48 protein-coding genes (1 of these 48 only partly in view) are annotated in these 57,671 nt (G+C 58.7%); 24 read left to right on the top strand and 24 right to left on the bottom strand.

Going from position 1 to position 57,671, the window contains the following annotated elements:
- The first annotated feature begins 213 nt into the window (after window positions 1–213).
- The 5 genes from IPM39_01505 to IPM39_01525 all read left to right on the top strand — a co-directional run bounded on the left by IPM39_01505 (window position 214) and on the right by IPM39_01525 (window position 8,871).
- On the top strand, window positions 214–3,387 hold the full coding sequence (locus tag IPM39_01505; protein ID MBK8984751.1) for an O-antigen ligase family protein: 3,174 nt from the start codon (window positions 214–216) through the stop codon (window positions 3,385–3,387).
- Window positions 3,374–4,048 (top strand): hypothetical protein, encoded by a 675-nt coding sequence (locus IPM39_01510; GenBank protein ID MBK8984752.1) that lies wholly within the window; start codon window positions 3,374–3,376, stop codon window positions 4,046–4,048. The genes IPM39_01505 and IPM39_01510 overlap by 14 nt, the downstream gene beginning before the upstream one ends.
- 10 nt (window positions 4,049–4,058) lie before the next feature.
- Window positions 4,059–6,851, top strand: a complete 2,793-nt coding sequence (polA, locus tag IPM39_01515) for a DNA polymerase I (GenBank protein ID MBK8984753.1) — start codon at window positions 4,059–4,061, stop codon at window positions 6,849–6,851.
- A gap of 99 nt (window positions 6,852–6,950) precedes the next feature.
- Window positions 6,951–7,754, top strand: coding sequence for a GNAT family N-acetyltransferase (locus tag IPM39_01520; protein MBK8984754.1), 804 nt, complete (start codon window positions 6,951–6,953; stop codon window positions 7,752–7,754).
- Window positions 7,755–8,220: 466 nt separating this feature from the next.
- Window positions 8,221–8,871, top strand: coding sequence for a lysophospholipid acyltransferase family protein (locus tag IPM39_01525; protein ID MBK8984755.1), 651 nt, complete (start codon window positions 8,221–8,223; stop codon window positions 8,869–8,871).
- Between the two features lie 9 nt (window positions 8,872–8,880).
- Here IPM39_01525 and purB read toward each other — a convergent pair whose 3' ends face one another.
- The 8 genes from purB to IPM39_01565 form a co-directional block, all read right to left on the bottom strand.
- On the bottom strand, window positions 8,881–10,308 hold the full coding sequence (gene purB, locus IPM39_01530; GenBank protein ID MBK8984756.1) for an adenylosuccinate lyase: 1,428 nt from the start codon (window positions 10,306–10,308) through the stop codon (window positions 8,881–8,883).
- A complete protein-coding gene (locus tag IPM39_01535) occupies window positions 10,305–10,493 on the bottom strand; it encodes a hypothetical protein (GenBank protein MBK8984757.1) in 189 nt (62 codons plus the stop codon). The genes purB and IPM39_01535 overlap by 4 nt, the downstream gene beginning before the upstream one ends.
- Before the next feature lie 175 nt (window positions 10,494–10,668).
- Complete coding sequence (gene guaB, locus IPM39_01540) at window positions 10,669–12,150, bottom strand: IMP dehydrogenase (protein MBK8984758.1); 1,482 nt, start codon at window positions 12,148–12,150, stop codon at window positions 10,669–10,671.
- Between the two features lie 74 nt (window positions 12,151–12,224).
- Window positions 12,225–13,112, bottom strand: a complete 888-nt coding sequence (gene lgt, locus IPM39_01545; protein ID MBK8984759.1) for a prolipoprotein diacylglyceryl transferase — start codon at window positions 13,110–13,112, stop codon at window positions 12,225–12,227.
- 20 nt (window positions 13,113–13,132) lie between these two features.
- The gene (locus tag IPM39_01550; protein ID MBK8984760.1) at window positions 13,133–14,707 is read right to left on the bottom strand and encodes a sulfatase; all 1,575 of its coding nucleotides are present in this window, start codon (window positions 14,705–14,707) and stop codon (window positions 13,133–13,135) included.
- A gap of 192 nt (window positions 14,708–14,899) precedes the next feature.
- Window positions 14,900–15,595 carry a response regulator transcription factor gene (locus IPM39_01555; GenBank protein MBK8984761.1) on the bottom strand — a complete coding sequence of 232 codons (696 nt, stop codon included), beginning with the start codon at window positions 15,593–15,595 and terminating at the stop codon, window positions 14,900–14,902.
- Window positions 15,596–15,598: 3 nt separating this feature from the next.
- Window positions 15,599–18,181: a hypothetical protein gene (locus tag IPM39_01560; GenBank protein MBK8984762.1), complete on the bottom strand. Its 2,583-nt coding sequence runs from the start codon at window positions 18,179–18,181 to the stop codon at window positions 15,599–15,601.
- A gap of 56 nt (window positions 18,182–18,237) precedes the next feature.
- Complete coding sequence (locus IPM39_01565; protein ID MBK8984763.1) at window positions 18,238–19,113, bottom strand: S49 family peptidase; 876 nt, start codon at window positions 19,111–19,113, stop codon at window positions 18,238–18,240.
- A 429-nt stretch (window positions 19,114–19,542) separates the two neighbouring features.
- Here IPM39_01565 and recF point away from each other — a divergent pair, with 429 nt between their 5' ends.
- Together recF and IPM39_01575 are read left to right on the top strand one after the other, a co-directional pair.
- On the top strand, window positions 19,543–20,766 hold the full coding sequence (gene recF / locus IPM39_01570) for a DNA replication/repair protein RecF (protein ID MBK8984764.1): 1,224 nt from the start codon (window positions 19,543–19,545) through the stop codon (window positions 20,764–20,766).
- 52 nt (window positions 20,767–20,818) lie between these two features.
- Entirely contained in the window at window positions 20,819–22,795 is a 1,977-nt protein-coding gene (locus IPM39_01575; GenBank protein ID MBK8984765.1) for a response regulator, read from the top strand.
- Between the two features lie 56 nt (window positions 22,796–22,851).
- On the opposite strand, the gene rsmG is transcribed toward IPM39_01575, so the two are convergent.
- Window positions 22,852–23,589 carry a 16S rRNA (guanine(527)-N(7))-methyltransferase RsmG gene (gene rsmG / locus IPM39_01580; protein ID MBK8984766.1) on the bottom strand — a complete coding sequence of 246 codons (738 nt, stop codon included), beginning with the start codon at window positions 23,587–23,589 and terminating at the stop codon, window positions 22,852–22,854.
- Window positions 23,586–25,421: a hypothetical protein gene (locus IPM39_01585; GenBank protein MBK8984767.1), complete on the bottom strand. Its 1,836-nt coding sequence runs from the start codon at window positions 25,419–25,421 to the stop codon at window positions 23,586–23,588. The genes rsmG and IPM39_01585 overlap by 4 nt, the downstream gene beginning before the upstream one ends.
- Window positions 25,422–25,582: 161 nt before the next feature.
- On the opposite strand from IPM39_01585, the gene IPM39_01590 reads away from it, so the two are divergent.
- Window positions 25,583–26,815, top strand: a complete 1,233-nt coding sequence (locus IPM39_01590; GenBank protein MBK8984768.1) for a response regulator — start codon at window positions 25,583–25,585, stop codon at window positions 26,813–26,815.
- Window positions 26,816–27,265: 450 nt separating this feature from the next.
- On the opposite strand, the gene IPM39_01595 is transcribed toward IPM39_01590, so the two are convergent.
- On the bottom strand, window positions 27,266–28,525 hold the full coding sequence (locus tag IPM39_01595; protein ID MBK8984769.1) for a hypothetical protein: 1,260 nt from the start codon (window positions 28,523–28,525) through the stop codon (window positions 27,266–27,268).
- 88 nt (window positions 28,526–28,613) lie between these two features.
- The gene (lexA, locus tag IPM39_01600; GenBank protein MBK8984770.1) at window positions 28,614–29,315 is read right to left on the bottom strand and encodes a transcriptional repressor LexA; all 702 of its coding nucleotides are present in this window, start codon (window positions 29,313–29,315) and stop codon (window positions 28,614–28,616) included.
- Between the two features lie 165 nt (window positions 29,316–29,480).
- Between lexA and ggt the strand changes: the two genes are divergently transcribed.
- Complete coding sequence (ggt, locus tag IPM39_01605; protein ID MBK8984771.1) at window positions 29,481–31,088, top strand: gamma-glutamyltransferase; 1,608 nt, start codon at window positions 29,481–29,483, stop codon at window positions 31,086–31,088.
- Between the two features lie 140 nt (window positions 31,089–31,228).
- Window positions 31,229–31,888: a sulfite oxidase-like oxidoreductase gene (locus tag IPM39_01610; protein ID MBK8984772.1), complete on the top strand. Its 660-nt coding sequence runs from the start codon at window positions 31,229–31,231 to the stop codon at window positions 31,886–31,888.
- A gap of 78 nt (window positions 31,889–31,966) precedes the next feature.
- On the opposite strand, the gene IPM39_01615 is transcribed toward IPM39_01610, so the two are convergent.
- The 3 genes from IPM39_01615 to IPM39_01625 form a co-directional block, all read right to left on the bottom strand.
- The gene (locus IPM39_01615) at window positions 31,967–32,863 is read right to left on the bottom strand and encodes a trypsin-like peptidase domain-containing protein (GenBank protein ID MBK8984773.1); all 897 of its coding nucleotides are present in this window, start codon (window positions 32,861–32,863) and stop codon (window positions 31,967–31,969) included.
- Between the two features lie 227 nt (window positions 32,864–33,090).
- Window positions 33,091–33,708 carry a response regulator transcription factor gene (locus IPM39_01620; GenBank protein MBK8984774.1) on the bottom strand — a complete coding sequence of 206 codons (618 nt, stop codon included), beginning with the start codon at window positions 33,706–33,708 and terminating at the stop codon, window positions 33,091–33,093.
- Window positions 33,709–33,755: 47 nt separating this feature from the next.
- Window positions 33,756–35,225: a hypothetical protein gene (locus IPM39_01625; protein ID MBK8984775.1), complete on the bottom strand. Its 1,470-nt coding sequence runs from the start codon at window positions 35,223–35,225 to the stop codon at window positions 33,756–33,758.
- 104 nt (window positions 35,226–35,329) lie between these two features.
- Between IPM39_01625 and IPM39_01630 the strand changes: the two genes are divergently transcribed.
- The 8 genes from IPM39_01630 to IPM39_01665 all read left to right on the top strand — a co-directional run bounded on the left by IPM39_01630 (window position 35,330) and on the right by IPM39_01665 (window position 42,590).
- Window positions 35,330–36,319, top strand: coding sequence for an HD domain-containing protein (locus IPM39_01630; protein MBK8984776.1), 990 nt, complete (start codon window positions 35,330–35,332; stop codon window positions 36,317–36,319).
- A 108-nt stretch (window positions 36,320–36,427) separates the two neighbouring features.
- On the top strand, window positions 36,428–36,904 hold the full coding sequence (locus IPM39_01635) for an Lrp/AsnC family transcriptional regulator (protein MBK8984777.1): 477 nt from the start codon (window positions 36,428–36,430) through the stop codon (window positions 36,902–36,904).
- Between the two features lie 57 nt (window positions 36,905–36,961).
- Window positions 36,962–38,164: a PLP-dependent aminotransferase family protein gene (locus tag IPM39_01640; GenBank protein MBK8984778.1), complete on the top strand. Its 1,203-nt coding sequence runs from the start codon at window positions 36,962–36,964 to the stop codon at window positions 38,162–38,164.
- 132 nt (window positions 38,165–38,296) lie between these two features.
- The gene (gene hppD / locus IPM39_01645) at window positions 38,297–39,418 is read left to right on the top strand and encodes a 4-hydroxyphenylpyruvate dioxygenase (GenBank protein MBK8984779.1); all 1,122 of its coding nucleotides are present in this window, start codon (window positions 38,297–38,299) and stop codon (window positions 39,416–39,418) included.
- A gap of 145 nt (window positions 39,419–39,563) precedes the next feature.
- Window positions 39,564–39,752: a hypothetical protein gene (locus tag IPM39_01650; protein ID MBK8984780.1), complete on the top strand. Its 189-nt coding sequence runs from the start codon at window positions 39,564–39,566 to the stop codon at window positions 39,750–39,752.
- Window positions 39,753–39,800: 48 nt separating this feature from the next.
- Window positions 39,801–40,970 (top strand): homogentisate 1,2-dioxygenase, encoded by a 1,170-nt coding sequence (locus tag IPM39_01655; GenBank protein MBK8984781.1) that lies wholly within the window; start codon window positions 39,801–39,803, stop codon window positions 40,968–40,970.
- Between the two features lie 344 nt (window positions 40,971–41,314).
- Window positions 41,315–41,962: a hypothetical protein gene (locus IPM39_01660; GenBank protein ID MBK8984782.1), complete on the top strand. Its 648-nt coding sequence runs from the start codon at window positions 41,315–41,317 to the stop codon at window positions 41,960–41,962.
- Between the two features lie 4 nt (window positions 41,963–41,966).
- Window positions 41,967–42,590, top strand: coding sequence for a flavin reductase family protein (locus IPM39_01665; protein ID MBK8984783.1), 624 nt, complete (start codon window positions 41,967–41,969; stop codon window positions 42,588–42,590).
- A gap of 87 nt (window positions 42,591–42,677) precedes the next feature.
- Here IPM39_01665 and hslO read toward each other — a convergent pair whose 3' ends face one another.
- The 5 genes from hslO to IPM39_01690 form a co-directional block, all read right to left on the bottom strand.
- On the bottom strand, window positions 42,678–43,595 hold the full coding sequence (hslO, locus tag IPM39_01670; protein ID MBK8984784.1) for an Hsp33 family molecular chaperone HslO: 918 nt from the start codon (window positions 43,593–43,595) through the stop codon (window positions 42,678–42,680).
- A gap of 486 nt (window positions 43,596–44,081) precedes the next feature.
- Window positions 44,082–44,720, bottom strand: coding sequence for a metallophosphoesterase (locus IPM39_01675; protein MBK8984785.1), 639 nt, complete (start codon window positions 44,718–44,720; stop codon window positions 44,082–44,084).
- A complete protein-coding gene (locus tag IPM39_01680; protein MBK8984786.1) occupies window positions 44,717–45,022 on the bottom strand; it encodes a nucleotide pyrophosphohydrolase in 306 nt (101 codons plus the stop codon). Before IPM39_01680 ends, IPM39_01675 begins: the two co-directional genes overlap by 4 nt.
- A 153-nt stretch (window positions 45,023–45,175) precedes the next feature.
- The gene (gene gap, locus IPM39_01685; GenBank protein MBK8984787.1) at window positions 45,176–46,174 is read right to left on the bottom strand and encodes a type I glyceraldehyde-3-phosphate dehydrogenase; all 999 of its coding nucleotides are present in this window, start codon (window positions 46,172–46,174) and stop codon (window positions 45,176–45,178) included.
- A 108-nt stretch (window positions 46,175–46,282) separates the two neighbouring features.
- Complete coding sequence (locus IPM39_01690) at window positions 46,283–47,608, bottom strand: YvcK family protein (GenBank protein ID MBK8984788.1); 1,326 nt, start codon at window positions 47,606–47,608, stop codon at window positions 46,283–46,285.
- A gap of 471 nt (window positions 47,609–48,079) precedes the next feature.
- On the opposite strand from IPM39_01690, the gene mtnA reads away from it, so the two are divergent.
- The 4 genes from mtnA (at window position 48,080) to IPM39_01710 (ending at window position 52,084) form a co-directional block, all read left to right on the top strand.
- A complete protein-coding gene (gene mtnA / locus IPM39_01695) occupies window positions 48,080–49,138 on the top strand; it encodes an S-methyl-5-thioribose-1-phosphate isomerase (protein ID MBK8984789.1) in 1,059 nt (352 codons plus the stop codon).
- A gap of 19 nt (window positions 49,139–49,157) precedes the next feature.
- Entirely contained in the window at window positions 49,158–49,982 is an 825-nt protein-coding gene (locus IPM39_01700) for an NTP transferase domain-containing protein (protein ID MBK8984790.1), read from the top strand.
- A gap of 90 nt (window positions 49,983–50,072) precedes the next feature.
- Complete coding sequence (locus IPM39_01705) at window positions 50,073–51,044, top strand: GDP-mannose 4,6-dehydratase (protein MBK8984791.1); 972 nt, start codon at window positions 50,073–50,075, stop codon at window positions 51,042–51,044.
- A 134-nt stretch (window positions 51,045–51,178) separates the two neighbouring features.
- Window positions 51,179–52,084 carry an NAD(P)-dependent oxidoreductase gene (locus IPM39_01710; GenBank protein ID MBK8984792.1) on the top strand — a complete coding sequence of 302 codons (906 nt, stop codon included), beginning with the start codon at window positions 51,179–51,181 and terminating at the stop codon, window positions 52,082–52,084.
- A 183-nt stretch (window positions 52,085–52,267) separates the two neighbouring features.
- Here the strand turns inward: IPM39_01710 and IPM39_01715 are convergent, their stop codons facing one another.
- Together IPM39_01715 and IPM39_01720 are read right to left on the bottom strand one after the other, a co-directional pair.
- The gene (locus IPM39_01715) at window positions 52,268–52,678 is read right to left on the bottom strand and encodes an Hsp20/alpha crystallin family protein (protein MBK8984793.1); all 411 of its coding nucleotides are present in this window, start codon (window positions 52,676–52,678) and stop codon (window positions 52,268–52,270) included.
- A gap of 51 nt (window positions 52,679–52,729) precedes the next feature.
- Complete coding sequence (locus IPM39_01720; protein MBK8984794.1) at window positions 52,730–53,161, bottom strand: Hsp20/alpha crystallin family protein; 432 nt, start codon at window positions 53,159–53,161, stop codon at window positions 52,730–52,732.
- A gap of 260 nt (window positions 53,162–53,421) precedes the next feature.
- Between IPM39_01720 and IPM39_01725 the strand changes: the two genes are divergently transcribed.
- Complete coding sequence (locus tag IPM39_01725; protein ID MBK8984795.1) at window positions 53,422–54,915, top strand: PD40 domain-containing protein; 1,494 nt, start codon at window positions 53,422–53,424, stop codon at window positions 54,913–54,915.
- Window positions 54,916–54,957: 42 nt separating this feature from the next.
- On the top strand, window positions 54,958–56,121 hold the full coding sequence (locus tag IPM39_01730) for an alpha/beta fold hydrolase (GenBank protein ID MBK8984796.1): 1,164 nt from the start codon (window positions 54,958–54,960) through the stop codon (window positions 56,119–56,121).
- A 90-nt stretch (window positions 56,122–56,211) separates the two neighbouring features.
- On the opposite strand, the gene IPM39_01735 is transcribed toward IPM39_01730, so the two are convergent.
- Window positions 56,212–56,937 carry a hypothetical protein gene (locus IPM39_01735; GenBank protein ID MBK8984797.1) on the bottom strand — a complete coding sequence of 242 codons (726 nt, stop codon included), beginning with the start codon at window positions 56,935–56,937 and terminating at the stop codon, window positions 56,212–56,214.
- On the bottom strand, window positions 56,930–57,671 hold the 3' portion of the coding sequence (locus IPM39_01740) for a universal stress protein (protein ID MBK8984798.1). 158 nt of this gene lie beyond the right edge of the window; only the last 742 of its 900 coding nucleotides appear in the window; the start codon falls outside the window, past its right edge; it ends in the stop codon at window positions 56,930–56,932. The genes IPM39_01735 and IPM39_01740 overlap by 8 nt, the downstream gene beginning before the upstream one ends.

Below are 57,671 nucleotides of genomic sequence, written 5' to 3' on the forward strand. Positions count from 1 at the left end.
GGGTGTTCACGCCCTGGGAGGGCACACAAAGGCAGCCGCCCCGCCGGGGCATGAATGCCCCGGCAAAAAGCAACGCCCCGTGAACGGGGCTAACAGAACAAAAAGCCGGGTTTACCCGGCGTCGTTTTTCTGCCGGGGTGTTCACGCCCCGGCAGCTCGCCGTAGCCCAATCATAGTTTCCCATTTCCCCCAATTCCCCTAGAATACCAGCCTATGATCACGACCACACGCGCCCACTGGCTCTCCCTCGGCCTGTTCACCCTCGCCGCCCTGGCCCTGCTCGGCCTGGGCGGGCTGCGCGCCCGGCAGACCTATCTGCTGCGCGGCATCCCCGCCGGGCTGCCCGGCCCCATCGCCCATGGCGGCCCGCGCCAGGGCCTCAACGTCGCCCTGGAGCAATACGACGACGCAGCCCTGGCCGCCAACCTGGAGCAGATCGCCGCCCTGGGCGTTAGCGACGTGAAGCAATCCTTTTACTTTACTGAAGATTTTGATTGGGACGCGGCGGATCGGGTGGTAACGGCCGTCTCCACCCACCATCTCACCCTCACCCCCCTGCTCGATGGCGACCCGGCCAACAACTTCGCCCCGCCCGCCGACCCCGCCGCCTACGCGCAGTGGGCGGGTGAATTCGCCGCCCGCTACGGCAACCAGATTCAGCACTACATCATCTGGGACGAACCCAACCTCACCAGCCATTGGGGCCATCAGCCCGTCAACGCCGCCGAATACGCCGCCCTGTTGACGGCCGCGTCCGCCGCCATCCGCGCCGCCGACGGAACGGCCGTCATCGTCGCCGCGCCCCTGGCCCCCACCGTGGAAACCGGCCCGCAAAACCTGGCCGACCACCTCTACCTGCAACAACTCTACGAAGAAGGCGCGGCCAACGCTTTCGATATCGCCGCCGGTAAACCCTACGGCTTCAATTCCCCGCCCGACGACCGGCGCGTAGACAACGCCATCCTCAACTTCAGCCGCTTCATCCTGCTGCGCGAGGTAATGGAACGCAACAACGACGGCGGTAAGGCGCTCTGGGCGGGTAACTGGGGCTGGAACAGCCTGCCCGCCGGTTGGACTGGCGCGCCCTCCGTCTGGGGCCAGACCACCGCCCAACAGCAGGCCGATTGGACCAACGCCGCCCTGCAACGCGCCCAAACCGAATGGCCCTGGGCGGGCGTCCTCTTCCTGGAGAATTGGGAACCCGCCGCCCCGGCGGACGATGCGCGGTGGGGGTTTAGCGTGAAAGGGAGGGGGATAATTGACAATTGTCAATTGACAATTGTCAATTGTCAATTGGGGGTCGCCCTGCCCGGCTTCCACTTCGCCACGCCCGATGATCTGGCGCAGGTGTATGAAGGGGGGTGGCGGTTTTCGCCGGAGTTTGGCGCGGATATTAGCGAGACGGCCGTTGGCGAACCACCGGATCGCGTCACCTTTACCTTTTGGGGCACGGAGGCCGGGCTGCGGGTGCGCCGCGCCAACTTCCGCGCCCGGCTGTATGTGACGATAGACGGCCGTCCCGCCAACGCCCTGCCCCACGACGAAAACGGCGCCGCCCTCGTCCTCACCGCCGCCGACCCGGCCGAGGACTACATCACCATCGCGCCGGTGGCGACAGGGCTGGAGCCGGGCGTCCACGTCATGGAGGTTATCACCTCGCGTGGCTGGGACCAATGGGCGCTGAATGGCTTCAGCGTGGGCTACCGCCCGCCAGAGGCAGATTTTTCGGTGGGGTATTGGCTGTTGGGGGCAACGGCCGTTCTCACTCTCATCGCCGCCATCACCTTCACCCGCCGCGCCCACTGGGGCGACTGGCTGCGCGAAAGGTCGGCCGGGTATGCCCGGTTGAGCAGCGGCGTACAGGTCGGGCTGGCCGTCGCCCTCACCGCCCTTGTCACCCTGACGGGCTGGCTGACGTGGGGACAAGACGCGGCCAGCCTCTACCGGCGGTTGGGCGATGGGCCGCAGTTGGGGTTAACGGCCGTGGTCGCCGCCCTGTTTTACGTGGCCCCCAGCTTCTACGTCTACATCATCGCCCTGGCCGCCCTGTTTGTGCTGATCGCCCTACGCCCCGCCTGGGGCGTGGTCCTCATCGCCTTCACCATCCCCTTCTACGTCCCCCCCTGGCCCAAGCCCATGTTCCAATTCCTCTTCTCGCCGGTGGAGATTTTAACGGCCGTTACCTTCGCCGCCTTCCTCCTCCACAAAATTTCGGATTTCAGATCGCGGCTTGCGGCTTCTCCCCCTCTCCCTCTCCCCCTCTCCTTGTCTCCCCGTCTCCTTGTCTCCCCCGCCCGCCCCACCGCCGACTACGCTGTCCTGGCCTTCGCCCTCGTCGCCACCGCCTCCCTGCTCTTCACCGAGCGGCTGGACGTGGCGACCAACGAGTGGCGCATGGTCATCATTCAGCCGATGCTGTTTTATGTGCTGCTGCGCGGCGTGAAGTTGAGCCAGCGGGAGATGTGGGCGGTGCTGGATGCCTTTGTGCTGAGCGGCACGGCAGTGGCCCTGTTTGGCCTGTGGCAGTTCGGCTTCGACCGCGACAGCCTGATTACGGCCGAAGGCGGCCTGCTGCGCATCCGCTCGATTTACGGCTCGCCCAACAATCTGGCGCTTTATCTGGGGCGCATTTTGCCGCTGGCGCTGGCGATGCTGCTGCTGGGTCGGGACAACGGGCCGCGCCGCTGGCTTTATGGCGCTTTGTTCGTGCCGATGGGGCTGGCGGCGCTGTTGAGTTTTAGCAAGGGGGCGCTGTTGTTGGGCTTACCGGCGGCCTTTTTGTATGTCTTCTGGCGCTGGCAGCAGGCGAACGGCCGTCGCACCTGGCCCTGGCTGCTCGTTTTTGGCGTGGCGGGCACGGCCGTTTTCCTGGCCGCGCTGCAAATCCCCCAGCTTGCCGGACGGCTGGATTTGAACAGTCAGACCGGCTTCTTCCGCCTGAACTTGTGGCGCGCCAGCCTGAACATGATCGCCGACCACCCCTGGTTGGGCGTGGGGCTGGACAATTTTCTCTACGCCCATCGCGGCCGTTACATTTTGGATGCGGCCTGGCAGGAGCCAAACCTCAACCACCCGCACAACATCGCTCTTGACTTTGCCACGCGGTTAGGGCTGTTGGGCTTGCTCACCGGGGCGTGGCTGATTGGTGAAGCGGGCTGGCGGTTGTGGAAACTGCCGGGAATGGTAACGGCCGTTTGGCGGCCGGTGGCCGTGGGCCTGGGCGGCGGGCTGATCAGCATGGTCATGCACGGCATCGTAGACCACAGCTTCTTCCTGACGGATTTGGCCTATGCGTTTTATTTGCTGTTGGGAACGGCCGTATGGCTGGCGCAGCACGGCTCCCCAGCCACCGACCTATCCCAGGCAGGTGACGATGACCAGACATAAAGACCGCGAATTCGGCCAGGATTTGTATGCGCGGGTGGAGCGGATAACGGCCGTAACCGCCGACCGTCTGCCCGATTTCAGCTACCAACGCCAGCTAGAAGCCCAACGCGCCAAAGAGCTGCGCAAGATGAAGAAGTTCCGCTTCCAACTGCTGCACCGCTGGCTAACCGAACATTTCCCCCCCTGCCGCGTCGCCGACATTGCCGGCGGCAAAGGGCTGCTGGCCCACCTGCTGCAGCAAAGCGGCTGGCCCGCCACCGTCATAGACCCCACCTACCAACCCCTGCCCGACAAATACAAAGACATCGCCACCGGCCAGCGCGTGCGGCTGGATGGTTCCGAGCAGGTGCGCCACATTGCCCAACCCTTCACCCGCGACATGGGGCAGCAGTTCGATCTGTTGGTGGGGATGCACGCCCACGGCTGCAACATCGCCATCATCGAGGCGGCGGCCAGCTATGGCTGCGGCTTCGTCCTCTTCCCCTGCTGCATCATAGACGAGCCGCTCATCCCACCCCCCGGCGTCCATTGGCTGGAAAGCCTGGCCGACTACGCCGTACAAAAAGGGGTGGCGGTCGCCCCGTTTCGGCTGAACTTCAAGGGGCAAAATATCGGGCTGTATGGCGTAGAAAGCAATACACGAACAAATGTTTTATGGTAAAATATCCGGCATGTCTACCAAAAAACTTGTTCTTATAGACGGCCACGCGCTGGCCTATCGCATGTTCTACGCCCTACCTCTCGAAGCCTTCACCACCAAAGCGGGCGAACCGACCAACGCCACCTACGGCTTCACCCGCACCCTGCTCGACCTCCTCCTGGCCGACAACCCACCCGAATACCTGGCTGTCAGCTTCGACGTGGGCAAAACCTTCCGCGACGACATCTTCAGCGACTACAAAGGGACCCGCGAGAAGATGCCCGACGAACTGGCGCTGCAAATCGAGCGCATCCGCGACGTGGTGCGGGCGCTGAACATCCCGGTGCTGGAATTGGAAGGCTACGAAGCCGACGACGTGTTGGGCACGGTGGCCCGGCAGGCCAAACCGCTCGGCGTGCCGGTCCATATCATCACCGGCGACCGCGATCTGCTGCAACTGGTGGACGACAATACCCGCGTGGAGCTGCCCGCCCGCAGCGGCCAACCACCAGAAATTTATGATGAAACGGCCGTCAGCCGCAAATTCGGCGTCCGGCCCGACCAGTTCGTAGACTACAAAGCCCTGGTCGGCGACACCAGCGACAACATCCCCGGCGTCAAAGGCATTGGCGAGAAAACGGCCGTCAAACTGCTCACCGAATACCACACCCTGGACGACCTCTACGCCCACCTGGAGGCCATCAAAGGGGCCATGGGCCAAAAGCTGGCCGATGGCAGAGAGAGCGCCTACCTCAGCCAGACATTGGCCCGCATCGTCACCGACGCGCCGATCCAGCTAAATATAGAAGCCTGCCGCGCCCACGATTTCCAGGCCGCGCCCGTGCTAGAAATCTTCCGCGACCTGGAGTTTCGTTCCCTCGCCAACATGCTTGTCACCTTCTTAGGCGACGAAACCGACGTGACGCTAGAAACCACCTCCGAACCGGCCACCGAAACCGTCATTGTGCGTACCCCACAGCAGTTGGCCGATCTGGTCGCGCACCTGAACCAGGCCAGCATGATCAGCTTCGATTTAGAGACCACCAGCCTGGACGAAATGCAGGCCAAAATTGTTGGCGTTTGCCTGGCGGTGCAGCCGCCGGTGAGTTATTACATCCCGGTCGGCCACCTGGCGGCCGCCGCCCAAACCACCAGCGGCCAGATGGCCCTCTTCGCCACCGCGCCGCGCCTGGCCGACGACCAACTGCCGCTGCCAACCGTGCTGGACGCCATCCGGCCGGCCCTGACCAACCCGGCCATCGCCAAAGTGGCCCACAACGCCAAATACGACGCCATTATTTATGAACGGCACGGCCTGGTAGTCTCGCCCATCACTTTCGACACGATGATCGCCGAATGGTTGACCGACCCGGCCACCAAACACAAGGGCCTCAAAGATTTAGCCCGCCACCGCCTGGGCATCGAGATGACAGAAATCGACCACCTCATCGGCCGGGGCAAAAATCAGATCAGCTTCGCCGAAGTGCCCATCGAACTAGCCGCGCCCTATGGCGCCGCCGACGCCGATGTGACCCTGCGCCTGGTGGAACCATTGCGCGCCGAAATCAAAGAGAAAGGGCTGGAAAAAATCTTGGACCTGGAGATGCCGCTCATCGAAGTGCTGTCGGATATGGAGCAGCAGGGCATTGGCGTGGACGTGCCGTTTTTCCGCCAGATGTCGCAAGAGTTGGCGGCGCGTCTCGACGCTCTGGAGAAAGAAATCCACGAGATTGCCGCCGAGCCGTTTAACATCAATTCCACGCAGCAGCTCAGCGACATCCTCTTTAAAAAGCTGGGCCTGCCCATTGAGGGGCTGAAGAAGACCAGCAGCGGCTATTATTCCACCGCCGCCGACGTGCTGGAAGCATTGGCTCCGGCGGACCAGTGGGGCATTGTGAAGGTGCTGTTGGAGTACCGCGAACTGGGCAAGCTGAAAAGCACCTACGTGGATGCCCTGCCGGAGATGGTGAACCCGGATGACGGCCGTATCCACACCAGCTTCAACCAGACCGGGGCCATCACTGGCCGGCTGGCCAGCAGCAACCCCAACCTGCAAAACATCCCCATCCGCAGCGATGTAGGGCAGCAAATCCGGCGCGGTTTTGTCGCCCGCCCCGGCTGGCAGTTCCTGGCCTGCGATTACTCCCAGGTGGAACTGCGCATCCTGGCCCATGTCTGCCAGGATGAAGCGCTGCTGGCCGCCTTCCGCGCCGACCAGGACGTTCACCGCACCACGGCCGCGGCCGTTTACAACATCCCCGTCGAACAGGTGACGTACAACCAGCGCCGCTTCGCCAAGGCTGTCAATTTTGGCCTGATTTATGGCATGGGCGCGTTCCGTCTGGCGCGCGATTCGGAACTAACACTGGCCGAGGCGGAGAACTACATCGCCGAGTATTTTGGCCGTTTCCCCGGCATCAAACAATACCTGGCGGACACCAAAGAGAGGGCGCGGCAGCAGGGTTATGTGGAGACGCTGCTGGGCCGCCGCCGTTACTTCCCGGTGTTCAAGACTCAATTGGGCGGCAGCAACCGGCAGGCGTGGCTGCGCGCCGAGCGCGAAGCCATCAACCACCCCATCCAGGGCACGGCCGCCGACATCATCAAAATCGCCATGCTGCGCCTGCACCAGGCGCTCCAAGCGGGATACCACGCGCGGATGCTGCTGCAAGTGCATGATGAACTGCTGCTGGAAGTGCCGGATGAAGAGATGACGACCGTTAAACCCCTGGTCATCGCCACCATGTCTGAAGCCTTCCAGCTAGACGTTCCCCTCAAAGTAGAAGCCAGCACCGGCCATAACTGGCTAGAACTGAAGGATTAGACTGTGGCACGTGGCACGTGGCGTTTGGTCAGAAGCCACGGCCTTTGGCCCAAGCGCCTATCGGCTAACCACCACCCATAACGGAACAGAGCTTACGGAATGCGAAACACCCCCATGATCCCAGACATCCTCAACCAACTGGAAGCCAACATCCGTACGGTAGGCCGGCAAGAACGCACCGTCATCACCCAGGCGCACTTTGAAATCTTCATCTCCCCGCGCCGGCTAGACCATCTCAGCTTTGCCATCCCGCTGCCAGAAGCCCCCCGCCAATGGGCCACGGCCGTAACCGAAATGCAGGCCACCTTCGCCCAACATCACAAGCGGGCGCGCCTGGAATACATCGCCGATCTACACCCGGACCTGGCCCCCGCCCTGGAACAGGCCGGCCTGGTCTGCGAAAGCCGCGCGCCCGTCATGGCGCTGGACATGGCAAAACTGTCGCCGCCGCCCGCGCTGCCGCCCCCGGCCACCTACCACCCCCTCTTCCCCGACGACGAAGCCCTGCTGCGAACCTATCTCCGCCATCAGAGCCTGGCCTACGGCGGAACCGGCGCAGCGGAAGCGATGGATTGGCTGCCTAATCTACAAAATGGGCTGGCCAACAGGAGCGTTCTGGGCGCTTACCTCCTCCAAGACAACGAAATGGTCTCCGGGGCAGTCATCCAAATAGGCGCAGGCATCGGCGAACTTGCCGGGGTTTGGAGCGCGTCCACGCGGCGCAAGCGCGGTCTGGCCTTTGCCTTGTGCCAACAGTTGTTAGCGGAGTATACGGCCGTTGGTTACTCCCACTGCTGGCTCTCGGCCGCCGAAGGCGCACAGCGCTTATACGAAAAACTGGGCTTTGTCACGGTAGGCGCACAGTTGAACTACGGCGCAGCCCTACCCATCCACCCGGCTTAACCAGAAAAAGAGTTCGACCATCCAACCATCCGCACTGCTACAATTCGGATTTTCCGTGCCACTTTTGGGCGCATTCCGTGTTATGACACATGGAAGAGCGACGCGCTCCCAGAGAAATGGAGATTCACATGGCCGATCACCTGTTCGAAAATTTTGGGATGACGGCCGTAAAGAAGTGCGCTTCAACAACATTTTCTGGCCCAGCGGCGACAAAGAAGCCGACATCGGCCACCTACAAAACTTATACAAAGATGTGCAGGGTAAGTTCCCCACACTCCTGGTAGACGCAAAGAACTATTGGACAATACAGCAATTTATGAAAAAATATCGGGGAGCCAATAAACACCCGGAGGGCGAGTCCGGTCATTGGCGCTAACCATACTCGACAAGGCGACAAGCTGACATCCGACAAGGTGACAAAATGTCAGATTATGGCCTTTGCGAGTATAAAATCTGAGGATATGACATGACCGTAGAAAATGATATTACTTACCTTCCACCAGCGGGCGAAACCATCGTGCCACAGTTAGGCGAACACGTCCCGCGGCGCGGCGGACCCCTTGCCCGCAGCTTTGCCCGCCTGACCATGCGCCTGTTTGGTTGGAAAATCGAAGGCACAGTGCCCAATACCGATAAAATGCTGATTATCGGCGCCCCGCACACATCCAATTGGGATTGGATTTTGGTGATGTTCACCGCTTATGCGTTGGGGGTGCGCATTTCGTGGATGGCGAAGCATACACTGTTCAAAAAACCGTTTGGCGGCATCATGCGCTGGCTCGGCGGGGTGGCGGTTGATCGGCGCGCTAAAAATGGCACGGTAGATCAGGCTATCAGCAGCTTTAAGGAAAGAGAAAAACTGGTTCTGTGCATTACGCCCGAAGGCACACGCGGCAAAGTACGTGAATGGAGACGCGGGTTTTACCACATCGCCCAGGGCGCAGATGTGCCGGTGGTGGTGGCGGCGTTTGATTACGGCCGTAAATCCGTCCGTTTTGGCCCCACCTTCAAACCCAGCGGTGATCTAGAAGCCGATTTACCTATCATCAAATCCTTTTACGATGGGGTGGTTGCCCGGCATCAGCAGCACTCTTTCACCACAAAAGCACCGGCGTAACGGCCGTTCCTAGCCCAGACCCCGCACCCCACCACCGCGCCGACCCAAAAAAATGCGCACCGTCTGGGCCAGGGCCAGCGCCCGCTCCCCAGCCGTGCCTGTATGGGCCGAGGCGTCCATCAACTCATGGACCTGCACGGCCGTTAGAAAACGGCCGATTTCCTCATCCCCGGCTAACAAACCCACCAATGGATTATCCTCACCACGCCGCAACGCCTCCCAGGCTTGCAGGCTGGCCGCCCGAATCCATTCATGCCCGGCCTGGCGGCTGGCCCCGGCGGCCACCAACGCCATCAACACCCGCTCGGTCGCCGCAAAGGGGCCATACACAGCCATGTTGCTGGCGATAGCTGCCTGGTCAATCACCATCTCGGCCACAACGCGCTCGGCGCGCAGCAGCATCTCATCGGTCGCCAAAAAGCCCTCGGCCTGGAAAATGCGTCGGTTGGCCGAATCGTCCAGGCTGCGTTCCAGGATGGCCTGGCTGGCGTTGTCCCAGGCGATGGCCGGCAGCCCGGCGACATAACGCGCCAGGGAGCAGATGTTTTCCATGTTGATGGGGTTGCGCTTAAACGGCATGGCCGACGAGCCAACCTGTTTTTGGCCGAATGGTTCGGCCCATTCGCCAAAGGGCGGCGACTGCAAAATGCGAAAATCAAGGGCAAATTTGTGCAGCGAGGCGGCCATGCCGGCCAATACTTGCTGCACGCGCAGATCTTGCTGACGAGTGTAGGTTTGGGTGGCGATGGGGAAGTAGGGCAGCCCCAGCAGCCGCATGGCCTCCGCTTCCATCGCCTGCGGCGTTGTGCCAGAGCCGGTCAGCAGATCCTGGTAAGCCGCCTGGGTTCCGACGGCGCCTTTCAGCCCCTTGCCGCGCAAATTTTGGCGCAGGTTTTGCAGTTGGATGAAATCTTCCAGCAAATCTTGGGCATAGACGGCAAAGCGATAGCCCAGGGTGGTGGGTTCGGCGGGTTGGATGTGGGTATGGGCCAGGGTGGGCAGCACGGCCGTTGCCTCAATTTTTTCCACCAGCCGCTCCAGCAGCGCCGCCAGCCGTTCCAACAGCAAGTCTGTGGCCTGGCGCAGGCGAAGCGCGTCCACGTTGTCGGTAATGTCGGCGCTGGTCGCCCCCCAGTGGATGACGCCGCCGCCCTCTGGGCACTGCTCGGCAAAGGCGCGAATTTCGGCCATCACGTCATGGCGCGTTTCTTGCTCAATTTCCAGGGCGCGGGCGATGTCTATCTGGTCAGCGTGGTTTTGTAGGTCGGCTAACTGGACGGCCGTTACCAACCCTGCCTGGTGCTGAGCCGCCGCCAACGCCACCCACACCTGCCGCATCAACCGCCGCTTGTGGGCTTCCGACCACAGCTGGCGCATGGCCGGGCTGCCATAACGCCAGGAAAATGGCGAGATATAGGTTTGATGGTCAAAGCTCATTCAGATGATTCCTCAACGGCCGTTTGTGTTTGCTTCCGGCGTTTACGACCCGGCTTGCGTTTCACCTCATCCTGCAACGCCCGTGTCTCTTCCGCCAGGCGGCTGCGTTCCTCACGCAGGCGCGACAAAATTTCGGCGTTTTTGTTCTCTTGCTCGTCGGTGAGCTTTATTTTCCCCTTCACCATGACCCAACACTCCTCACCCGATACGCAAAACAGATTTTAGTGTTCAGTAATCGGTATACAGTATACAGTATTCAGTATCCAGTATTCAGTATCCAGTAAGAAGCACCACTTAACTGAACACTGAACACTCAAAACTGAACACTCAAAACTGAACACTGAACACTGAAAACATCCCCTAACGCCTCGCCTGATAATTCGGCGCTTCTTTGGTGATTAGAATACCATGCGGATGGCTTTCCAGCAGACCGGCATTGGTGATCTGCACAAAACGGGATTTTTCCTGGAGTTCTGGCAGGTTTGCCGCCCCTACGTAACCCATCCCAGAGCGCAGACCGCCCATCATCTGGTACAGGATGTCGGCCAATTTGCCCCGATACGGTACCTGACCTTCCACCCCTTCCGGGACCAATTTATCTCGTTCGCTTTTGCTTTTTACACCGCTGGCATAGCGGTCGGCGCCGTGGCCTTGCATGGCCCCCAGGCTGCCCATACCGCGATATACCTTGTAGCGGCGGCCTTCGTACATAAACACATCGCCAGGGCTTTCCTCCAGACCGGCCAACATCGAACCGAACATCACCGCGTCGGCCCCGGCAGCCAGCGCTTTGACAATATCGCCGCTGTATTTGATGCCGCCATCGGCGATGCAGGGCACATCGTGCCGGTGGCACTCGGCGGCGCAGTCCATGAGCGCCGTTAGTTGGGGCACGCCGGCCCCGGCCACCACCCGCGTGGTGCAGATGGAGCCAGCGCCAATGCCCACCTTGACGGCGTCGGCCCCGGCGTGGACCAGGTCGCGCACGGCCGCAGCCGTGGCCACGTTGCCGCCAATCACCGGCAGGTCCGGGTAGCGGCGTTTAATCTCTTCCAGAGTCGCCAGCACCAGTGCGGTATGGGCGTGGGCGGTATCAATCAACACCACATCCACGCCAGCCTGTACCAACAGTTCCAGCCGCCCCAACCCCTTGTCGCCCACGCCAATGGCGGCGGCGGCCAGCAAACGGCCGTTGTCATCGCTGACAGCGTTCGGATAATCAATTTTCTTGAGAATATCCTTGACGGTGATGAGACCCTTCAGACGGCCGTCGCCATCCACCAGCGGCAGTTTTTCGATGCGGTGGGTGTGCAAAATCTCCCGCGCCGCCGTCAGGGTTGTGCCCACCGGGGCGGTGATCAGGTGTTCGCTGGTCATGAATTCGGCTATTTTTTGTTCGCCGGGCACCACAAAACGCACGTCGCGATTGGTGAGGATGCCCACCAGACGGCCGTCATCATCGGTGATGGGCACGCCGGAGATGCGGTAACGGCTCATCAACGTTTCGGCGTCGGCCAGGGTATCGTCGGCCTTCAGGGTGATGGGGTCCACGATCATGCCAGCTTCCGAGCGCTTCACTTTGTCTACCTCAGCGGCCTGGTCGGCCGGGGCCAGATTGCGGTGGATGACCGCCAGCCCGCCCATGCGGGCCAATCCAATGCCCATGGGCGCTTCGCTGACCGTATCCATAGCCGCCGAGAGGACAGGAATGTTCAGGTAAATGTCGCGCACCAGCCGGGTGCGCAAGCTGACATCGGCCGGCAGCACGCTGGAATAGCCTGGAACCAACAGCACGTCGTCGAACGTTAATGCCAGACCAGATATTTTTTGTTCAATTTCCATGAGTTGACCTCCCCAAGAATGGTTGCCAGAGAAAAAAGTGGGCGGTGAATGGCTCAAGTCTATTGGCCTGAGGTTTACCGCCCGGCTTCGCGCCGGGGTTTGGGCTTGTAGACGCGCGATTTCTTGCGGTCCAAAAAGGCCGGCAGTCTATCGTTGCGGGACAAAACAATCCACACGCCAACCAACGCCAGGCCCAGGGCGGCGAGCATGGAGTAAGTGATGAAGGTGCTGCCAACGGCCGTCTGGTCGGGCCGGAACAGCTCGATCCAGGCGCGGTTGCCGCCCCACCAGGCCAGGAAAAGGCCAAATAGTGTGCCGGTAGCCCAAACATCGCGGTAACGGCCGTTCAGCCACACCAACAAGCCAAAGCCAATAAATAACACAATGGACTCATACAAAAACGTCGGGTGGAACCGGGTTTCCAAAGGATAAGTCGCCAGATTGTTGTAAGGAGCGATGCGATGTGGGGTCTCAATCAAAATCCCCCAGGGTAATGTGGTGGGCGGGCCATACAACTCCTGATTGATAAAATTGCCCCAGCGCCCAATGGCCTGCGCCAGAAGCAGGGCCGGGCCGGCCACGTCGGCGTAATGCCAAAATTTCAGCCGCCGCCACTGCACGTAAACTGTGCCAACCACGGCCGCGCCAACGAAACCGCCCAGGATGTTGACGCCTCCCTGACGGATGTTGATGATGTCCATAAACGAGGTGTATTGGCCGCCATCTATCATGTCTAGCAGGACATAGGTCAGCCGGGCAAAGATGTAGCCGGAAAAAATAACCAGAATGGCGGCGTTAAGCAGATCATCCACACTCTGGCCTCGTTTTTCGATCTCGCGGCTGGCCCACCAGATACCGGCCAGTATTCCGGCCGTCACCAGGATGCCGTACCAGTAAATGGCGAAGCCATCGCCAATGGGAATGGTGAATGCTATGGGGTCAATTTGTATACCATCTAACATTGTGGGTTCCTTAATCTCATTTATTCAATATAGCCCAGAGCGCGCAATTGCTGGCGCAGTTGCTCGTCCATTTCGATTTCCGCGCCGGCGGAGAGCGTGTCGCGCTGCCGTTCCAGGTTGTTGGCTAAGCGCTCGATGGCCTGGTTCAGCACGGCCGTTTCCGCTGTCTGCGCGCTCATCACATTGTCCAATTCTAGCGGATCGGCCGCCAAATTAAAAAGCGCGTCGGGGATGGCGTCTACCTGCACCAGTTTTAAGGTGGTTTCACCGCTGGCCTGCACCACCGCCCGCCGCGGCGATAGGCAGCGAAATTGGGTCAATAACTGGGGCTGGCGGCTTTCGATGGCCTGGACAAAATTGAGCGGCGGATAAATTTCACTGTAGGCCGTACCTTGTTCGGGATCACGGCCGTCCACTGTGTTCAGCAGCGTCAGGCCATGTACCCGCACCGGGTCCAGATTGGCTTTTTCCGGCAGGCGGCCGGCGGCGTCTAAAATGGTGTGGAACACGCGCCGGGTACTCACCGGCGTCGCCAGCCGTTGGTTGGGCGACAGGCGGCGCGGCCACTGCATCATCAGCGGCACATGGACCAATTCCTGGTAGGCCACAAAGGCGTGGCCGAAGTGTTGGTGGTCGCCCAGGCCATCGCCGTGGTCGGCGACGATAATCGTGAGGGTGTCGGCGTGCTGGGAACGGCCGTTTAACACGCCCAACAACTCGCCCAGGTAATCATCCTGGTAGGCTACCTCGGCGTCGTACATGTCGTTCAGGACGCGCGATTCCAATTCGCCCAGCGGCTCGGCCAGCGGCGCGGCCCAACGGTACGCCTCGCGGTTCCAGGTGCGCATAATGTCGCGGGCTTCTTTGCTGTGGCGGAAATAGGGCAGCACGCGGTCCACCACATCGCCGGGCGGCCAGAAAGGGAGGTGGGTTTCCATGAGGTTGAGGAAGAGGAATAACGGCCGTTCCGTCTCCTGCTTCTCCCGTTCCCGCAAAAACTGGCTTACATCGCGCACTGAACGGGCATTCTGCCCCTTAAAATTCGCCAACTTAGACCACAACGGCGTTGTCCAACTATTCAGCGACAAGCGAAACGCCAGGTCCGAACGGCCAAAAAAGTTTTGCACCGGGTAGGAAATACGCCGCAAGAACTGCGTGTACCACTCGATGAGTTGGTCAACCGGCGCCGGCCAGGGTGACGCACTCTTCGGCAAACTGGGAAACGCGCCACCATAATTGTAAAACGTCTGGAAGCCCCGCTTGAAGCCGTTGTTCAGAATGCCCACCAGCGGGTTGTTGCAAAAACCTATCGTCTGGTAGCCGGCGTCGCTCAATACTTCCGCCAGGTGGGGGATGTCCGGGCTGAGCGTATGGGAGGATTGCGTTACCTGATGGGCTGTGGGATAAAGCCCGCTGAACAGCGAAGCATGGCTGGGGATGGTCCACTGAGCCGGGGAAACCGCCTGTTCAAAAACAACCCCCCGGTTGGCAAAACGATCTAGATTGGGGGTCAGGTCTGGTTTATAACCATACGCGCCGATCCTGTCGGCACGCTGTGTATCTAACACAATTAAAACGATGTCGGGTTTCTTCATAGACTGCGCTATCACTGTCGGGATGGGCTTAGATTGGACAAATCTTCTGAGATTTGTCCAATCTTCCGTATGTTAGTTAATTTTCATTCCTAACTATTTTTGCGCCACGTCAATTTCACTGGCGCGGGCGTTCTGGTTCACAACCAATGGGGGGCGATGGTTTGGCATTATTTCCACCAGACTCCGGTGATTTTACTCTGCCGCCAGACGATAACCAACCCCCCGCACGGTCTTGATCCAACGCGGAGCGGCCGGGTCCGCCTCTATTTTTTTGCGCAGGTAATGGATGTAGGGCTTCACGTTGTCAATGGCGGCCACGTCGCTCATTTGCCATGCCTGCCGCGCCAACTCCTCGGTTTTGACAACCCGCCCGGTATGTTCGGCCAGCACCACCAACAGATCAAACTCGCGGGGAGTCAGCTCAACAATCGCGCCGGCGACAAACACCTCATGGGTTGCCAGGTCCACGATCAATTCGCCATCGGCCAGTTCATAACGGCTGACGGCTCTGGCCTTGTCTTTGCCGCCAGACCGGCGCAAATGGGCCATCACCCGCGCCAATATCTCCGCCTGATCAAAGGGCTTGACAATGTAATCGTCGGCGCCCATTTCCAGGCCGCGCACCACATTGTCCACGCTGCCCAGGGCTGTTAAGAAGATGATGGGAATGTCAGTAAAGCTGCGTATCTGGCGGCACAATTCCCAGCCGCCCATGCTGGGAACCATCACGTCTAACAGGGCCAGATCAGGCGCGGCGGTACGCGCCAGGTCCAGGCCATCTTCGGCGGTGTAGGCTACCAGCGTCTTGTAGGCGCTTCTGAGAAGAATATGTTCAATGGTCTTGGCCAGCGCCGTGTCATCGTCCACGATGAGGATTGTCTGGCTCATAGGTTAATCGCCACCCAGGCCAAACCAGGCGAGGATGTTGCCTAACAGCGTCGCCTGCACGTCGGGCGGCAGGGCGACAAAGGGGAACATCACAAACACGGTTCGTTGATCAAACTCTTCATCGTACACAGCAAAACCGGCCACAGCGTCTGGTGTGTCGCTGGCGGGGCCACGCAGAAAAAAGTCGGCGGCGTCGTCGGTAAAGAGGCCGCCGAGGAGGTCGGACAGGATGGCGTCGTAAGTCTGGTCTAATGGGAAGATGTCGCCGGGGGTCAGGCCATCCAGCAAGACAGGGTCGCTGCCGCTGACCTGGACATCGGCGATGGGTGCGAGGGGCAGGCTGCTAAACAGGGAGGGAGCCGAGCCGGTGACAAAAACGGAACCGCCGGCGTCGAGATAGTCCAGGATAACGGCCGTACTCGCATCAAAAAAACCATCTTCGTTCTGGTAATCGCCGGTATCCCAAATGACCAGGGCGTAGCCATCTAGCATACCTTCTTCTAGCGGGCCATCGGCGCTGGCCGTCCAGGTGGTCACCACAAAACGAGGCAGCAGCAAATCCAGCAGGGCGTCGCCGCTGGAAACGCCGCCGTTCAGCGGGTCGCCATCGTCCTGCACAAACAAGAAAATCCCTTCGCCGGGCTGGCCGCCTTCGGCCAGTTCGCCTTCGCTTACGGCGAGGGTATAAGCGCCGCCACCTTCAAAAAAGTCGCGCACGACAATGGTATAGGTTCCGTCATCGGGGATGTCTATGCCTGACAGTTCTTCAGCCTCGCCGCTGAACGTGCCATCTTCGAGTTGCAGCAAGGTGTTATCGGGACCGTACAGTTCAATGACCAGGTCCATCTCTTCGCTGGTGGCAGCAATGTCTACGACGGCCGGGCCTTCACTGAAAAGCCAGCCATGGGCGACGGCCGGTTCCAATTCGCCTTCTACGGTTTGCCCCAGGCCAATATCGCCCTGGATTTCGGCATCAATGTCTTCAGCCGCCTGGCCGCCGCCGGAAGTTTCGCCGGGGGTCTCAGGGTCGGAACTGGCTGGCGCGCTGCTGTCGGCAGTGAGCAGTTCGGCTTCGACCGTTTCTGCGGCGACGTTGGTGGGGCAGAGGGCGATGGGGTCTTGCAGCAGACAGCCGCCCAGGGCAGCTTGCGCGTCCAACGGGATCAGGTCTAGCAGGCGGTTTAGGCTGTTTTCCAGCCCTTCGCGGCTGGCCGCCAACACAACAACGGTGCGACGGCCGTCTTCATCTTCGGCCAACACAATCAACGACGTACCGGCCATTTGCACGTTGCCCAACGCGGATTGAATCAGACGCAGCTCTGGCTCGGCGGTGGCGTCGTCTGCTGCATCGGCATCGTCTGGCTCGGCATCGGCGGCGTCATCGGCCAACTGTTTCTCCTGAGCGGCAGTGAGGATGGGCGGCTCTATGGTCAGGCTGACGCCAGCCGAGGCCAGGATGTCGGCCACGTCGTCGGCCTGGTTGTAGAGACCCAGGTACAATACGTCGTGGTTGGGCTGTGGCTCAACCGCCAGGTCCAGCGCGATGTCCGCCCGGCGGAAGGCGTCTTGCAGGGCGATGATGTTGTCGAACGCCCCTGCGCCCAGGTCTGGTTGGCCGGTGTAAACCAGGTTAACCGACGGCCCGTAGAAATAGGGGAAGTCGGTCAGAGTCACCTGCCGCGCCATTGGTTCGGTGAGGAAGTCGGCGATGTGGGCGATGAAGCGGCTGTTGTCGTAAACGGTGACATAGGGATTGTTGAGGAAATGGACATCGCCCAGAGCCAGCACACGGCCGTCGCGCCCAGATGCAGCGACCGCCAGACCACCAGGCCGGTCGGTGGCCGATGACCAGGTGTTGTTGTCGGCGATGATGAGGGGCACGGCCGTTGGCCCCACCTGTAACGATTGGGCGCTGTAGAAAGCGAGTTGGGTCACGCTGTCCAGCAGAGGGTTTTCGGAACGGCCGTCTTGCCGCAGAATGATATTACGGAAATTGCCTTCATTTTCTACGGTGTTATACAGATAATCGCCGTTAAAAATCAGGTCGAACTCATTCGCCAGACTGTTCAACGGAATGCGGTCGGTATCCAGTTGATAAGTGAACGAGAACAAGTCTGTTTCGTCGAATATAACCTCAAAGCGCGTCGGGTCGCCCACCAGCAGCAGCCGTCCACCCCGATCCACAAAGCGGGTCAGGGCTTGAATTTCGGCCAGGCTAAAAGCCTCCAGAGGGGTGATGGTGATGAAGGCGGATACCGGGCGCAGTTGGCGGGCCAGGTCGCCCCCGGTGTAGTGCAGCAGTTCAAACCCACGAGAAGATAAACGGCCGTCCAGGTGGCTAATATCATCCAATGTGAAGCTGTTGCGATGGGCTTCGTCCAATAAAATCAGGCCGCTGCCCACAACCGGCTCATCTACAAAGGCAAAAGAGGCCGGCGTGGGGACCGCCTGAATCTCAACCGCCTGAAACAGCGGCACGGCCGGCCGGTCTACCCGCGCCAGCCGGTTAAACTGCCCGTACCGCACCACCGAAGGAGCCAACAGCAGGGCAAAAAAAATGATAACGAGGAGAATCGCTTTACGCATAGTTCAACCTTATGACAAGTATCTGTCGCCAAAAACAGCCAGAAACGCTCAGCTAATTAATTGCCGGCAAAGGGTTCCACGTGGCGGTAATAGAGACCGGGGGCCAGATTGCTGGGCGCAGCCCAAAGACGGGCGACATCCAATGGTTCCACGCGCACGGCCGTTGCCAATCCGGCCACGTTAGGGAAAGCCAGCGGATACAACTCCAGCGTGTCGTAGCCACGAATACCGGCCAATTCAGCCGCGCGGCGCACCACCTCTTCGTTAGCCGCCAGACCGTCAATCATGCCAAATTCCAATGCTTGCACGCCGGTATACACTTCGGCGCGCGACAACGTCTGGCGATCAATGGTCAGGCGGTCGCCGCGCCCTGTTTCCACAGCCTGCAAAAAAGCAAATTTGGCCCGCTCAATCTGGCGAACCGCGCCATCGCGTGTGCCGCCAAAGGCTTTGAATGGGCCAGTGGTCAGCAAATCTTCTTCGATAAACACATCGCCGGGCAAGAAGGCAATCACGCCAATGCTGCCCACGCTAGAAGTGGGTTTGGCGTAGATTTCATCGGCGGCGGCGGCCATGTAGTAGGCGCCGCTGGCGGCCAGCAAATCAATGGAAGCCACGACCGGCATCTGGCGGCGCGTCTCTAATACATCCAAAAAAAGCTCTTCGCTGTAGGCGGCCGAACCGCCGGGGCTGTTAATCACCAGGACGACGGCTTTGATGGCCGGGTCTTGCCGGGCATAAGCCAACTGCTCGGTAATCTCGAAGGCGGTATCGCTGGCAATATCATAACTGAGACGAATGACGCCAATTTGGGGTTTAGGGACGATACGGGGGGCGGCCAAAATGCCCAGGCCCAACGGGAGAAGCACAACCAGAATGAGAAGCAAGATAATGGTTAACGGGGAACGATCTGATCTGTTACTTTCATCCATAGAACACCTTTGTTGTTTGGCGCAGGGCTTACGCCGGCACGTTTATTGGTCATTTGAAGACCGTATTCCCTTTGCTCGTCGCAGTGCAGGATATACGAGTACCGTAACCTGAAGTGGGTAATCCGTAGTCCGTATTCAGTAATCCGTAGTCCGACGGCGTTTGCCATAGGCAGCGCCCTTCAGAATACCGAATACGGATACTAGAAAGCAGCGCCGATCCTGCCAATTTAAGGGGTAAGGATAGCATGGAGACAGGTCCGTCGCAACACCTGTTCCCTGCCGCGCGGCGGGAATACGGCCGTTGTCAACAACTTTACCCATTCAAAGATAAACTGTTGGCTTCTATGACAGCTAGAATGGCTTATGTTAGAATGCAGATATGCCATCGTGGCTCATTCTGGCATTGTATTATCCATGCATATCACACATTTGTCTTTGACCAATTTTCGCAATTACGGCCGTCTCGAACTAGACTTGGCGGCCGGTCCTACCCTGTTGCATGGCAACAACGCCCAAGGCAAGACCAACTTACTGGAAGCCATCTACTACCTGGCGACCACTCGTTCGCCTCAAGCCGAACAGGACCAGCAGCTCATCCATTGGGAAGCCACCCATACCGAAGAACCCATTGTCGTTGGACGTATTCAAGCCCAACTGTCCACCCAAAGCGGCCCCCGGCAGGTTGAAATGCGCCTGATTCTGGAACAGAGCCAGACCGCCCAGCCGGGCAAAACCAGCTTCCGGCGTGAAGTTCTGGTAGACCGGCGTAAGGTACGGCTGATGGATCTGTTGGGCCACCTGCGCGTTGTGCTGTTTTTGCCGGAAGACATTCAGTTGATCAGCGGTTCGCCCAGCCAGCGCCGCCGCTATCTCGACATCACCTTATGCCAGGTGGACCCCGTTTACTGCCGTCATCTGGCCGATTACAACAAAATTTTAGAGCAGCGCAATGCCCTGCTGCGCCAGATTGCCGAAGGAAGCGGATCAGTAGAAGTGCTGCCCGTTTTTACCGAACGGCTGGTGAAGTTGGGCAGCCACGTTTTTGCGCGCCGCGCCGCGTTTTTGCACCAGATTTCCCGCGAGGCGCAGCGCATTCATTACGAAGAGCTAACCGATGGCGGCGAGACGATTCGCCTGCACTATTTGCCGCGACTGGAAAGCAAAGAGATGGCGCAAAATGGCTCGCTGGCGGCATTGACCCAGGCCGGCCAATGGCTGCAAGAGAAGCAGCGCAGTCTGGCAGCGGTCGAAGAGCGGTTTAGCCAGGCAGTGGACGCCGCCCGGCAGGCAGACATGGCGCGGGGCAGCACCAGTGTGGGACCCCACCGGGATGAGTGGTATTTCCAGTTGAACGGCCGTCACCTGGGCAGTTATGGCTCACGTGGGCAGCAGCGCACAGCCATCCTGGCCCTGAAAATGGCCGAAATCAACTGGATGACCCAAACAAGCGGTGATGCGCCCATCTTGCTGCTAGACGAAGTTGTGGCAGAATTAGATGAACAGCGGCGCGCGCTGTTATTGGCTTACGTACTTAGAGTGAACCAGGCTCTCCTGACCGCCACCGATCCTACCATGTTTACTCAGAGTTTTTTACGACAGGCCGCCAGCTTTACGGTGGCAAACGGCCGTGTACAACTTAATGGCAATGTATAATCAAGACTCGATAAACTTCCGAAAACCTGTCAGTTCTACAAGAGAAGTGGTTGTGAAAAGACCTGGACATCTTTACGAAGCCCAAGACACGGTACTCATTATTGACGACAGCCCGGAAAACCGGCTCCTGCTCTCTTCCCAATTGGGTATGGAAGGTTACCAGATTTTACAAGCCCAAGACGGTCACGAGGGTTTGAACATCGCTCGGGCAACCGACCCAGACATTATCCTCCTTGACGTGATGATGCCCGACATCAGTGGCTTCGACGTTTGTAAACAGCTAAAAACGGACAGCCAAACGCATCTCACACCGGTGATCATGGTTACAGCCCTGCGCGACATCAAACACCGCATCGAAGGCATTGAGGCCGGCGCCGACGAATTTTTGTCACGGCCGCACAACCGGGAAGAGCTTCTTGTCCGTGTGCGCACCCTCATCCGCCTGAAACGCGCCAGGGTTGGGTTGGAAGAAGAGCGCAACCGCTTGCAGCTTCTTTACGACATCAGTCAGGCCATCAGCGCCGAATTAGACCCGGACATCTTGATGGCGACCATCATTGACAAAACCCAAAAAGCGGTGGGAGCCACCAAGGGCAACATCATGCTGCTGAACGAAACCGGCCAGGTGGACCACAAATTCCTTGTTCGCGCCGGTTCGCCCGTAGAAATCAGTGATCGCGTTACTCAGGAAGTAATGACGCGCGGTTTGGGCGGTTGGTTGATTCGCCACAAGCGGGGTGACATTATCGAAGACATTCAACAGGACGACCGCTGGATTACCCTGCCGGACGATCCCTTAGAAGAAGGCTCGGCCATTGGAGTTCCCCTGTTAAGTCCGAAACAAGTCGTGGGTGTCATCATCTTAAACCACCCACAGACCGGCTATTTTCATAAGCAACACCTCTCCTTGCTGGAAACCATTGGCACATCGGTAGCCGCGGCGCTGGAAAATGCCAACTACTTCACGGAAATCAGCGAAGAACGGCGTAAATTGGGTGCAATCTTGACCCAATCCACCGATGCCATCTTCACGACCGACGAGCAGTGGCATATTTCGCGCATCAACCATGCCGCCGAGCGGCTCTTTGGCGTAGATGCCCAGGAAGTGACCCACAAATCCATCCGCGACGTGCCGGAGCTTCATCTGCTGCTGCCTATTTTTGAGAACGCAGCCAGCCGCGTTGCCCCCGAAGAGGTGCAGCTTAAAAACGGCAAGACGTTGTACGCCAGCATCTCGGCCATTCAAGAAGTTGGCTACGCGGCCGTCATTCAGGACGTGACTGAGTTCAAGAAGATTGAGGAGATGCGGTTGGCCGAAGAACGGCGCGAACAGCAGCTCTTAAAAGAGACGTTTTCGCGCTATATGGGGCAGCGTCTTGTGGAACATGTGATGTCTCATGAACCCGGTTTGCTGTCGCGGCGTGAGCGCCGCCGGGCGGTGGTGATGTTTGCCGATCTACGCAATTGGACCAGCGGCATGATCATGAAAATTGAGCCAAACGAGGCCATTAACCAACTGAATGAGTTTTTTACGCAGATGATGGAAATTGCCGTGAAATATGATGGCACAGTCTTCGAGCTAACGGGCGACGAAATTCTGGTAGGTTTTAACGCGCCATTCGACCAGCCAGACGCGCCGCTGCGCGCTATGCAAACGGCCGTCACCATGCAGCGCGACTTTAACGTCCTGCGCCGGGGCTGGTATGAGCAGGCCGGCACCGAGTTGGGTCTGGGCATCGGCGTGGATTTGGGCGAAGTGGTGTTGGGCAATGTGGGGGCAGAATCACGTATGAGCTACCGGATGGTGGGGGAACCGATGAACACCGCCCACCGCCTGGTAGACCTGGCCGAAGATGGACAAATCATCATCTCGCAGGTGGTTTACCAGGCGTTACAAGACATCGCGCCTCAGTTTGCACAGCAAACACCCTTCGAGCGAATTGGTCCGATTGCCTTGAAAGGGATTTCGCCGCCGCAAATTTTGTACCGCACGGCCGTTGCCCGCACACCGATCCGGGACCTGATCTGAGCAGCGCCAGGTTTTTATCCTCGCAAAGGTCATAACCTGACATCTTTGTCACCTTATCAGATGTCACCTTGTCCGCTCATTAACGGCCGTTTCCCCGGCATCCCCGGTCGGCGAGGATAAACAGCCGGCGTGGGCGCAATTTTGGGCACAACGACCAGGTAATGGGGCTTCTCCTGCCCCACAGAGGGCGCCGGCGTCAGAGCAGCTGCGCCGCCGCCCAACACGCGAATGGCCGCGGAAGCGGCAGCCGTTTCCGCGGCCGCCGCTTCCCCTTTTTGCGCCAACATGTGCCCACCTACCCGGCACAATGGCAGCAAATACTCGGCCAACACCCGCATCTCAGCCACGGCGCGGGCCACAGCCCAATCATACTGCTCCCGATGGTCGCCCATCTGTCCCAGATTCTCCGCCCGCTCCACCAACACAACCACATCATCAAAACCCAATTCTGCCGCCACCACCAGCAGAAAGTCCGTTTTTTTAGCCACGCTTTCCACCAGCGTCAATTGCAGTTCCGGGTAGAGGATTTTCAGCGGCAGCCCCGGAAAGCCAGCGCCTGTGCCTACGTCTATGAGCACACGGCCGTTCAAATCCCCGGTCACCAGAGCGCAGGTCAACGAATCGAGGAAATGGCGCTGCTGAATGGCTTCGGGTTGGCGCACGGCCGTTAGATTCAGCCGCTCATTCCATTCCAGCAGCAGCGCCAGATAACACGCAAATTGGGCCAACTGCACGGCCGTTAACGGCCGCCCCCAGGCGGCCGCTTGCGCAGCTAACAGGGCGACGGCGGTCATCGGCTGCGCTCCAGGCGCTTCAATTCTGCGTCAATGATATACGTGTCGTACTGCTCGCCGCCAAAATGGGCCGGTGTAAAGCCAATCCAATTTTGCTGCATCCGATAATCGCCGCGCACGTACAACGTCGCCAGCGGCGCTTCCCCCCCCTCGCCAAAAAAGCCATTCTCCACCTGACGATATAGAGTAATACGCTGCTCCAAATCCGTCGTTTGCGCCGCCTGCCGCAGCAGATCGTCCAGGTTGGTACACGGCCGTCCGGCTCGATTTTCGCTGTCGGAACAATGCAGCAGTTCATTCAGCCAGTTGTGTTGATCGGGATAATAAGAAGCCCAGCCCAGTTCCCACACATCCGGGCGAGCATCCCCCGCCTCGACGCGGGTATTCGCCAAGAGGGTGCCAAACTGCACCTGCTCCAGAACGATTTGCTCCTCGGTACAGTCCAGCTCCTTGATCCACATATCGCGGATTAATTCGGCCTGGCGCAGCGACAGGTCTAAGGAGCTAACGACAAAGCGGATGGGCGGCATCAGACGACAACTGCTAAACCCACTGTCGGCCAACTGCTGCCGGGCATAATCCGGGTCGTACCCGACGCCTACGCTGTCCATTGGCGGTGCGCCCACAACCCCCGGTGGCCCCAAATGGCGCATCGCCTGCGCCCGCCCAGCATACAAATCCTCGGCCAGAGCCTCGCGGTCAATGGCGGCGCTGAAAGCGCGGCGCACATTGGCATCCCGAAATACACCGCTGCTAAAGTTGAAACTGATGTAAAAAACGGTCTGGTTTGTAACCATGCGCGCGCGGGGAGCAAATTGCGCCAAAAAATCTTCGCGGCTGCTGGCCGGTAAGGGGGCAATATCTAACTGCTTGTCTTGCCACAATTCGACCATGCTATTGTCGCTGTCAAAGAAAAAAATGTTAACAACTTCCGCGTTGCCACCTCGCGGCAGCGGCCATTCGGTATTGCGCTGCAAAATGGTGCGCTTTTCCGACAAGTTGCCAGAGGTAAGCAGGTATGGGCCGCTGGTGTAGATATTTTCCGGCAGCTGCCAGTCGTCTTCAAACTCGGCGATGAGTTCGCCAGGAACCGGTCTGAGCAGCGTCAGGCTGGTAATGGTCAGGAAATAACTGGCCGGCTTGGTGAGGGTGATTTGCAAGGTATGTTCGTCTATGGCTTTGGTGCCAATGGCGTCCAGGTCACCGGGAGACACGGCCGTTAACCCATGCACTTGTTCACAGCCCACAATGAGAAACAAGATAAAGGCTTCGGGTGTTTTTGTCGCCGATTGGCAGACCCGCTGCACGGCCGTTACCACGTCGGCGGCCACCACCGGCCGGAGCACACGGGGCTGCGGCAGTTTGTCTTCCACCACCACGCCAGTCGGCGGGCGCAGCCAAAACACATCATCGCGCAGGTAAAAGGTCCAGACACGGCCGTCGCGGCTAACCTCCCACCCACTGGCCAGCTCCGGCTCTACCGTGTTGGTGTCGTGGTTAAAATTGGTCAGCCCGGCAAACAGATTTTCCACCAGGGTCAGACCATTGTCATCGGCCGTCTTTTGCGGATCAAGACCAGGATACGCCCCGCGCATACCCACGTCCAACACCACCGGCAGCCGCCGAGTAATAACCACCGGCGTCGGCGTAGCCGTCTGCCGTACCACTTTGGTGACCACTTCCTCAAACCCTTCGATGGTCACAACCTCGGTCACAACAACGTCCACAACCGGCGTGTTGTCACACGCGGCCAACCACAACGACAACCAAACGAGCATAAAGAGAGAACGGCCGTATCGCCTCCACCACTGCTTGTTAGTCAACTTTCTCATCACTGCGCCATGCTACCCCATGCCCACACCGCGGGCAACTATTTTCACCTTACGCCTACACTATCTTACCAATAGTGGGCTATGATTTGCCATGTCAACAACCGAGTAGTAAACTAGGACCAATAATCTCTTAGTGCGGCTTGGTTAAGGAAAGGCTCAGCATGTACGAACGCGTACTGGTCATTGATGACTCCGAAGAGATTCGGGAATTTTTGAGCGAATACATTCTCAAACCCAAAGGGTTTGAAGTTCTCCTGGCTTCTAACGGGTTGATGGGGCTGGAGATGGCGATTGCCAAAGAGCCGAATTTGATGATCGTGGATCAGCAAATGCCGCGTCTCACTGGGTTGGAGGTTCTGGAAAAGCTCAAAGAACGGGGGATTGAAATTCCGGCCATCCTGGCAACGGCGCATGGTTCTGAGGAAACGGCCGTTGCCGCCTTCCGCCTGGGCATCCGCGATTACGTCATCAAACCATTCGACGCTGATGAAATCAGCGAATCTGTGGACAAAGCCCTGCGTGAAAGCCGTCTGGCCCGCGAACGGGACCAACTGGTGCAGCAGTTGATGGAGAGCAATTCCCAGCTACAGCGCCGCGCCCAGGAACTGAACGTCCTATACGGCGTTGGCAAATCCGTCGCCTCGTCGCTGGATTTGGAGGAAGTGCTGCATCGCGTGGTCGAAGCGGCCGTTTACGTCGTCGGCGCCGAAGAAGGCTCGCTGATGCTGCTAGACGAAGACCAGGGCGAGTTGTACATTCGCGCCTCCAAAAACCTGGACTCCAAAGCCCAATCCATGCGCAAGCGTGTTTCCGACAGCCTGGCCGGGAAAGTGCTGCAAACAAAACGAGCCATCGCCATCGGCAATGACTCGCAGTGGAAGCGCACCCACACCGCTTTGTTGGTCAAATCGTTGATCTATGTGCCCCTAATTTTGCAAAACCGACCCATTGGCGTCCTGGGCGTTACCAACCGCCTGAAAGAGACGTCGTTCGACAGCAACGACACCCGCGCCCTCTCTGCTTTGGGTGGCTACGCCACTATCGCCATCAACAACGCCAACATCTACAGCGAAATCGAACGAGAAAAGAACACCCTCAGCGCTGTGATGGATTTGTCCGACAACCCCATTATCGTCATAGACTCCAAAAATCGCCTGCTGCTGAGCAATTCCGCCGCCCGCAAACATCTCGGGTTTGCAGCCGGCGAAAATCCCATCGGGCAAATGATTGACGATGTTGTGCAGGGGGAAATCTTAGATTTTATCCATCAGTCACAGGGAACAGGCACGACACTGGAAAAGCACCTTGTCGCCAACAGCGGGCAGCGTTTTAAAGCGGAGATAACCCTTATCGAAGGGGGCAACCGTTCCATCCTGCTGGAGCCGTTGGCTTAGGGTTCATATGTTTTTAACCTGGTGAGATTGGACCAATCTCCAAGATTGGTCCAATCTGGAAACTCCAAAGTTAATTGCAAACGAACCCTTAGGGCCTGCATAAAATCCAACTTACCGCTCAGACCTGACAGATTCTCGGAAATGTGCCAGGTCTTTTACGTAAAAGACCCCGTCGCTGCGGCAGCGACAGGGTCTTGAATGTTCGGGCAAGAATCGGCTTTCAGCCTCAAGATTTCATTCCCAGCCAAAAATGGTGCAATAAAACAGTTCGTGTTGGTTGAACCTCTATTAGCCCAACCTTTTTTTCCTCACTCAACGATTGGGCATTGACCAAACACAGGTCTGGGGAACGGCCGTACTTCTCCAAATAATACGCCGCCGCCCGACTCACTTTCTCATCAAATGACCGCTGACGGTCGTTGTCCAGCCACAGCATTCCCACATCCATGCTTAAACTTCTCCGGCGGCGCTTCCGGGCCACAAACGGCCGTCGGCGTCAAAAATCAATACATTCTGGCGGTCAATGGGCGCAGCTGCCAGCGGAATCTCATCCAAATGGGGCCGGACGACGTAAGTATGGGCCATCAGGGTGGGCGTCGGTGGCCGCCGCAGTCGGGATAGGCTCAGGTGCAAATCATAATCACCAATGCTGGCCGCCTGAAAACTAACCTGCCGGCCGCCGGTGATGGCAACAAAATCACCACGCCCAAACAAAGTCTCCGCACCGCTGTTTTCGCTGCCAGCCGCATCGCGCGCCGCCCGTTTATCCGGGACCTGCCCCACGACCCGCGCCGCCAGATTGGCCCGCAAATTGGCGTCGAACACGGCTGCCCCCGGTTCGGTCGTGCTGAGGACCAGGTGGATGCCCACTTTATCGCCGCGCTGCACCAGGTGGGTGATAGCATCCACCACCGGCGCACCACCACCGGCCATAAACGCGGCCGCTTGCTCAATGAAGACAATCAGATGGGGTACGGCCGTCTGGTTTTCCTCGCGGTAGGCCATTTCGTTAACCAGGAAGTGCAGCGTTTCGACGGCCGTATTCAGGTCATAAATCACCGAGGTGAGCATGTGGGGCAAATAGTTCAACGACTCCAACTCCGCATACGCCGGGGGTCTATCATCCATTTGCGGCGATAAGATGAGCAGTTGTACCTGTGATTGACGATTGGTCAGCGCCAGCGACACAGCCATCGCCCGAATCAACGTCGTTTTCCCTGCGCCAGCCATACCAGACAGCAGCATATGGGTCATATCCTTGGGGTCAAATTGCAGCAGCACCGGCCGGCCATCTGGCGACAACCCCAATACGGCCGTCAGCGGGGGTACATCCGGCGTTATCGCCAGCAAATCGAGCAAAGGAACAGGCGGCTCTTCCTTAAACGCCACGTCCAACTGCCAACGGCCGCCCTGCCGGCTGACCGACACGTCGGGCACGCGCAGCGCCACCTTCATTTCCCCGGTCAGGTCACGCAAACGCTCCCAGCCGGCCGCCAGGGCTGTCTGCAAATCAAAGGTAATCGCCCGCGGCGTCACCACGCCGCCAGCCAGCGCACGGCCGTTGCGCGACGCCGCATCTGGGTAGCCCATTCTGGTGGGAGCCATATCATGACGCGCCAAAACCCGCTCGATCTGCCGGGATTGAATTTCTAGCCGATGCTGCAAGCGCTGCGCCTGAAGCATTCGTCGTCGTTCTATGATTGTGGTCATCGGTACTAGAACACCAGTTCTATTCTTTAGATAAAAAAGAAGGACGGCGAGATACGGCCGTCCTTCTGTAGCAACTCCATTCAGGCCATTAAGCTGTCTGGCGCAGCACCATCATTACCTTGCCCTGCACCTGAACATCTTCTGGCTGCGCATAAATCGGCTGCATCGTCGGATTGGCGGGCTGCAAGCGGATGCGGTCGCCATCGTAATAGAAATATTTGAGGGTGGTGGTGTCCCCGGCCAGCCAGACAGCCACCATATCGCCATTCTTAGCCGTTTCTGCCTTGCGCATGATGACGATGTCGCCATCGTTGACCATCGCGTCAATCATGGATTCCCCATTAACCCGCAGGGCAAACAAATCATCCACGCGCCCTTTGAGCATGGCCGAACTGACTTCAATGGCATCTTCTTCGTCATAAACCGAAAAATCGCCGCTGCCTGTTTCAATGGGTTCGCCAGCCACAATATCGCCAACCAGCCGGATTTTGACCAGACCGGAGACGCTTTCGGCAACTTTAACGGCCGTCTCGTTGACTTTTTCGATCACCACATTGAGGAATTCGTTGGCTTTTTCGGTAAAGTTAATGCCGCGTGACACTTCAGCGTCTCGGCTCAGGTAGCCGCGCTCTTGCAAGCGGGTGAGGTTATAATTGACGACTGACGTGGAACTGATGTCCACCGCTTTACCGATTTCACGGATGGTTGGCGGACGGCCGTGTTCTTCACGATAGTCCCAAATAAACTTGAGTATGTTTTGCTGCCGCTTCGAGAGTGGCTTCTTGCTCATGGCAAATAACTCCTTGATGGACGGCCGTTTCCTATTCAAAATTAACCCAAAAGGTCGGCAGTCGCTCATTTGTTCTGTTATTATAAGCGAACAAGTGTTCGGTGTCAAGGAATTTTTACGTCAACTCTTGTGAACAGACGAACAAACAAGGACAACAAAGACGCCATGAATTTTGAAACGTATACCTTCCCCAGCCGTCGTTCCAACGTGATTGCCGCCAATGGCCTGGTGGCTACCAGCCAACCGCTGGCGGCGCAGGCCGGTCTGGATGTGCTGAAGGCGGGCGGCAATGCCCTGGATGCGGCCATTGCCACGGTGGCCACGCTGTGCGTGGTGGAACCCTGCTCCACCGGCATTGGCGGCGACGCCTTTGCCCTCATCTGGTCGGCACGAGAGCAGCGGCTGTATGGCCTTAACGCCAGCGGCCCAGCCCCACAGGCCCTAACGGCCGATTTTGTCCGCCGCCAGGGTCACGACGAGATGCCAGCGCTGGGACCGCTGCCAGTCACCGTGCCCGGAAGTTTGCGCGGCTGGCAGGCAGCCCTGGAGCGATTTGGCGCCCTGGGGCTAGACACATTGCTGCAGCGCGCCATTCAGTACGCCGAAGAGGGTTTCCCGGTGAGCCAGCGTATTGCCCGCGCCTGGGAAGCTTCGACCGAAAAAATGAGCGCCCATTCTGATTCGCGGCGTGTCTGGCTGCCAAACGGCCGTGCCCCCCGCCCTGCCGCCCGCTTCCGCAACCCTGAATTTGCCCGTACCCTGCGCACCATCGCCGAGAACGGCCCCGACGCTTTCTATTTGGGCGACATTGGCCGCCAGATTGCCCACTGCGTGCAGGTCGCCGGCGGCGTCCTGACCCAGGATGATCTGGCCGCTTACCGGCCGGAATGGGTGACGCCCATTCAAACAGGCTACGGCGCTGGCTTCACCTTCCACGAAATTCCGCCTAACGGCCAGGGTCTAACGGCGCTGCTGGCGCTGAATATCCTCAAGGGGTTTGATTTGCCCGCCCTGGGTTACGGCACGGCCGATTATTACCACGCCCTGATGGAGGCCATCAAGTTGGCGTTTGCCGACGCCCACGCCACCATTGCCGACCCACGCCAGGCGAATGTGCCGCTGGACGGACTGCTGTCTGATGGCTACGCGCAAAAACGGCGCGGGCTGATCCACATGGAGCGCGCCCAACTGCCGCTGGCCGGCAGCCCGCCGCGCCATGGCGACACCGTTTACCTGACAGTGGCCGACAACGCCGGCAACATGGTTAGCTGGATTCAAAGCCTGTACATGGGTTTTGGCAGCGGCCTGACAGCAGGTACGACTGGCGTGCAGTTGCAAAATCGTGGAGCCAATTTCAGCCTGGAACCGGGCCATCCCAACGAAGCGGCGCCGGGGAAACGGCCGTATCACACCATCATCCCCGGCTTCATTACCAAAGATGGGCAGGCATGGAGCAGTTTTGGCGTGATGGGCGGTTTTATGCAGCCGCAGGGCCATCTGCAAGTGGGTTTGAATCTGGTGGCGTTTGGCATGGACCCGCAGACAGCCCTGGATGCGCCGCGTTTTAACTGGCTGCAAGGGCTGACGTTTGGCCTGGAAACGGCCGTACCCTCCCCCATCCGCGCCGATCTGAGCCAACGCGGCCACCAGCTTCTCGCGCCGGAAACGCCGCTGCACTACGGTGGCGGGCAGGTCATCGTGCGTGACCCGGAGAGTGGAATTTTGATAGGCGGCAGCGAACCACGCAGCGACGGAACGGCCGTTGGCTGGTAGGGTAAGGCGCGTTTTGCCAGACGTGTCCGGCGCGACATACTTTTGACGCAGCGCTTATACCCTCTTAAGCCGCACGTAAGAAATCAGCGCTACACTGATTCCAACCACATAGAGAAAAATTCGTGATCCAGGAGAGCAAGATGAAAAATCCGTTTGCCCGACGTGATGCAGAAGACAGTGTGCGCGGCATGAACCGGCTGCCACCCGGCCAATCGCTCACGCAAAAATTCCCGGTCCTCCATTACGGTCCGGTTCCCAGAGCTAATCTGGCTGCCTGGACACTGCGCGCTTTTGGCCGGGTGGAGGAGGAAAAGGTGTGGACCTGGGAGGAGTTTAACCGGCTGCCGCGCACCAACGTGACGATGGATATCCACTGCGTCACTCGCTGGTCTAAATTCGACACCGCCTGGGAAGGCGTCTCGTTGAAAACGCTGTTGGACGCCGGCTTCATCAAGCTGAAGCCAGACGCCAACTACGTGGTGCAGCACTGCGAACACGGCTATACCACTAACACGCCGCTGGATTTAGTCTTGCAAGACAATTTTCTGTTGGCGACCCATTTTGATGGGCAGCCGCTGACGCCGGACCATGGGTATCCACTGCGCGGCGTGGTAGGCAGTTTTGCCGACCGCAGCGAACCAAAGACGGCTTATTTCTGGAAAGGGGGCAAGTGGCTGCGCGGGCTGGAGTTCCGGTCCACCGACCAGCCTGGCTTCTGGGAAAACGCCGGCTACCACAACGAAGCCGATCCCTGGACGGAGCAGCGGTTCAGCGGCGGCAATTGGCTGTCGGGACGGTGAAATTTCGGATTTTGGATTGCGGTTTTCGGAATTAGCGCAGCGAGCGGCGGGTAAAATTATCCCGCCACTCGCTGTTTGTTATTCTCGCTCGCCGATCGTGATTTGCATTTGCTGCACTTGCCCACCGCGCAAGATGCCCAGCGGCACGGCCGTTCCCACCCTATCGCCAGTCAACAAAGCCAACAGATCATCGTGGTCGCGCACTTTTTCGCCGTCCAGGGTCACAATCGTGTCGCCCAGGGTCAGGCCGGCGGCCGAAGCCGGGCTGTCTGGCTCGGCCGAGACGATGAGCAGGCCGCTTTTCTGGCCTAGCTGTTCGCGCAGGTCGTCCGGCAGGCGGACGCGCTGCGTGCTGACCCCCAGATAGCCGCGCTTCATACGGCCGTCGCTCACCAGCGCATCGGCCACACGAGACAATGTGGCTGTAGGGATCGCCAGGCTCACGCCGCCCATCAGTGCCGAGGTGTTCATACCGGCCAGACGGCCGTGCGCATCTACCAACGGCCCGCCAGAAAAACCAGGGTACATCACCACGTCGGTTTGCAGGTAACGGTCTACCTGGCCGCCCATGCGCGTGCGCCAACCGTCGCCCAGGGCGCTGACGATGCCCAGTGTGGCTTGCACCGTTTTGCCTGGACGACCCAACGCCAACACCAGATTGCCTACACCCAATTCTTGCTTGTTGCTTTCGGTGAAGGGGGTCAGGTCGGTCGCCTCGGCGCGGAGAACGGCCGTGTCCGTAGACGGATCGCGCCCTACCAATACAGCCGGGACGGTACGGCCGTCGGGCAGGCCAATCTGGATGTTATCGTCGCGGGAAACGACATGGTGGGCAGTGACAATCAGCCCATCGGCCGACCAGACGATGCCGGTGGCGGGAATGCGGCGACGGCCGTCTACGCGCACCACGCCAGCCCCGGCGGCAGCGACAGTGTGGGCCAGGGCATCGGATAGTTCAGTTAATACAATGGTCATGGGAATCTCCTTCATCTGTTATGCGTCAGGTGTGACGCGGGTTGGTGACGATGCGTGGATGATAACGAAGGCGATGGTTAGCGACATCGGCTGTTTGATGGGGTGGGACCTGGAAGAATGGGTAGGGAGGTGTGAAGTGTGAATTATGAATTGTGAAGTGGGAAGTGGGAATTTATACCCGCAAAGGTCGTAAGCTGACACTTCTGTCACCTGTCACCTTGGCAGGGTTAGAGGGTGATGAGACCCTGGCGGGTGGCGACGACGACAGCTTCGGTGCGGGATTGGGCGTTGAGTTTGCCCATGAGGGCATTGACGTGGAATTTGATGGTGTGTTCACTGACGCCCAGGTGTTGGGCGATGGCTTTGTTGGTCAGCCCCTGGGCCAGGCGTTGCAGCACTTCCAGTTCGCGGGGGGTCAGGTCATCATTGGGCAGGGCGAGGGGCGAGACGGCCGTTACCAATCCACCACTTACCGCCGGATCCAACACAATTAGCCCGTGTATGGCCGCCTGAACGGCCGCCCACAATTGGTCGGGGTCCGATTCCCGTCGCAGCAATACCCGCACACCGGATGACCAGAGAACGGCCGTTTGCCCTTCATCGGCCACCAACGCGACCACCGGCAGAGCCAGGTCTTCCCAAACCGGCAGCGTTTCCACCGCCGCCCACCCCACGTCCCAGACCACCACGTCCGGGCGCACATCCAATTCGGCCAAATCGCTGGCAAACTGGGCGCTGTTCAACTGCCCCATCACCACGCCATCTGGCTGCCCGCCCAACAAAAGCGCCAACCCCATCCGCGCCAGCGGATCATCGCCAACCAACAAAATTTGTAGTGGTTCCATATTGGGCAGGTTCGTATTCCGTGTTCGGCTCACGGCTCACGGCTTTACTAGCGCAAAGTCAACGTCACCTGGTAGGTATTCTGCGCCAGATTATATTCTTCCAATTGCAGCGCATACCACCCCGGTTGACTCAAAATAAAATCGTTAATGATTTCCGACTGGTAGGTTAGCAATTTATTGTCCGGGCTGATAAGCAGCAGCAGCAAATCGCTGCCGGTCAGTGAGGTGGTTTGCACGCTAACCATTTGCTCGGCGGCAGCGTTGAAGAACCAGACATGGGTCATGGCGTCATCAATTGTACCGGTCTGCGCGACTCCAGATTGTAGAATACCCATCGGCCGAAAATCGCCCGATTCGTCCCAGAGCGCCAGGTAATAGCGCCCGGCTTCGCCGCCAGCCGCATACACCTGAATCACGTACTCACCATCGGCGGTGGGATTGAGGGGCAGCGATTCTACCTGGCCGGCTGGAGCCTGATTTTGCTCTGTTACTTGCGCGCCGGTGGGCGAAAACAGCCGAAGACCAGGATTTAAATTCGGCTCGGCGATGACGCTGACGGTAATCGGCTCACCGGCTTCCAGAAAAATAGTCCAATTGTGGCTTTCGTTAGCGGCCAGGTCGTCCGTGAAGGCATCGTAATAACTGATTTCGCCACGGTCGGTGACGGTGGGGAGGGCGGGGATGGTCGCCGTGCTGCCCGGCGGCACGGCCGTTGTGCCGGGCACGGCCGTTGTGCCGGGCAAGGGCGTCAGGAGGGGGGTGGGCGTAAGCACCGCGCCCGGAGGAGGGCCGGTCTCCTGCCCATTGGTCAGGGTTGGCGTAAACGTAATGCCAACCTCTTCTTCTTTTTCCGGCATCAGCGTGGGCGTGACGTTGGGGGAAACGGCCGTTGGCACAAACACTGTCGGGAATTCCGGTACGGCCGTTGGTGGTTCTTCCACCGATTCTGGCGGTTCAAACCCATCTTCGGTGGGCGCGGCCGCCGGCGTCGCTTCGCTCTGGGGCGCATCCAACCCGGATGGCGTCAGCGTGACGCGGGCGAGTTGGCTAGGGCTGATCAGCTTTGTTACATCCAGATACCAGAACTCTTTAAGCACGGCCTGCTTGCCGCAGCCGATCGGCCCCTGCCAATGCTGCACCCTGCCCAACACTGTCATCGTCAGGCCAGGCGGAAACAATTCGTACAGTGGGCCATCAAAACCACCGGCCTGAAGCAGCGCGTCGCCATCTTGCACCGTCCAGGTCGTTGGTCCGGGATGCGGATCAGACCCACACACCAGGCGCGGCAAACGGCCAAACTGCCCCGTCACCTGCACCAACGCGCCTTCAAAAAACTCCGGGTTTTCCAGCAAGTCGGGCAAACTAATCGGAATGCCCTGCGCGCCTATCGGCACGACCGGCAGCGCGCCCAGCGCCGGCACAGTGGGAAAAGGCGTCGGGGTTGGTTTTTCGCTGCTCTGGCAGCCAACGAGCCAGACCACCAGAAGCAGCAGGAGCAGCAGCAGATGTTTTTTCATAAAGTTAAAGGTTTTGTCTGCCCGGCAAACAGGTTATGATCGCGCCGAAGCAGACCTTTTATGGCCTAATGATACCAGAAGCACGCATGAGAGAGGAATGAAACATGGATTATGACGACGAAGTTTACGGTTCCATGAGAATTGAGGAGCCAGTTCTGCTGGATTTGCTGGCTTCGGCCACGCTAACCCGGCTGAAAGGGGTACTGCAACATGGGGTTAGCGGCCTCATTGGCGTGACTAAGCCGGTGACGCGCTTCGAGCATTCGGTAGGGGCCATGCTGCTGGTGCGCCGCCTGGGGGGATCGCTGGAAGAGCAAATCGCCGCTCTGCTGCACGACGCCAGTCATACCGCCTTTAGCCATGTCATAGATTATGTCTTCGACGGCCACGACAGCCAAAGCTACCACGATGAACGGAAAGAAGAATTCCTGGCGCAAACCGACACGCCGGACATTCTGGCCTGGCATGGTTATGATTGGCGCGATTTTTTGCACGAGGAGAACTTTCCGCTGTTAGAACAGCCCTCGCCGCGGCTGTGCGCCGACCGGCTGGATTATTTTTTGCGCGATGCGCGGGGGTTAGGGCTGGCAACGGCCGTCCACATCCAAACCGCGCTCGACCACCTGGCCAGGGTAGGCGGCCGTATTGCCGCCACCAGCCTGACCGCCGCCCAATGGCTCGGCTACACCTTCATTGCCGCCGACGACGCCAGTTGGGCCAACTTCCGCGAAGTGGGGTTGTATGAGCTGACCGCCCAGGCCATTCGGCGCGGGTTGCACATCGGCGCTATCAGCGAAGCCGACATCTGGGGGACTGATGTCCCGTTTTGGGCCAAACTCCACGCCCACCCGGACGCCGGGCTGCAAGCTACGCTGCGCCTGGTTCACCCAGACACCAGCTTTGCCTGGGATGAAGCGAATCCCACCTTTTGCGTCAGCACCAAGCTGCGGGCGAGTGACCCGGATGTGTGGTTGGATAACGGCCGTCTCGTCCCCCTGTCTGTGCTGGACCCCGATTTTGCCCGCCACCGGGCGACCTATCTGCACAGCAAACAAGGCAAATGGCCGATGCGCGTTATCCCGCCGGCCACATAGGCGCCGGCCCAAACGATTGTGATTATAAACTGTTTCAGTTAGCATATTGCCTTTTCTTCGCCAATTCATTACAATAAGTTCATTATCCCAACCAGACAAGGCAAAACCATGAGCGGGACGTTGAACGGCACGTTAGACGAAATTGACCGGGCGCTGCTGACCTATTTGCAGGAAGATGCGCGTATCAGCAATGCGGAATTGGCGCGGCGCGTGGACCTTTCGCCCCCTGGCCTGCAAAAGCGCATTCGCAAATTGGAAGAAGCAGGCGTCATTGACAGGTACGTGACCCTGGTGAACCACGAAGCGGTGGGCTACGATATGATGTGCATTGTGCAGGTGACGTTGGCGCGCCACGACCCCACAGCCGTCGCTGCCTTTCGCCGCGCCATCCAGAACATGCCCGAAGTATTAGAAGGCTACCACCTCACCGGCGAATCCGATTACCTGCTCAAAGTCATTGTGCGCAACCGCAAACACCTGGAGCAGTTTATCCTGGAAACCCTGACCCCCATTCCCGGCATGGACAAAATCCACACCAGCCTCGTCCTCAGCGAGATCAAAACGACAACGGCCGTGCCCCTGTAGAAGTATGAATTGTGAATTGTGAAGTAAGCGACAATTCGCAATTGACAATTGACAATTATGATTCTTCCCGCTCCCACCCACTCCCTCGTCCTGGCCGATTGGACCCACACCATGAGCCGCTCCGTGCTGCGGCAGATGATTGCCGTCACCTCGCGGCCGGGCATTTTGTCTTTTGCCGGCGGGCTGCCCGATCCGGCGCTGTTCCCAACGGCCGATTACGCCGCGGCGCTGCAAAGCGTGTTGGCCGCCGACCCCAAGGCGCTGCAATACGGCCCACCGCTCGCCTCCCTGAAAGCCCACATCGTTGGCCTGATGGCCGAACGCGGCGTAACCTGCACACCAGAGCAGGTCTTTCTGACCACCGGCGCGCAGCAAGGGCTGGACATCCTCACCCGACTGTTTCTGAACCCTGGCGGCGAGGTGCTGCTGGAACAGATAGTCTATCCCGGCATTCAGCAGACCATCGCCCCCTACCGTCCGCACATTTTGCCCATCGCCACCAACCTGGAAACGGGCCTGGACGTGGACGCAGTGGCGGGTTATCTGGCGGAGGGCGCGCGCCCGGCCTTTTTGTATGTCATCCCCGACGCCCACAACCCTCTGGGCGTCAGCGTCAGCCCGCAAAAGCGGCAGCGGTTGGTGGAATTGGCCCGCGCCTACGGCCTGCCCATCGTTGAAGATGATCCGTATGGCTTCTTGCATTACGATGCCCACAGCGAACCGCCGCTGCGCGCTTTAGATGACGAATGGGTCTTTTACCTCGGCTCGTTTTCCAAGATTTTGGCCCCGGCCTTGCGCCTGGGTTGGATGATTGCCCCGGAAGCGTTGATAGCCAAGCTGACCGTCATCAAAGAGGCGGGCGATTTGGAATCGTCGGCGCTGACACAGCGGGCGGTGGCCGCCTATCTGGACGCCGGGCTGCTGCCGGCCCACCTGGAGATGCTGCGGGGTGAATACGGCCGTCGCCGCGACGCCATGCTGCAAGCCCTCTACCGCCATTTCCCGGCCGAAGCTCAGTGGACGGTCCCATCGGGCGGGATGTTTGTTTGGGTGGAACTGGCGGCCGGGATGGATACGACGGCGCTGCTGGAAACGGCCGTCACCCAATCGCAGGTCGCCTTCATCCCCGGCGCAGCCTTCACCATACCCGGCCACACTGCGCCCAACTGTCTGCGCCTCAACTTCTCCAACTGCACCCCAGACCTCATCGAAGAAGGCATCGCCCGCCTGGCGAACATCATTCAGCAAGCAAGCGAGTAGCGAACAGCGGGTGGTGATTTTTGCGCACTGCCCGAAATTCGCCGCCTTTATTCCCCGTTTACAAGCGATGGCGCACGTTCTAACTCTGCGTCTCTGCGCCTCTGCGTCAAATTTATTTCAGGAGAATGAGTTATGTCAGAAGATTTCATGCCGATTAAAGGAATGGACCATGTGGAGTTTTACGTGGGCAATGCCCGGCAGGCGGCGCATTTTTACCGCACCGGCTTTGGCTTTGTCCACACCGCCTACAGCGGCCTGGAAACGGGCAACCGCGAAACGGCCTCTTACGTGATGGAGCAGGGGGCCATCCGCCTGGTACTCACCGCCGCGCTGGGTCCAGACCACGCCATCGCCCGCCACGCCCATCTGCACGGCGACGGGGTGGGAATCATCGCCATGAGCGTGCCCGACGCCGCCGCCGCCTACCGCGAGACGACAAAACGGGGGGCGACGGGGGCAATCCCGCCAACGGCCGTTGAAGATGAGTTTGGCGTCTATCGCTACAGCGCCATCCGCGCCTACGGTGAGACGCTCATCAAATTTGTGGATCGCAGCGACTATCATGGCCCATTTGCACCAGGCTACGCGGCGCGCAGTGGTCTGGCCTTAGCAGAAAATGGCAAGGGCAAGTTTAGCCACAAGGGGATCGGTCTGGCGCATATTGACCACATTGTGGGCAACGTGGAATTGGGGGCAATGAACCGCTGGGTGGCCTTTTTTGCCAACACCATGGGCTTCTCGCAGCTTGTTCACTTCGATGACGCGGATATTTCCACCGAATATTCAGCGCTGATGTCTAAAGTGATGCAAGACGGCACGGGCAAAGTGAAATTTCCCATCAATGAACCGGCCGAGGGCAAGAAGAAGTCGCAGATTCAGGAGTATCTGGATTATTACTATGGGCCGGGCGTGCAGCATTTGGCGTTGTCTACCGGGGATATTCTAACGGCCGTGTCCCAACTGCGTGACAATGGCATCGAATTCCTGCGCGTGCCCGGCGTCTATTACGAAGAGCTGGAAAGCCGCGTCGGTCGCATCAACGAACCGATTGACAAACTGGCCGAATTGGGTGTATTGGTGGACCGGGATGAGGAAGGCTACCTGCTGCAAATCTTCACCAAACCGGTCGAGGACCGCCCCACCATCTTTTACGAGATCATCGAACGGCACGGCAGCCGCGGCTTCGGCAAAGGCAACTTCAAAGCCCTCTTCGAGTCCATCGAACGCGAACAAGCCCTGCGCGGCAATTTATAGAAGAATGGGACGCGGATGAACGCAGATGCAGCGGATGGGCGCGGATTTTTTAATGAAGGGAGCTGCTCGTTAACAGATCGTTGAGGAAGTAAAATTGGACGCAAATTTTCATTGATGCGCAGCGAATATTGATTTATGACAACTTATCAGCGAAAATCCACCGCATCCGCGTTTGTCTGCGCCCAATGAAAGCCACACAGGGCAACTCCTAAACTACCTCAAAGCTACACAAATTGAAGTGGGATTGTTGTTAAACTTTGGCCCAGATCCTCAGTTCAAGCGCAAAGCCTTTTCCAACGAACACAAAACCTACGTCGCAAAAAATCCGCGATAATCCGCTGTACCCGCGTTCATCCGCGTCTAATTCTGGAGGAAAACGAACATGACTTTTTATTACCGAATGGGGGAGATCCCGCATAAGCGGCATACGCAGTTTCGGCAGGCGGACGGCCGTCTATACCATGAAGAAGTGATGGGCATTCATGGTTTTGCCGGGATACAGTCTATTTTGTACCACCTGCACCCGCCAACGGCCGTAGCCCGCATCCCAGAAGCCCTTCCCGCCCACATCACCTATGAAGAGGGTGGCCCGCTGCGGCCACGCCATCTGCGCGCCGCGCCGGTGGCCGAAGGGGGGAATGCGGTAGACGGCCGTATCCCCCTGATGGGCAACAGCGACGTGGTTCTGTACGTCGGCCGACCGACCGAAGCCATGCCCTATTGGTACAAATTCGCCCATGGCGACGACGTGATTTTTGTCCACGATGGGACCGGGCTGCTGGAAAGCCAGTTCGGCGGGCTGCGCTACCGACCCGGCGATTATCTGGTCATCCCTACCGGCGTCCTGTGGCGGCTAGTTCCCGACGAAGGCGTATCTCAGCGCATGTTGTTCATCGAATCCTACGGTCATGTCACCCCGCCCAAACGTTACATCAACAACTACGGCCAATTCCTGGAAAACTCGCCCTACTGCGAGCGCGACATCCGCACACCAGAGACGCTTATCACTCACGACGAACAGGGCGAATTTGAAGTGCGCGTCAAGGCGCGGGGCAGCATCAACCGTTTCATCTACAACCACCACCCGCTGGACGTGGTGGGCTGGGACGGCCACCTGTGGCCCTTCGCCTTCAATATCGAAGATTTCGAGCCGATTACCGGCCGCGTCCACCAGCCACCGCCGGTCCACCAGACCTTCGATGGGCCGGGCTTTGTGGTTTGCTCCTTTGTGCCGCGTATGTTCGATTACCATCCGCTGGCGATTCCCGCACCCTACAACCATTCCAACGTGGATTCCGACGAGGTGTTGTATTACGTGGAAGGGGACTTTATGTCACGCAAGGGCATCGAACGCGCCTCGCTGACCATTCATCCCAACGGCATTCCGCATGGACCACACCCCGGCACGTATGAAGGCTCCATCGGCAAGGAGCGCACGGAAGAGCTGGCGGTGATGGTGGACACCTTCCGACCGCTGCGGCTGACAACGGCCGTCAGCCATATGGAAGACGAAGGCTACGCTTATAGCTGGCTGCCCGGTAAGCACGGTTAAACAGCATCAGTAAATCTCAATTTGAAATCCAGCCGTAGGGGCGGGACAACATTTTTGCCAATCACCAATGCCTGGCCTCCCGCCCGTCTCGCCTCTCTTTGGGTCCCATTGGGCGAGACGGCGCGGGAAAATGCCGTTCGCTGCGGCTGCTACCTGTCCGCGCCGTCCCGCCCCTACTAGCACACCAGGGCAAATTGAGAATTACTGAGACAGCAAGGGTGGCCGGCAGCAAGCAGCGGGTGTGGACCGGCTGCCCGCCGTTTGCCACCGGGCAAATGCCACTTTCGCATTGAAGAGCGCTCTCAGGTTTGGTATGCTTATGGTAGCTGATAAGGTGGCATCTTATGCGAAATATACTGAGTCTGATTGTAACAATCTTGCTTTTTGCCCTGGTGGGCGTGGTTATTATTGGTGTGGTGATTGCCTGGGCGTTGGGGTTGGGCTGGCTTCTCAGTCTGATTGTGCCGTTCAGTTGGTTCGAGGCGACCCTGTTGTCGTTGATTGTTTCGATTGTGGTGGGGTATATAGCCATGCGCGTTCTGCTCTCTACGCCCCCCTTCCCAACCGCCAACGACTATACGCCGTCTAGCACTTTCGTGGTAGACGAAACCATCCCCCTGGAACGCTTTGCCGAAAGCGAAGAAGGGATGAGCGACGAAGCGTGGTTCCGCTTTGAGATAGCTAACCACATTTACGAAGACCTGCTGGACATGGACCACGACCTGCCGATGGGCGCGGCGCAGCAAAAAGAGTTAGCCATCCGCCTGACCGATATTGCCGTCGCTGTTTTGAAAGGGCGTAAACCGAGTCGGCGCAATCGGCAGGTGCGCATAACGGTGGCGCAAATGCGCAAGGAATTAGAAGCAATAGGGCAGCAGCCGTATGACACAGATATCCTGGAAACGGCCGTTGCCACCGTCAATACCCGCTTATCCTACGACGAAGACATGGCCGACGTGGTGCTAAACAACACCTGGGCCTCACTGGATTAACGCGATGATTATCATTCCAACCAATCTCAACAATCAGGAGCGGTATAAACTGGTCATCGGCTCCATTGTGCCGCGCCCCATCGCCTGGGTCAGCACAATGGACGCGGCCGGTAATTTGAACCTGGCGCCGTTTAGCTATTTTACGGCCGTAGCCACCGACCCCATGACCCTGCTCTTTTGCCCCGGCTGGTCATCTGTTCGCAATAAAATGAAAGACACACTAGACAATATCCGCCAGGTACCGGAGTTTGTCATCAACATTCCCGACGAGACCACCAAAGAAGCGATGAACCTGACGGCCACCGAGTTTCCACACGGTGTTAACGAGTTTGAATGGGCCGGAGTGACGCCAACAGCCAGCCAGACCATCCGCGTGCCGCGGGTGGCCGAAGCGCCTATCGCCTTTGAATGTACATTGCAGCAAATTGTGGTGATCAAAGAAGGGCCTGGCGGCGGCGCGGCCGTTTTTGGCGAAGTACAGGCCATGTATGTGCGCGACGAGGTAATGGAAAACGGCCGTATCCTGCCCGCCAAACTCCAACCCATCGGCCGTCTGGCCGGTAACACCTACGCCCACATCAACGACCTGTTCGAGATGCGCCGCATGCCGCCACCGGCAGAGGAATGAGGAACGAGGGACGCTCCTGGTAGCCGTAAGCCGTAAGCCGTATTCCGTACTGATAACTGGTGACTGAATACTGAATACTGATTAGCGCTACTCGTTCTGCGATGGCATTCCGGCCAGAAGCATCACCAAATCGTCGGCATCGAACAGGTAACTTTCGCCGCAGAAATGGCAGTTGACTACCGCTTCCCCTTCGCTGGCTAACAGATCCTCCAACCCGGCCCGGCCCAGGTTGATGAGCGCCTGCTCCGAACGCTCCTGGCTGCAATTACACTGGTAGAGTAACGGCCGTTTCTCCAACACCTCATAGGCCATGCCCGTAAAAATCAGGGCCAGCAAATCTTCCGGCTTCTCCCCCTCGTACAGCAGCTTTTCGATAGGCGGCAGGGCGCGCACCCGATCAATCAACTGTTGGATGCTTTTTTCCTCGTAAGGCGGCAGCGCCTGAAGCAAAAAGCCAGACGACGCGATAATCTGGCCCGTCTCGTCCGTGAGCGCCCCAATTTCCACCGCCGACAACACTTGCTCCGACTGATTGAGGAAAAAGGTGAGGTCGGCGTCCACCGTGCCGGTTTGCAAAGGCACCACGCTTTCCACCGGCTCCTTCAACTTTAAGTCGCGCACCACGGTCAGGAAACCAATATCGCCCACCGCGCCGCCGACGTTGTGCTGCCCGTTGACCACCGGTAAGTTTAGCTGCGGATTGCCCACGTAGCCGCGTATACGGCCGTAAGCGTCCGACTCCACCAACAATTTTTCCAGCGGCCCGTCCCCTTCCAGCTTAATGGCAACTCGCTGCCCAATCTTGAGCAATGCGCCCATCAGCGCGCCGCCGGTCAGTCCGCGCGCCAGGGCAGCGGCGGCCGTCGGCGCTGCCTCGTGCCGCCGCGCCGCTTCATTCGCCAGATGGGTTGTCACACAGGCCAGGCCGCGCACCCCGGTTTCTCTGGCAATGACACGAATTAAGTAATCTTCCACAATGGACCTCGTTTGGTATTCGGTGTTCAGTCAGCTCGCAATTTTAACAAAGGGAAGGCACAACTCCTACATTTCTCGCTGGGCTTAGCATTTCTCAAATTAACAAGGGAGACATCATGAGTAGGCTGCACCCACCACCACGAATGAAAGCCCTGGGAGCGCAGGCGTCTCGCCTGCCTGAGCGGACGGGACGTCCGCGCTCTCATTTTCAAGGGAGACATCATGAGTGGGCTGCACCCACCACCACGAATGAAAACCCTGGGAGCACAGGCGCCTCGCCTGCCTGGGCGGACGGGACGTCCGCGCTCCCATTTTCAAGGGAGACATCATGAGTGGGCTGCACCCACCACCACGAATGAAAACCCTGGGAGCGCAGGCGTCTCGCCTGCCGGGGCGGACGGGACGTCCGCGCTCCCATTTTCAAGGGAGGTGTCATGCTGAGGTCCTCCGAAGCATCCCATTCTACTGAAAAATCCGAGGCCGTAGGATGCTTCACTTTTGTCACCTTGTCAGATGTCACCCACTCACGTCCACATCCAAAATACGGTAGGGGTACACATTCAGCACGGCCGTGTCGCCAAATTGGGTTTGGCGCGGGGTATCGGAGCGGTAGATGTGGATATGACCGTGCAGCAAATAACGGGGTTTGAACAGGCGCATCAGCGTGAGGAAAACTTTAAAGCCGGTGTGAGGCAAATCGGGGCGATCGTGGATGCCGAAAGGCGGGGAATGGGTGACGAGGATGTCCAGGTAACGGCCGTACCGACTCCGGTTCATCAGCAGACGCGGGGCCAACTGCGAAAACTGCCAGCGCATCTCCCGTTCGCTGTACATCAGCGTCGCCTGCGGCCGGTAACGCATGGAGCCTTCCAACCCGGCCAGCAGCAGCCCATCATGGCTGACAGTCTGACCGTGTATGTCCATACCGCCGGGCACATTGAAGAGAACACGGCCGTCGGCCGTATACTGCGGACCCTGGTCATGGTTGCCGCGCACATACACCAGCGGCACATCCATCGCCGAAATCAAAAAATCCAGATAGTAATATGGCAGGTCGCCGCAGCCTATCAGCAGCTCCACGTCCGGATAACACTGCCGCACCTGGCTGTGATACAGCGTTTCCAACACCCGGTCACTGACCGCCATAATTTTCATGGATCAGGCCACTCCCGGCCATGATTGATCGCCAACTTATCCAAAATCGCCTGCTCCAGATCAATGCCGGTCACACTGGCTAATTGCAGCAGGTACAGAGCCACGTCAGCCAATTCACCGGCCAATTCGGCTGGCGCTTTCACCTCTTCTTGCCACTGGAAGTGTTCCAGCACCTCCGCCGCCTCAATCGCCAGCGACGCCACCAGGTTGCGCGGCGTTTGTGGTTTTGGCGAATCAATCGCATACCACCCCTTGCCGTCCACAAAAGCGTGCATCCGTGCTTCTAACTCTTTCAGTTCCATGAAATTCCAACCAACTCGTTCTTCTCTTTCTCCAGTTCCTATTCTATGGGCAGCATTTAAAAAAGTAAAACGTAACATGCTTGCCAGCATGTTACGTTTTACCGCTTACTAACCTGTGGCGTAGGCGATTTGGGAAATCGCCCTACACGCCAATTAATGTTTCGCCATGTGCTGGATCAGGTCCAGGCATTTGCAGGAATAGCCCCATTCATTGTCGTACCAGGCCACAACCTTCACGAAGGTGGGAGTCAGGGCAATGCCGGCCCCGGCGTCGAAGATAGAGGTGCGCGGGTCGCCCAGGAAGTCGGTGGAAACAACAGCGTCTTCCGTGTAGCCCAAGATACCGGCCATTTCACCTTCAGAAGCCGCTTTCATAGCCGCTTTAATTTCATCGTAGGAGGCTGGTTTAGCTAGATTCACTGTCAGATCAACCACCGAGACGTTGGGGGTGGGGACGCGGAAGGACATGCCCGTCAGTTTGCCGTTCAGGGCAGGGATGACCTTGCCCACAGCTTTGGCCGCGCCGGTGGAGGAGGGGATGATGTTTTGCGCCGCGCCGCGCCCACCGCGCCAATCTTTGGCCGAGGGACCGTCTACCGTTTTCTGGGTGGCGGTGGTGGCGTGGACGGTAGTCATCAGGCCATCGGTGATGCCAAAATTGTCGTGCAGCACTTTGGCGATGGGAGCCAGGCAGTTGGTGGTGCAAGAAGCGTTGGACACGATAGCCTGGCCGGCGTAGGTTTCATGGTTCACACCCATCACAAACATCGGCGTCGCGTCTTTGGACGGGGCAGACATGACCACGCGCTTGGCGCCGGCTTCGATGTGGGCCAGGGTTTTTTCTTCGGTCAGGAACAGGCCGGTGGCTTCTAAGACGTATTCAGCGCCAACTTCGTCCCACTTCAAATTCTTCGGGTCTTTTTCGGCGGTGACGCGAATGGTTTTGCCATTGACAACCAGGTTGCCATCTTTCACTGCCACCGTGCCGTCGAACTGACCGTGCGTGGAATCGTATTTCAGCATGTAGGCAATGTAGTCCACGTCAATCAGGTCGTTGATACCGACAACTTCTACGCCGTCCACTTCAACGGTGCGACGGAAGAATAAACGGCCGATGCGGCCAAACCCATTAATACCAATTTTAATCGTCATAGGAGGTCTCCTTTTGGTTTAGTTGCGAGCAAAATCTCGCTAATTGTAACGCCAACACGAAGGTAACAAAACGTCATATGTCATGTGTTTAACATGACGGATCACGCATTAGCTTAACAAATTCACGACAGCGCGCGCCAATTTTTGGCTGTCGTGGCGCCACGGCCGTTTCTCATCTACCAGATCGGCCGTTATCATGCGCACGGCGGTCGGGGCTGCCGGCTCCACGTACATTGTCTGCCCACCCCCCGTTTGTGGTGGAACCGTCAGGTTATCATTTGCCAGGACAATATCCAGAAAGTTGGTGGGAAGGTGCTGTAGAATCGCTGCGACGTGATCGGCAACAGTGTAATTATCCGTCTCCCCCGGCTGAATGGCAAGGTTACAAATGTAAATCTTAGGTGCGCGGGCGTGTTGCAGGGCTGTAGCCAGATCCGGGATGAGCAAATTGGGCAAAATACTGGTGTACAGGCTGCCTGGCCCCATCACAATCAGGTCAGCCTGTAAGATGGCTTTGAGTACCGGCGGGTAAGCGTGTACCCGGTCTGGTTCCAGGCACAGGTGTTGGATGTGGCCGCCAGCCTCCGGTATAGCCGATTCGCCTACAACACGCCGCACCCGTCCATCCACCAGTACGTCGGCGACCAGGGTGATGGGTTCCAGGGTGGAGGGCAAAACGCGCCCGCGCAAACCCAGCACCCGCTCCGCGGCCAACAGCGCTTCGTCAAAGCTGCCGGTGATGCCGGTGAGGGCGGCCAGGAGCAAGTTGCCAAATGCGTGACCCTGGAGTTCGGAACGGCCGTTCCCCGCCCCATTTTCGCTCATCTGGCCTGCCACCGACCCACCGAAGCGATATTGCAGCACCTGGGTCATCAACGTCTCGTCGCGGGACAAGGCGGCGATGTTGTTGCGAAAGTCGCCTGGCGGCAGCAGGCCCAAATCGCGCCGCAGCCGGCCGCTGCTGCCGCCATCGTCGGCTACGGTGACAACGGCCGTAATGTTCCGCGTATACTCCCGCAGCCCGCGCAGCAGCGTCGGCATCCCCGTGCCGCCGCCAATCGCCACAATATGCGGCCCGCGCCCCTGCCGGCTGAAGTGGTACAAAGACTCCGCCACGCCTTCATCTGCCCGGCGAAATGGGGCGATCAGCGTGTGCCCCAGACGATACACCGCCAACAGCATGATCGCGCCGCCCACGGCAAACGGCAGCACAATACGCCAGGCAACCGGCAAAAATTGTAGGGTCAAGATGTCGTACACAATTTGCGGCAGCCAATTCAGGCGATGCAGCACCAAAATCGTATAAACCGACCCCATACCAGCAATCAAACCGCCCAGGCCCAACAGCAGCAGCCAACGCTTCACACCGATGCCCGGTATCACCCAGCGGGAATTGGGCATTCGTTTACCTAATTGAAAAAACTTCTTGCGCATCACTTTTATCCCTTGCCGCCCAAAACACCAACGTTTCGATTTTACCACATGTAGAGACGTTGCAATGCACGTCTCTACATGTCAGCAATTCTCAATTTGCCTGGGTGTGCTAGTAGGGGCGGGACGGCGCGGACGGGTAACAGCCGCAGCGGACGCCATTTTCCCGCGCCGTCTCGCCCAATGGGACCCAAAGAGGGGCGAGACAGGTGGGAGGCAAGGCATTGGTGATTGGCAAACATGTTGTCCCGCCCCTACGGCTGGATTGCAAATTGAGAATTGCTGTCTACATGTAGGCAGTCGCCGTCTGGCAACCCCTCATCGCCTGTGTTATGATTTGGCATTGGCGATTGAGTTTCCTGAAAAACACAAAGACGCGGAGGGATTCCTGCTCTGGAAACTGTGCGCCCGTGTACCTCTGCGTTACCTTTTTTCGGCAGACTCACAATTGACCATTAACAATTGGGAGCGTTTATGAGAACCGTTTTTTGGAATGACAACAACGATACCGTCAACCTGATTGACCAGCGTAAGCTGCCCTGGGAATTCGAGGTGGCCACATACGACGATTACCATGCCGTCGCCAGCGCCATCACCGAGATGGTGGTGCGCGGTGCGCCGGCCATTGGCGCCACGGCCGCCTTCGGCATGGCCCTGGCGGCGCGGCAAAGCCAGGCCACCGACCGGCTGGCTCTGCTGCGTGACCTGGAGGAAGCGGCGAAGGTGCTGAATGCGGCGCGGCCAACGGCCGTTAATCTCTCCTGGGCCGTCGCCCGCCTGCTGCGGGCCGCCAGCGAAGAACTGACCAGCGCCGACAACGTGCGCGACCACCTGCTGGCAGTCGCCCAACAAATCGCCGACGACGACGTGGCCCTGAACAAACGCATGGCCGCCTACGGCGCAGAGTTAATCAGCGATGGCGACACCATCCTCCACCACTGCAACACCGGCGCGCTGGCGGCCGTAGATTGGGGTACGGCGCTGGGCGTTATCTTCACTGCCCACGAGCAGGGCAAACAGATCCACGTCCTGGTGGACGAGACCCGCCCCCGGCTGCAAGGCGCGCGCCTGACCGCCTGGGAACTGCACCAGCGCGGCATCCCCTTCGACCTGATCGCCGACAACGCCGCCGGGCACTTCATGCGCACCGGCCAGGTGAACATTGTCCTGGTCGGCTCGGACCGCACGGCGGCCAACGGCGATGTGGCGAACAAAATCGGCACCTATAAGCTGGCAGTGGTCGCCAAAGAGAACGGCGTGCCGTTCTACCCGGTGGTCCCCACCAGCACCATTGATCTGAACCTGGCCCATGGCGATTTGATCCCGATTGAAGAGCGGGACGCGGAGGAGGTGTTGACGGTGTTCGGCCACGCCATCGCCCCGACCAATTATTCGGCGCGTAATCCCGCCTTCGACGTGACGCCCCATCGCTATGTGACCGGCATTGTCACCGAGGCGGGCATCGTCTATCCGCCGTTTGTGAAGAATTTACGGCTGGCGGTGGAACAAGAGCAAAACAAAAAAGGAGAGTAAAGTTGGCCGATTTCGCCAAATGAAATCGGCCAACTTTTTACAAAGCATGGAAGACATTCCAGTCATCATCGTCTGCGGCGGGGAGGGCACACGGATGCGCGGCTCGACCAGCCGCAAGAAGGAACTTGTGGAAGTGGGCGGACGGCCGATTTTGTGGCACGTCATGCGTATATTTTCCGCCCACAACCTGAACCGTTTTGTCCTGGCGTTGGGGCATGGGCAGGACCAGATTCGCCGCTATTTCATGGAGTACGAATCCATGACGCGAGACATGACGCTGCACCTGGGCAAACCCGACCTGAGCCACCCGGAGGTGGAGTTTTACGGCCGTCCTGCGCACCCCACCTGGGAAATCTCACTGGTAGATACCGGCCTGCGCACGGAAAAAGCCAGCCGTATTGGCGGGGTCGCCAGTTACATCCGCGCCGACCGCTTTTTTGTAGCCTACGGCGACGATGTGAGCGACGTGAACCTGACCAACCTGATCCAGTTTCACAAAACACATGGCAAGATGGCGACGATAACGGCCGTGCAAACCACCCTGCAATATGGCGTCGTCGAAGCCACCGATGAGGGTCTTGTCACCGGCTTCCGCGAACGGCCGCAGCTTCCCTACTGGATCAACGGCGGCTTCATGCTCTTCGAGCGCAAAGTGCTGGACCTCATCGGCGACGGCGACGGCGTGAACCTGGAAACGCAAATCCTGCCCCGTCTAGCCGAACAAGGCCAACTGATGATCTACCGCCACACCGGCTTCTGGCAGTCCATGAACACCATGAAAGACACCATGCTCCTGGAAGAAATCTGGCAAAAAAACCCGCCCTGGAAGGTGTGGGAAGATTGACGGAGTGTTCAGTGTTCAGTGTTCAGTATGGCACACTGGATACTGAACACTGAACACTGAACACTGACTACTGAACACGGGACTCTCAACATGAGCGACTTCTGGCAAGACAAACATGTCTTTATCACCGGCTGTTCCGGTCTGATGGGGTCCTGGCTGACGGCCGAATTAGCCGCCCAGGGGGCGCGCGTCGTTGGGCTGATTCGCAATCACACCAACGAGACGCAGCTCAACCGCAGCGGCATCATCAACCAGATTGATGTGGTGCAGGGCAACGTGTGCGATTACGAGTTGATGGAACGGACGCTGGCCGATTATGAGATAGACACAGTATTCCATCTGGCGGCGCAAACCCAGGTGGGCACAGCCAACCGCGTGCCCATGCCCACGTTCGAGACCAACATCAAAGGTACGTGGGTGATGTTGGAGGCGGCCCGGCGCAATCCCAGCATCCAACGCATTGTGGTCGCCAGCAGCGACAAGGCGTATGGAACCCATACCAGCCTGCCCTATCGCGAAGACACCCCACTACAAGGCCAACACCCCTACGACGTCTCTAAAAGCTGCGCCGACCTTATTGCCCGGACGTATGCCCACACCTACGGCCTCCCGGTAACAGTAACCCGCTGCGCCAACCTGTATGGCGGCGGTGACCTGAATTGGAACCGCATCGTGCCTGGGACCATTCGCAGTGTCTTGCGAGGGGAACAGCCCATCATCCGCTCCGACGGCACCATGCGCCGCGACTACATCTTCATCAAAGATGTGGTGAGCGGCTGCTTGCAGGTGGCTGAAGCGATGCACCGGCCAGAAGTGCAGGGGCGGGCATTTAATTTGGGTATTGACAACCCAGTTTCGGTTTTGGAGATGGTGCAGACGATTATACGGTTGGCGGGTAACACGGCCGTGCAGCCCATTATTCTGGATGAGGTGCAGCATGAGATTCAGAACCAATACCTGTGTTCGGAAAAAGCGCGGCAGGTGTTGGGTTGGCAGCCCGTCTACAGCCTGGAAACAGGCCTGACAGAGACAATAACCTGGTATCGCCAGTTTTTGCAATAAGAGGGTATGCACCACGGAGACACGGAGGGCACTGAGTTTAGACCTGTAAATATTCCGTGCTCCTTCGGTTTCACTCAGGACAAGCCTCCGTGGTGCAATTCCAGCGAGACTCTACGGTCACAAATTCTTTTGCAATGCGCGTTTTAGTCACCGGGGCGACCGGATTCATCGGCCGTTTGCTTGTGCCGCAGTTGGTGGCGCGAAAGGACACGGCCGTTACCCTACTCCTTCTGGAAAACCAAAGCGGCGCACCCCTGCCGCCGCCACTCAACCAGCTTCGCCCCCAATTTCACGTGGTCTACGCCGATTTGCGCAACTTCCAGCTCACCTTACGCGCCGTGCAAGAGGCCCAGCCCGACAACGTGATCCATCTGGCCGCCGCCGGGACGACCAACCCCTTTTTGCCGGTAGAGCAAGCCCTGCGCCACAACGTGACCGGCGCGCTGAATCTAATCCGCGCCTGTTTTGAAAAAACGGCCGTCACCCACCAACTCATCATGGCCCGCACGCCGGGCGAACGCAGCGCCATGAACACCTACGCCGCCAGCAAGGCGGCCGCCTGGCAGTTCGCCCGCATGTACGGCCGTACCCAGGGCTGGCCCATTCATGGCGGCATGGTCTTCCAGGCCTATGGCCCCGGCCAGCCGGAGCGCGCCTTCGTGCCGGCCGCCTTTCGGGCGGCGCTGGCCGGCGAGGATTTTCCGATGACGGCCGGCGCGCAGCAGCGCGATTGGATTTTTGGCGCAGACGTGGCTGCCGGGTTGACGGCGATGCTGGACGCGCCTTTAGAGCCAGGAACGACGGTAGAATTAGGCACGGGGCAGGCCACTCCGTTGGCCGACGTGGCCCAATTGATTTATGACGTGGCGGGGTGTGGGGGACGGCCGCTGCCCAACGCCTTACCTTCCCGTCCCGGTGAAGAAGCCAGCCAGATTGCCAACGCGGAGCAAACGGCCGGGCAAATCCACTGGCAGGCCGCCACCTCCTTATCTCAGGGATTGCGCGCCCTCTACAGCCAAATAAAAACCGGCGCTGGGTAAATGACCAACGCCGGTTCAATTGTCACCTTGTCATCTTGCGGCAAATCCAATTTTGGTAGGGGCGGGACGGCGCGGACAGGCGGCAGCCGAGACGTTGGCCCACCTGTCGCACCCCTACGAGCAGGTTCATCATTGGAATTGCTGGTCATCTTATCAGGTACATCTGGGCAATCTGTTGGTACTTTAAGCGACGGCCTGCACAGCAATTTTGCGCGTTTTGGGGCCGCTGGAAACGGGCATGTGCAGCTGCAAGACGCCATGTTTAATGGTCGCCGTGATGCCATTCTGGTCTACCTGGTCCGATAATTTAAAGGCGCGGCGAAAATTACCGACGCCATATTCCACGTGGGCCAGGTCATAACCAGACGGCCGTTCCCATTCCACAAACCCTTGAATCGTCAACTGGTCGTTCTCCAGCACGATGTCCAGCGAATTTTCATCCACGCCGGGCAAGTCGGCCAGGAGTTGAATGCCATCGTTACGTTCGATGATGTCAATGCGCGGCACATAGGTACGCCCAGTGCGCGTCGTCTCGACGCCGACCGGTGTTTCCATTTCTTCTTTTTCTACAGCAAATTCACGTTCATCAGACATGTATGACTCTCCTTGCTTCAACATAAGCTAAAAGACGACGCGTAACGGCCGTTATACCGCCTGAACCACAATCCGGCGCGGCTTTTCCTCTTCCGCGCGGGGCAAGGCGATGGTTAACACGCCATTCTTAAATGTCGCTTCCACCTGATCCGATTCGACGCGATACGGCAGTTCAATGGTCCGGCTAAACTGCCCACAGCCTCGTTCCCGCCGATGATAACGCGCACCGTCATCCAGCGATGCCGGTTCCCGTTTGCCGCTCAGCGTCAGGGTTTTGTTAACGATGGCAATGTCCAGGTCAGATGGCTCCACGCCGGGAATTTCGGCCGTTACCAACAGCCCATCGGCATTAGACCAGACGTTCAGCGCCGGAAAAGAGGGCACAATCCGACCGGTCAGGCCATCAGACACGCGGTCCAACTGTTGGCGCATTTTTTCCATCTCTTGCCAAATTGAATTTCTATCATGGTGTCGCAGCCACATAATCAACGACCTCCTTTTATGATTTACAGACACATTTATACTGACTTCGCCCCCGGAGGAGGCTGATAGTTTTATACTATGATTCTCACGTTAGATATGTGTTAGAGCCATGCTAAAAAAACATATAATTTTTACGGCGAAGCGACAAAGCGTGTTAGCATTAGCCGAACAAGGTATTTGCAGCAACCTGGACAGGCCAGAACCAAGAGGTTCGCCGACAAAACCGCAGAATCCGCAGTGGGAACAGGGATAACACACGCATGAATGAATCTGACATGTGGCCGTCTGAAGAATCTGAAGAAACCGCAGCGCCGGAATTATTTCTGCCGGCGCTGCCGGTTTTTGATTTCGCCGACGATGAACTGCCGGTGTATGCCGCGCCGGACATTGCCCCCGGCGCGGCTTTTGCTGACGAATCTGCGGCGAAACGGCGCAGTTGTTGGTTTGTGGGGGTAGTCGGGATCATGGTTTTGAGTTTGCTGGCTTCCAGCATTGTCAGCGCGGTTTGGCTGATTGGCGAGTGGCGCAGCAGCACGGCCGTTACCCCCACCACCAACCCCTCCCTGGCCCCCGGCCGTATCGCCTACATCAACCAAAACGGCCAGGTTGTCACCATGGACCCGGACGGCGAAAACGGCCGTCTGCTTACCAACAGCAGCAGCCGCCACCAATTCCCAGCCTGGTCGCCAGACGGCCAACACCTGGCTGTCATTGGCAGCAGTTCCATCCTCCTGTTGGCCGATGACGCGGCCACGGCGCCCATCAGCCTCTATAACAACCGGGCGCAAAACCCCTTTTACCTGTATTGGTCGCCCAACGGCCGTTTGCTCAGTTTCCTCACCAACGACCCGCAGCATGGCATTGGCCTGCGCCTGCTGCAAACCGACGAACCACAACAAGACCGCCTGCTGGCGACTGGCAGCCCCTTCTATTGGAATTGGACGGCCGACAGCAGCCAGATGCTCATCCACACCGGTTTCACCGGCGACGAAGCCCGGCTGGCCCTGCTAAATACAGACAGCTTCGACAACGCCCAAGAGATTGCCGCGCCAGGCTTTTTCCAGGCGCCAGGCATTTCGGCCAACGGCCGTTACTGGGCCTATGCCGAAGACCGGGGCGACGGCACAAGCTGGCTAGTGGTGACAGACCAACAAAGCGGCGACCGCTGGTTGGAACGGCACGCCGGCATGGTTGCCCTGGGTTGGAGTCCGGTGGGCGATAAATTGGCCTTCACCAGCAGCATCCGCGAACGCAGCGCCACCTTTTGGGGGCCACTGCGCCTCTTCGACGCCGCCAGCGGCGAGACCCGTTTGCTCAGCGCGGCGACGGTGCTGGGCTTTTTCTGGTCGCCAGACGGCCGTTACCTGGCAACCATCAGCACCGGCGGCAGCAACAACGATTTTGGGACCAACGCCGCCAACGCGGGCGACGGCCGTCGCCCCATCCTCGCCAAACCCAACCCCCAGGCCGAAGCCCATCCATTCAACCTGACGGTCATCAACGTGGAGACTGGGGAAGAAAAACAACTCCTCAACTTCACCCCTTCGGCCCTATTCATCAGCCAATTCTTGCCCTTTTTTGACCAATACGCCCTCAGCCACCGCATCTGGTCGCCCAACAGCGACGCCGTGGTATTGGCCGTGTTGGAAGAAGGACGCAGCCAGATCAAAGTGGTTCCCACTGACGGCCGTTCTATCATCACGCTGGGGCGCGGCGATATGCCGTTTTGGAGCGCCGGTCAGCCGCTGCCTTAGGCAGGACAAGGAGAAGGGGAGACAAGGAGAAGAAACCCCCAGTTGATGGCCGCGCCGCGTATCATTGCAATCCTGGGCCTGTTGGGGTTGATGGGCAGTCTGCTGGTCGGCTGCACGCCAGCAGCGCCGACCACTGCCCTGCCGACGTTAATGGCGACGGCCGTTTTCCCGACGCCGACGGCCGTTTTGCCGGTTGGCGTTTTGCCGGGCACGTACACACCCGCCCCACCGCCGACGAGCGCGCCCATCGCCACCATCTGGCCGACGACCACACCACCCCCTACAGCCAAGCCTGGCGCTTCGCCAGACGCCACGCCTGGCGCTTCGCCAGACGCCACGCCCATCGTTAATCCTTTTGCCGGACTAACCATTGACGAACTGACCGCACGGCCGTATGGCGGCAGCCCGCTGCAAATTGTCGAAAGCCTGGGCGAACTGCCCGGCTTCAACCGCAGCCTCATCAGCTATGTCAGCGATGGCCTGACCGTTTATGGCTTCATGAACACCCCGCCGGGCACAGGGCCGCTGCCGGTGGTCATTGTGCTGCACGGCTACGTAGACCCGGCCGAATACCAGGTATTGGCCTACACCACGCCCTACGCCGACGCCTTCGCCAAAGCGGGGTATCTGGTCATTCACCCCAATTATCGCAGCTACCCGCCGTCAGATTCTGGTCCCAATTTGTTTCGCGTTGGCTACGCCATAGACACACTGAACCTCATCGCCGCCATCAAGCAGCAGGCGGGGCAGCCCGGCCCTCTGGCTCGGGCAGACGCCAACGCCATCTACCTGTTTGGGCACAGCATGGGCGGGGGCATCGCTTTGCGGGTGCTAACCGTCAGCCAGGACGTGCGCGCCGCCGCCTTGTACGGCTCCATGAGCGGCGACGAGCGGCGCAACTTTGCGCGAATTTGGGAATGGTCTGGTGGGGCAGACGGCCGTATCGAACTGGACACCGCCGACGAACTGGTCTGGCAAATCTCGCCCGCCAACTACCTGGAGCGCATCCAGACGCCCATCAGCCTGCATCATGGATTGGACGATGGCGTGGTCCCGTCTATCTGGTCGGACCAGTTGTGTGAAGCGCTGCGGGCGTTGGGCAAAACGGTGGAATGCCTGCATTACCCCGGCCAACTCCATAACTTCGACAGCGCCGCCCAACAACGCCTGCTGCGCAATGTCCGCGATTTTTTTGGCAGGAATTAAGGCTAGAATGGGTCAGACCGGACAGGTTTCGGCAACGATTGGACCAATCTTGGAGATTGGTCCAATCTGGGCTATGTAATTTCTAGATGATCACCAAGCAGCCAGCCAGGCGGCGGCGGCCGTCAAAATAACAAACGTCGCGCCGCCAATGTTCCGTTGTTTGGCGAGGTAAATCAGGCGCGGTGGACCAAATAAAAGGAGAAAGAGCAGGAAGGTCAAGAGAAAGAGGCCCATCCCCCCGGACGCCTGGACCAGATTGAGGACGGCTCGGATTTGCGCCGTGAGGAAGAGCAGCATGACGTTGACGAAGAGCAAGCCAAGAAACGCCTGCCAGGGGTAACGGCCGTCACCCCAACCCACCGTCGGCGTCACCGGCAAGGCCAGAAAGACGGTGTACACCAGCGACAGGCCCAGCCAGGCGCCCGGCGCAAAAGCAAACAAAGTGGCCGATTCCCCTTCACCTAAGGCCAGGGTATCCACGACCAAAATCGAGGCGAAATAACCAAACTGGAAGGCCATCACCGTCATTGTTACCAGGCCAAACAAGATGCCCAACACCATGCGCGTGGGGCGGGCCAACAACAGGCTGTCGGCCGGCCAGGCGCCAGCGTCTGGGGCCGGTTCCAGTTTGCGCAGCAAAAACACACCGGCGCACATTAGAATGTAGGCGGCCAATAGATACAGCACGTTGAGGCCAGAAGTGGTTTGTAAGCGGGTAACGGCCGTGCCCAGCACCCCCACCAGGGCCAAGACACTCAGCCCATCCACTGCCAAAGGTACCACGTCTAGCCAACGATTCTTCATTTGTTCAATCATCAGTGAAAACTTCGTCTCGTTTCAAATTGGGGTTAGGCTGGCGAATGATCATGGTCGTGCAATGTGCGCCCTTCATCACCCGCTCGGCGACACTGCCAAACATCCACATCTGCAAGCCAGAAGACCCGAGGTTTGATAACACAATCAGATCGATCTGGTTGGCGTCGGCAAAATCTACGATCTTATCAGCTACCGGCCCTACCAGAACTTCTGCCTGGGCCTGGATGCCCCTGGCCTGCAAACGCTGCCGGATTGATTCCAGGTAAGCATACATTGAGGCCAACTTTTCAGCCTCGGGCGCGCGGCCTTCCGGCTGCAAGGGGCCAGCCTCCATCACCTGGAGCAAAATGACTTCGGCTTTTAGCCCAGAAGCTATGTAAAAAGTCGGGGCCAACACCTGCTCGGCCAGGGCGGAACCATCCAGGGGGACCAAAATGCGTTTGATTTGATCGGGAATGATCTGTTGTTGGCTGCGCATGATGACGGTGGGACAGGGAGCGCGCCGCACTACTTTTTCGGCGGTTCGGCCAAACGACCAGCGGGTCAGCCCGGAACGGCCGTGCGTCGTCATGATAATCAGGTCCACGCCATTTTCTTGAACATAGCGAATGATTTCCTGGGCGGGTAGGCCGGAGCGCACGGCCGTTTCCACCTGAAGCGTCAACGGCAAAATCCGGCTGCGCATAGATTTTAAATACAGCCCGGCTTCATAAGGTTCTGTCTGCACCGCCCGC

The organism is Candidatus Leptovillus gracilis (assembly GCA_016716065.1).
Lineage (GTDB): Bacteria > Chloroflexota > Anaerolineae > Promineifilales > Promineifilaceae > Leptovillus > Leptovillus gracilis.

Bases quoted from the DNA above. Each gene is read 5' to 3' on its own strand.
- IPM39_01535 (MBK8984757.1), bottom strand. From the start codon at position 10,493: ATGGTGAAGGGGAAAATAAAGCTCACCGACGAGCAAGAGAACAAAAAC.
- IPM39_01690 (MBK8984788.1), bottom strand. From the start codon at position 47,608: ATGCGCAAGAAGTTTTTTCAATTAGGTAAACGAATGCCCAATTCCCGC.
- gap (MBK8984787.1), bottom strand. From the start codon at position 46,174: ATGACGATTAAAATTGGTATTAATGGGTTTGGCCGCATCGGCCGTTTA.
- IPM39_01625 (MBK8984775.1), bottom strand. From the start codon at position 35,225: ATGAAAAAACATCTGCTGCTGCTCCTGCTGCTTCTGGTGGTCTGGCTC.
- IPM39_01505 (MBK8984751.1), top strand. From the start codon at position 214: ATGATCACGACCACACGCGCCCACTGGCTCTCCCTCGGCCTGTTCACC.
- polA (MBK8984753.1), top strand. From the start codon at position 4,059: ATGTCTACCAAAAAACTTGTTCTTATAGACGGCCACGCGCTGGCCTAT.
- mtnA (MBK8984789.1), top strand. From the start codon at position 48,080: ATGAGAACCGTTTTTTGGAATGACAACAACGATACCGTCAACCTGATT.
- IPM39_01665 (MBK8984783.1), top strand. From the start codon at position 41,967: ATGATTATCATTCCAACCAATCTCAACAATCAGGAGCGGTATAAACTG.
- IPM39_01630 (MBK8984776.1), top strand. From the start codon at position 35,330: ATGGATTATGACGACGAAGTTTACGGTTCCATGAGAATTGAGGAGCCA.
- IPM39_01520 (MBK8984754.1), top strand. From the start codon at position 6,951: ATGCGAAACACCCCCATGATCCCAGACATCCTCAACCAACTGGAAGCC.
- IPM39_01620 (MBK8984774.1), bottom strand. From the start codon at position 33,708: ATGGAACCACTACAAATTTTGTTGGTTGGCGATGATCCGCTGGCGCGG.
- IPM39_01675 (MBK8984785.1), bottom strand. From the start codon at position 44,720: ATGAAAATTATGGCGGTCAGTGACCGGGTGTTGGAAACGCTGTATCAC.
- lexA (MBK8984770.1), bottom strand. From the start codon at position 29,315: ATGAGCAAGAAGCCACTCTCGAAGCGGCAGCAAAACATACTCAAGTTT.
- purB (MBK8984756.1), bottom strand. From the start codon at position 10,308: ATGAGCTTTGACCATCAAACCTATATCTCGCCATTTTCCTGGCGTTAT.
- IPM39_01655 (MBK8984781.1), top strand. From the start codon at position 39,801: ATGACTTTTTATTACCGAATGGGGGAGATCCCGCATAAGCGGCATACG.
- IPM39_01560 (MBK8984762.1), bottom strand. From the start codon at position 18,181: ATGCGTAAAGCGATTCTCCTCGTTATCATTTTTTTTGCCCTGCTGTTG.
- IPM39_01725 (MBK8984795.1), top strand. From the start codon at position 53,422: ATGAATGAATCTGACATGTGGCCGTCTGAAGAATCTGAAGAAACCGCA.
- IPM39_01735 (MBK8984797.1), bottom strand. From the start codon at position 56,937: ATGATTGAACAAATGAAGAATCGTTGGCTAGACGTGGTACCTTTGGCA.
- IPM39_01555 (MBK8984761.1), bottom strand. From the start codon at position 15,595: ATGAGCCAGACAATCCTCATCGTGGACGATGACACGGCGCTGGCCAAG.
- IPM39_01610 (MBK8984772.1), top strand. From the start codon at position 31,229: ATGAAAAATCCGTTTGCCCGACGTGATGCAGAAGACAGTGTGCGCGGC.
- IPM39_01590 (MBK8984768.1), top strand. From the start codon at position 25,583: ATGTACGAACGCGTACTGGTCATTGATGACTCCGAAGAGATTCGGGAA.
- IPM39_01615 (MBK8984773.1), bottom strand. From the start codon at position 32,863: ATGACCATTGTATTAACTGAACTATCCGATGCCCTGGCCCACACTGTC.
- IPM39_01635 (MBK8984777.1), top strand. From the start codon at position 36,428: ATGAGCGGGACGTTGAACGGCACGTTAGACGAAATTGACCGGGCGCTG.
- IPM39_01710 (MBK8984792.1), top strand. From the start codon at position 51,179: ATGCGCGTTTTAGTCACCGGGGCGACCGGATTCATCGGCCGTTTGCTT.
- guaB (MBK8984758.1), bottom strand. From the start codon at position 12,150: ATGGAAATTGAACAAAAAATATCTGGTCTGGCATTAACGTTCGACGAC.
- ggt (MBK8984771.1), top strand. From the start codon at position 29,481: ATGAATTTTGAAACGTATACCTTCCCCAGCCGTCGTTCCAACGTGATT.
- IPM39_01680 (MBK8984786.1), bottom strand. From the start codon at position 45,022: ATGGAACTGAAAGAGTTAGAAGCACGGATGCACGCTTTTGTGGACGGC.
- IPM39_01510 (MBK8984752.1), top strand. From the start codon at position 3,374: ATGACCAGACATAAAGACCGCGAATTCGGCCAGGATTTGTATGCGCGG.
- hppD (MBK8984779.1), top strand. From the start codon at position 38,297: ATGTCAGAAGATTTCATGCCGATTAAAGGAATGGACCATGTGGAGTTT.
- IPM39_01705 (MBK8984791.1), top strand. From the start codon at position 50,073: ATGAGCGACTTCTGGCAAGACAAACATGTCTTTATCACCGGCTGTTCC.
- IPM39_01720 (MBK8984794.1), bottom strand. From the start codon at position 53,161: ATGTGGCTGCGACACCATGATAGAAATTCAATTTGGCAAGAGATGGAA.
- IPM39_01700 (MBK8984790.1), top strand. From the start codon at position 49,158: ATGAAATCGGCCAACTTTTTACAAAGCATGGAAGACATTCCAGTCATC.
- IPM39_01660 (MBK8984782.1), top strand. From the start codon at position 41,315: ATGCGAAATATACTGAGTCTGATTGTAACAATCTTGCTTTTTGCCCTG.
- lgt (MBK8984759.1), bottom strand. From the start codon at position 13,112: ATGTTAGATGGTATACAAATTGACCCCATAGCATTCACCATTCCCATT.
- IPM39_01585 (MBK8984767.1), bottom strand. From the start codon at position 25,421: ATGAGAAAGTTGACTAACAAGCAGTGGTGGAGGCGATACGGCCGTTCT.
- rsmG (MBK8984766.1), bottom strand. From the start codon at position 23,589: ATGACCGCCGTCGCCCTGTTAGCTGCGCAAGCGGCCGCCTGGGGGCGG.
- IPM39_01550 (MBK8984760.1), bottom strand. From the start codon at position 14,707: ATGAAGAAACCCGACATCGTTTTAATTGTGTTAGATACACAGCGTGCC.
- IPM39_01715 (MBK8984793.1), bottom strand. From the start codon at position 52,678: ATGTCTGATGAACGTGAATTTGCTGTAGAAAAAGAAGAAATGGAAACA.
- IPM39_01565 (MBK8984763.1), bottom strand. From the start codon at position 19,113: ATGGATGAAAGTAACAGATCAGATCGTTCCCCGTTAACCATTATCTTG.
- IPM39_01595 (MBK8984769.1), bottom strand. From the start codon at position 28,525: ATGACCACAATCATAGAACGACGACGAATGCTTCAGGCGCAGCGCTTG.
- IPM39_01640 (MBK8984778.1), top strand. From the start codon at position 36,962: ATGATTCTTCCCGCTCCCACCCACTCCCTCGTCCTGGCCGATTGGACC.
- IPM39_01525 (MBK8984755.1), top strand. From the start codon at position 8,221: ATGACCGTAGAAAATGATATTACTTACCTTCCACCAGCGGGCGAAACC.